This is a genomic window from Paenibacillus taichungensis (assembly GCF_003287275.1).
Lineage (GTDB): Bacteria > Bacillota > Bacilli > Paenibacillales > Paenibacillaceae > Paenibacillus > Paenibacillus taichungensis_A.
Map to the genome: position 1 here is coordinate 576,715 of NZ_QEVW01000006.1, position 57,671 is coordinate 634,385.

At 45.7% G+C, this 57,671-nt stretch carries 48 protein-coding genes, 1 pseudogene and 1 other annotated feature (2 of these 50 only partly in view); of the genes and pseudogenes, 14 read left to right on the forward strand and 35 right to left on the reverse strand.

All coding sequences use genetic code 11. The features are described 5' to 3' along the window. The 4 genes in view from DC345_RS11750 to DC345_RS11765 are tightly spaced (at most 54 nt apart) and all read right to left on the reverse strand, a layout consistent with a single transcriptional unit that may run on beyond the window. Positions 1-924: the 5' portion of an SGNH/GDSL hydrolase family protein gene (locus DC345_RS11750; protein WP_113053240.1), read on the reverse strand. 201 nt of this gene lie to the left of the window's left edge; 924 of the gene's 1,125 nt are visible here — the first part of the coding sequence; its start codon is at positions 922-924; its stop codon lies off the left edge, out of view. 49 nt (positions 925-973) lie between these two features. Continuing rightward, positions 974-1,456, reverse strand: coding sequence for an SRPBCC family protein (locus DC345_RS11755; RefSeq protein WP_113053241.1), 483 nt, complete (start codon positions 1,454-1,456; stop codon positions 974-976). 54 nt (positions 1,457-1,510) lie between these two features. Then, a complete protein-coding gene (locus tag DC345_RS11760; protein ID WP_113053242.1) occupies positions 1,511-1,879 on the reverse strand; it encodes a DUF4180 domain-containing protein in 369 nt (122 codons plus the stop codon). Between the two features lie 24 nt (positions 1,880-1,903). Next, the gene (locus DC345_RS11765) at positions 1,904-2,524 is read right to left on the reverse strand and encodes a TetR/AcrR family transcriptional regulator (RefSeq protein WP_258530626.1); all 621 of its coding nucleotides are present in this window, start codon (positions 2,522-2,524) and stop codon (positions 1,904-1,906) included. Between the two features lie 180 nt (positions 2,525-2,704). Here DC345_RS11765 and DC345_RS11770 point away from each other — a divergent pair, with 180 nt between their 5' ends. Beyond that, positions 2,705-3,463 carry an MBL fold metallo-hydrolase gene (locus tag DC345_RS11770; RefSeq protein WP_113053243.1) on the forward strand — a complete coding sequence of 253 codons (759 nt, stop codon included), beginning with the start codon at positions 2,705-2,707 and terminating at the stop codon, positions 3,461-3,463. A 50-nt stretch (positions 3,464-3,513) separates the two neighbouring features. On the opposite strand, the gene DC345_RS11775 is transcribed toward DC345_RS11770, so the two are convergent. The 3 genes from DC345_RS11775 to DC345_RS11785 all read right to left on the reverse strand — a co-directional run bounded on the left by DC345_RS11775 (position 3,514) and on the right by DC345_RS11785 (position 9,107). Continuing rightward, positions 3,514-4,662, reverse strand: coding sequence for a response regulator (locus tag DC345_RS11775; protein WP_113053244.1), 1,149 nt, complete (start codon positions 4,660-4,662; stop codon positions 3,514-3,516). 78 nt (positions 4,663-4,740) lie between these two features. Then, complete coding sequence (locus DC345_RS11780) at positions 4,741-6,045, reverse strand: sensor histidine kinase (protein WP_113053245.1); 1,305 nt, start codon at positions 6,043-6,045, stop codon at positions 4,741-4,743. Positions 6,046-6,047: 2 nt separating this feature from the next. Beyond that, the gene (locus DC345_RS11785) at positions 6,048-9,107 is read right to left on the reverse strand and encodes an ATP-binding response regulator (protein ID WP_258530627.1); all 3,060 of its coding nucleotides are present in this window, start codon (positions 9,105-9,107) and stop codon (positions 6,048-6,050) included. A gap of 368 nt (positions 9,108-9,475) precedes the next feature. Here DC345_RS11785 and DC345_RS11790 point away from each other — a divergent pair, with 368 nt between their 5' ends. After that, on the forward strand, positions 9,476-9,973 hold the full coding sequence (locus DC345_RS11790; protein WP_113053247.1) for a DinB family protein: 498 nt from the start codon (positions 9,476-9,478) through the stop codon (positions 9,971-9,973). Between the two features lie 81 nt (positions 9,974-10,054). Here the strand turns inward: DC345_RS11790 and DC345_RS11795 are convergent, their stop codons facing one another. The 7 genes from DC345_RS11795 to DC345_RS11825 all read right to left on the reverse strand — a co-directional run bounded on the left by DC345_RS11795 (position 10,055) and on the right by DC345_RS11825 (position 17,539). Beyond that, complete coding sequence (locus DC345_RS11795) at positions 10,055-10,474, reverse strand: MarR family winged helix-turn-helix transcriptional regulator (protein ID WP_113053248.1); 420 nt, start codon at positions 10,472-10,474, stop codon at positions 10,055-10,057. 66 nt (positions 10,475-10,540) lie between these two features. Beyond that, entirely contained in the window at positions 10,541-11,275 is a 735-nt protein-coding gene (locus DC345_RS11800; protein WP_113053249.1) for an SDR family NAD(P)-dependent oxidoreductase, read from the reverse strand. A gap of 40 nt (positions 11,276-11,315) precedes the next feature. Then, the gene (locus DC345_RS11805) at positions 11,316-12,131 is read right to left on the reverse strand and encodes an SDR family NAD(P)-dependent oxidoreductase (protein WP_113053250.1); all 816 of its coding nucleotides are present in this window, start codon (positions 12,129-12,131) and stop codon (positions 11,316-11,318) included. Between the two features lie 258 nt (positions 12,132-12,389). Beyond that, entirely contained in the window at positions 12,390-12,908 is a 519-nt protein-coding gene (locus DC345_RS11810) for a hypothetical protein (RefSeq protein ID WP_113053251.1), read from the reverse strand. 13 nt (positions 12,909-12,921) lie between these two features. Next, on the reverse strand, positions 12,922-14,262 hold the full coding sequence (locus tag DC345_RS11815; protein WP_258530628.1) for a C39 family peptidase: 1,341 nt from the start codon (positions 14,260-14,262) through the stop codon (positions 12,922-12,924). Positions 14,263-14,306: 44 nt separating this feature from the next. Beyond that, positions 14,307-15,932 (reverse strand): rhamnogalacturonan lyase B N-terminal domain-containing protein, encoded by a 1,626-nt coding sequence (locus tag DC345_RS11820; RefSeq protein WP_258530629.1) that lies wholly within the window; start codon positions 15,930-15,932, stop codon positions 14,307-14,309. Positions 15,933-16,573: 641 nt separating this feature from the next. Continuing rightward, a complete protein-coding gene (locus tag DC345_RS11825) occupies positions 16,574-17,539 on the reverse strand; it encodes an SMI1/KNR4 family protein (RefSeq protein WP_113053252.1) in 966 nt (321 codons plus the stop codon). A gap of 132 nt (positions 17,540-17,671) precedes the next feature. Between DC345_RS11825 and DC345_RS11830 the strand changes: the two genes are divergently transcribed. Then, positions 17,672-18,388 carry a DUF4386 domain-containing protein gene (locus tag DC345_RS11830; protein ID WP_113053253.1) on the forward strand — a complete coding sequence of 239 codons (717 nt, stop codon included), beginning with the start codon at positions 17,672-17,674 and terminating at the stop codon, positions 18,386-18,388. Between the two features lie 27 nt (positions 18,389-18,415). Here the strand turns inward: DC345_RS11830 and DC345_RS11835 are convergent. Continuing rightward, positions 18,416-19,011, reverse strand: a pseudogene (locus DC345_RS11835) (Crp/Fnr family transcriptional regulator). 250 nt (positions 19,012-19,261) lie between these two features. Continuing rightward, complete coding sequence (locus DC345_RS11840; RefSeq protein WP_113053254.1) at positions 19,262-20,026, reverse strand: SDR family oxidoreductase; 765 nt, start codon at positions 20,024-20,026, stop codon at positions 19,262-19,264. A gap of 219 nt (positions 20,027-20,245) precedes the next feature. On the opposite strand from DC345_RS11840, the gene DC345_RS11845 reads away from it, so the two are divergent. Beyond that, positions 20,246-21,010 (forward strand): SDR family NAD(P)-dependent oxidoreductase, encoded by a 765-nt coding sequence (locus DC345_RS11845; RefSeq protein ID WP_113053255.1) that lies wholly within the window; start codon positions 20,246-20,248, stop codon positions 21,008-21,010. Between the two features lie 28 nt (positions 21,011-21,038). On the opposite strand, the gene DC345_RS11850 is transcribed toward DC345_RS11845, so the two are convergent. From DC345_RS11850 to DC345_RS32350, 3 genes are all read right to left on the reverse strand, one after another. Then, on the reverse strand, positions 21,039-21,725 hold the full coding sequence (locus DC345_RS11850; RefSeq protein WP_113053256.1) for a GntR family transcriptional regulator: 687 nt from the start codon (positions 21,723-21,725) through the stop codon (positions 21,039-21,041). Between the two features lie 36 nt (positions 21,726-21,761). Next, positions 21,762-22,145 (reverse strand): hypothetical protein, encoded by a 384-nt coding sequence (locus DC345_RS32150; protein WP_258530630.1) that lies wholly within the window; start codon positions 22,143-22,145, stop codon positions 21,762-21,764. Positions 22,146-22,624: 479 nt separating this feature from the next. Beyond that, on the reverse strand, positions 22,625-25,192 hold the full coding sequence (locus DC345_RS32350) for an S-layer homology domain-containing protein (RefSeq protein ID WP_397333665.1): 2,568 nt from the start codon (positions 25,190-25,192) through the stop codon (positions 22,625-22,627). 255 nt (positions 25,193-25,447) lie between these two features. On the opposite strand from DC345_RS32350, the gene DC345_RS11865 reads away from it, so the two are divergent. Both DC345_RS11865 and DC345_RS11870 read left to right on the forward strand, forming a co-directional pair. Beyond that, a complete protein-coding gene (locus DC345_RS11865) occupies positions 25,448-27,796 on the forward strand; it encodes an AraC family transcriptional regulator (protein WP_113053259.1) in 2,349 nt (782 codons plus the stop codon). 18 nt (positions 27,797-27,814) lie between these two features. Continuing rightward, positions 27,815-29,443, forward strand: a complete 1,629-nt coding sequence (locus DC345_RS11870; RefSeq protein ID WP_113053260.1) for an extracellular solute-binding protein — start codon at positions 27,815-27,817, stop codon at positions 29,441-29,443. Between the two features lie 115 nt (positions 29,444-29,558). Here DC345_RS11870 and DC345_RS11875 read toward each other — a convergent pair whose 3' ends face one another. From DC345_RS11875 to DC345_RS11895, 5 genes are all read right to left on the reverse strand, one after another. Further along, entirely contained in the window at positions 29,559-31,658 is a 2,100-nt protein-coding gene (locus DC345_RS11875) for a TerD family protein (protein WP_113053365.1), read from the reverse strand. A 399-nt stretch (positions 31,659-32,057) separates the two neighbouring features. Then, complete coding sequence (locus DC345_RS11880; protein WP_113053261.1) at positions 32,058-33,563, reverse strand: malate:quinone oxidoreductase; 1,506 nt, start codon at positions 33,561-33,563, stop codon at positions 32,058-32,060. Between the two features lie 348 nt (positions 33,564-33,911). After that, positions 33,912-34,451 carry a hypothetical protein gene (locus tag DC345_RS11885; RefSeq protein ID WP_113053262.1) on the reverse strand — a complete coding sequence of 180 codons (540 nt, stop codon included), beginning with the start codon at positions 34,449-34,451 and terminating at the stop codon, positions 33,912-33,914. A gap of 12 nt (positions 34,452-34,463) precedes the next feature. Further along, a complete protein-coding gene (locus tag DC345_RS11890) occupies positions 34,464-35,606 on the reverse strand; it encodes a WXG100 family type VII secretion target (RefSeq protein ID WP_113053263.1) in 1,143 nt (380 codons plus the stop codon). Between the two features lie 179 nt (positions 35,607-35,785). Further along, entirely contained in the window at positions 35,786-36,589 is an 804-nt protein-coding gene (locus DC345_RS11895) for a DNA-binding protein (protein ID WP_113053366.1), read from the reverse strand. A gap of 164 nt (positions 36,590-36,753) precedes the next feature. On the opposite strand from DC345_RS11895, the gene DC345_RS11900 reads away from it, so the two are divergent. After that, positions 36,754-37,101: a helix-turn-helix domain-containing protein gene (locus tag DC345_RS11900; protein ID WP_113053264.1), complete on the forward strand. Its 348-nt coding sequence runs from the start codon at positions 36,754-36,756 to the stop codon at positions 37,099-37,101. 64 nt (positions 37,102-37,165) lie between these two features. On the opposite strand, the gene DC345_RS11905 is transcribed toward DC345_RS11900, so the two are convergent. Together DC345_RS11905 and DC345_RS11910 are read right to left on the reverse strand one after the other, a co-directional pair. Next, positions 37,166-38,860, reverse strand: a complete 1,695-nt coding sequence (locus tag DC345_RS11905; protein ID WP_113053265.1) for a histidine kinase N-terminal 7TM domain-containing diguanylate cyclase — start codon at positions 38,858-38,860, stop codon at positions 37,166-37,168. A 331-nt stretch (positions 38,861-39,191) separates the two neighbouring features. Further along, the gene (locus DC345_RS11910; protein ID WP_113053367.1) at positions 39,192-39,962 is read right to left on the reverse strand and encodes an AAC(3) family N-acetyltransferase; all 771 of its coding nucleotides are present in this window, start codon (positions 39,960-39,962) and stop codon (positions 39,192-39,194) included. A 206-nt stretch (positions 39,963-40,168) separates the two neighbouring features. Between DC345_RS11910 and DC345_RS11915 the strand changes: the two genes are divergently transcribed. After that, positions 40,169-40,909: a hypothetical protein gene (locus tag DC345_RS11915; protein WP_113053266.1), complete on the forward strand. Its 741-nt coding sequence runs from the start codon at positions 40,169-40,171 to the stop codon at positions 40,907-40,909. Between the two features lie 47 nt (positions 40,910-40,956). On the opposite strand, the gene DC345_RS11920 is transcribed toward DC345_RS11915, so the two are convergent. From DC345_RS11920 to DC345_RS11935, 4 genes are all read right to left on the reverse strand, one after another. Next, positions 40,957-41,448, reverse strand: coding sequence for a cell wall hydrolase (locus DC345_RS11920; RefSeq protein ID WP_181586564.1), 492 nt, complete (start codon positions 41,446-41,448; stop codon positions 40,957-40,959). A gap of 337 nt (positions 41,449-41,785) precedes the next feature. Continuing rightward, positions 41,786-43,204 (reverse strand): L-arabinose isomerase, encoded by a 1,419-nt coding sequence (gene araA, locus DC345_RS11925; protein ID WP_113053268.1) that lies wholly within the window; start codon positions 43,202-43,204, stop codon positions 41,786-41,788. Between the two features lie 270 nt (positions 43,205-43,474). After that, the gene (locus DC345_RS11930) at positions 43,475-44,170 is read right to left on the reverse strand and encodes an L-ribulose-5-phosphate 4-epimerase (RefSeq protein WP_113053269.1); all 696 of its coding nucleotides are present in this window, start codon (positions 44,168-44,170) and stop codon (positions 43,475-43,477) included. Positions 44,171-44,345: 175 nt separating this feature from the next. Continuing rightward, positions 44,346-45,971: a xylulokinase gene (locus tag DC345_RS11935; protein ID WP_113053270.1), complete on the reverse strand. Its 1,626-nt coding sequence runs from the start codon at positions 45,969-45,971 to the stop codon at positions 44,346-44,348. Between the two features lie 394 nt (positions 45,972-46,365). On the opposite strand from DC345_RS11935, the gene DC345_RS11940 reads away from it, so the two are divergent. Then, positions 46,366-47,457, forward strand: coding sequence for a GntR family transcriptional regulator (locus tag DC345_RS11940; RefSeq protein WP_064641501.1), 1,092 nt, complete (start codon positions 46,366-46,368; stop codon positions 47,455-47,457). Between the two features lie 213 nt (positions 47,458-47,670). On the opposite strand, the gene DC345_RS11945 is transcribed toward DC345_RS11940, so the two are convergent. The 3 genes from DC345_RS11945 to DC345_RS11955 all read right to left on the reverse strand — a co-directional run bounded on the left by DC345_RS11945 (position 47,671) and on the right by DC345_RS11955 (position 49,817). Next, positions 47,671-48,315 carry a nitroreductase family protein gene (locus DC345_RS11945; RefSeq protein WP_113053271.1) on the reverse strand — a complete coding sequence of 215 codons (645 nt, stop codon included), beginning with the start codon at positions 48,313-48,315 and terminating at the stop codon, positions 47,671-47,673. Between the two features lie 115 nt (positions 48,316-48,430). Then, the gene (locus tag DC345_RS11950; RefSeq protein WP_113053272.1) at positions 48,431-48,880 is read right to left on the reverse strand and encodes an RrF2 family transcriptional regulator; all 450 of its coding nucleotides are present in this window, start codon (positions 48,878-48,880) and stop codon (positions 48,431-48,433) included. Between the two features lie 184 nt (positions 48,881-49,064). Then, entirely contained in the window at positions 49,065-49,817 is a 753-nt protein-coding gene (locus DC345_RS11955; protein WP_113053273.1) for a leucine-rich repeat domain-containing protein, read from the reverse strand. A 164-nt stretch (positions 49,818-49,981) separates the two neighbouring features. Between DC345_RS11955 and DC345_RS11960 the strand changes: the two genes are divergently transcribed. Continuing rightward, positions 49,982-51,025, forward strand: coding sequence for a hypothetical protein (locus tag DC345_RS11960; protein WP_113053274.1), 1,044 nt, complete (start codon positions 49,982-49,984; stop codon positions 51,023-51,025). A 101-nt stretch (positions 51,026-51,126) separates the two neighbouring features. On the opposite strand, the gene DC345_RS11965 is transcribed toward DC345_RS11960, so the two are convergent. After that, on the reverse strand, positions 51,127-51,936 hold the full coding sequence (locus DC345_RS11965) for a GNAT family N-acetyltransferase (protein ID WP_113053275.1): 810 nt from the start codon (positions 51,934-51,936) through the stop codon (positions 51,127-51,129). A gap of 44 nt (positions 51,937-51,980) precedes the next feature. Continuing rightward, positions 51,981-52,216, reverse strand: a binding site (T-box leader). A gap of 294 nt (positions 52,217-52,510) precedes the next feature. On the opposite strand from DC345_RS11965, the gene DC345_RS11970 reads away from it, so the two are divergent. Genes DC345_RS11970 through DC345_RS11985 form a run of 4 tightly spaced genes read left to right on the forward strand, consistent with a single transcriptional unit; the run spans position 52,511 to position 56,475 of the window. Continuing rightward, positions 52,511-53,596, forward strand: a complete 1,086-nt coding sequence (locus DC345_RS11970) for an iron-siderophore ABC transporter substrate-binding protein (protein ID WP_113053276.1) — start codon at positions 52,511-52,513, stop codon at positions 53,594-53,596. Next, the gene (locus DC345_RS11975) at positions 53,589-54,629 is read left to right on the forward strand and encodes a FecCD family ABC transporter permease (protein ID WP_113053277.1); all 1,041 of its coding nucleotides are present in this window, start codon (positions 53,589-53,591) and stop codon (positions 54,627-54,629) included. Before DC345_RS11970 ends, DC345_RS11975 begins: the two co-directional genes overlap by 8 nt. Further along, a complete protein-coding gene (locus DC345_RS11980; RefSeq protein ID WP_113053278.1) occupies positions 54,626-55,657 on the forward strand; it encodes a FecCD family ABC transporter permease in 1,032 nt (343 codons plus the stop codon). The genes DC345_RS11975 and DC345_RS11980 overlap by 4 nt, the downstream gene beginning before the upstream one ends. Further along, complete coding sequence (locus tag DC345_RS11985) at positions 55,657-56,475, forward strand: ABC transporter ATP-binding protein (protein ID WP_113053279.1); 819 nt, start codon at positions 55,657-55,659, stop codon at positions 56,473-56,475. Before DC345_RS11980 ends, DC345_RS11985 begins: the two co-directional genes overlap by 1 nt. A 118-nt stretch (positions 56,476-56,593) precedes the next feature. On the opposite strand, the gene DC345_RS11990 is transcribed toward DC345_RS11985, so the two are convergent. Next, positions 56,594-57,671, reverse strand: the 3' portion of a protein-coding gene (locus DC345_RS11990; RefSeq protein ID WP_113053280.1) for a sensor histidine kinase. It continues 140 nt past the right edge of the window; only the last 1,078 of its 1,218 coding nucleotides appear in the window; the start codon falls outside the window, past its right edge — the gene reads right to left on this strand; its stop codon occupies positions 56,594-56,596.

Here is a 57,671-nt window from a genome sequence, read left to right on the forward strand (position 1 = left end):
GCCGTATGCCCATACGAGATGTGCTTCTGGGTTGTTTTTACGAAGTTGAATTAGGAATCGGGTCGCGGCATTCTCAAAAGCAGCCAGATCCTCTTCATGATAAGTCCCATCTTCGTTCAGGCGTTGCTTATAAATCTTTCCGGTAACGGGGTCCTGCCACTCCGGGGTTTGAAAGGCTCCTCCATCATTGCTTCCCAGATTAACCACCACTACATCTGGCTGCCAGGAATTGAAATCATGCTTGTCCCCTGCACCAAGTGCTTCGTTCTTATCTCCGGTCACCAATCCACAGATTTGCTCGTAATAAGCAGGGATGTTCCCATTCGGATTGTTATCCCAACTCGTCAGCACACCCCAACCGCTCTGCGAGATGACGCGGTATTCTGCATTCAGTGCTTCTGCTGTCATAGCCGTATAATTATGTATGGCACTGAACCACATCGGAATCCAATCTTCTTCCGCTTTAGCACCGATCGCGCCTTCTCCTGATGTAATACTGTCGCCGATAAATTCAATTTTGTACGGTCTCTCCTCTACAGGTACGAAGACACCATCCGATTTCAACGCATGAATTTGCAGGGAACCACCCGGATCTCCACTCATGGCCTGTACATCTTTGACGATACGTACATTTTTCACCACATTCTCGTTCATGCCTCGGAATACGCAGATCCAATACCTTCCCGCGGTTAACATCTGTCTGCTCACCGGGACACCGTTAATCAGAACGCTAATCCAAGGTTCATACAAGTCATAATCGGACTCGATCTCCACCCACAACTCAGAGCCTTTTAAATTAAGTTCAACCGCACTTCCGGTCCAAAACAGGGTTAAGGGCGCAAGCTGTCCTGTTGTTCTGCCATGTACTTTGAGATTGCTGACATCAGACAACGCATACGATTGTAATCTCTCATTAACTCCCACGATGTTTCCTCCCGCATGATTATTGCCCCAAAGGGGCAATCTCATCGAACTAGATTTTGAGAAAATAATCCACATGCTTCTGGTACTTCTCGTACCAGATTTTCCATTCTGCTTCACGCGATTCCAATGTACGGCCATCCAGCAATGCCTCAATGACGTTCAGGCAGACATGCCATCCCGCTAGATCTTTAGGTGTATGGCTTGTCATATGATGAATGGTTTCGATCAGCAGCAGACGACACCCATTCGGCTCTGGATACAGCTCAAATCGGACCCGGTCTTCAGCCCAAGTGTATTCTAGAACAGAGCCAGGGATAAGCTCGATAATGTCGAGTTCCTTGAAGGTACCATCCGGCATATTAAACTTGATGCTTCCACCTTCCCGAAGGTCCGTTACTTCGAGTTCGGAGAACCATTCTGCAAGCTTTTCGTTTTCCGTCAAAAAGGACCATACATCCTCCGCAGCGTGCTTCCAATGACGTTCGAAACAGGCTGTTGTGCCATTCGGTGCTCGCTTCAAATCTGCAATCATAGCGTACCTCCTATATTACGATCAATGGGCTAAAGAATGTGGTTATGGGCAAAATTAACCGATATTATGCAATGCCTGAAGCGCTTCCTCTTTCGTTTTCAAAAAGAAAACATGCTTGCCATGGTTGCACTCATAGATGAAGTCCCTGAGGCTTTTGCTGTTGTATCCGTCAAAATCCCCGACTATGGCAAGCTTCACCTGATAATTCACGTATTTCTGCAAAATGTCACCCGCAAGTTTCGTCTTCAGTTCGAAGAAGTCTTCGGTAAGGTTGGATTTATCAATCAGGATTTTATGCGCGTCATCCGTGTATTTCACGGAGGCCATCAAATCCAGTGCATCCTGTGCATTGTTGATAACGATGTCATTACTTTCGATGATGGCAACCTTGGAGCTGCCCTGTTGATCAATAGTTATATTCATTTCACTCACCTTTTCCTCATTAAATTATTGAATTAATATTCGGTCATCCATAAATCGGGTGATATGTTGCACAGCATGCCGAATATACTTGCTATCATCATACAGCTTACTCAGCATAACGCCCCCCTCGATAATGGCGATGATGTTGCTGCTTACTTCCTCCAGTGCAATATCTGCTCTGAATTCCTTTTGCTCCACACCCTGAACTAGGACCTGTGTCAGCTCATTCAGCAGATTGGTCATGGCATGCTGTGCCCTTTCTTTCAGCAAAGGATGTGCATCATCACTTTCCACCGCAGTATTTAGTAGGGGGCATCCTCCTTCCAGCGTATTGTTTTCCATCATATCAATATAAACACCGCATATGGCGAGTAGTTTGTCTTTGGAATTTGTTACACCTTCAAGAGCCTGTGAATGGAATTGCAGCATCTGTGATACCGAGTAATCAAAAGCAGCCAGTGCTATCTCATCTTTAGTTTCAAAATGATTATAAATTCCGCCCTTTCGAACGCCACAACGTTCTATAATTTCAGACAGGGAGGCACCGGTGTATCCCTTGGTGTTGAAAAGTGCTGCCGACTCACGAATGATATGTTCTTTGGTGATTTGGCCTTTGCGCAGAATGCTCCCCCCTATTCCATTCATACCGATTGGTCTTAAAATATCATACGCCTATGGCTTAATACAAGCACGTATTCACAGGTTTGATGTCATGAAAATGGAATTTCAAGGATATTGCATGAGCAGTATGGTTTATGTTATTTTAAAACAGACCGGTCGGTATTATTTTGTAAATACACGTTCCATCTAAGGAGAGTATTCGCCATGACCCTAACCATTCAACATATCCGCCACGCTACCTCCCTCATCACCATACAAGGAAAAACGATTCTGCTCGATCCAATGTTAAGTGATGCAGGAGAACTTCCGCCTATCCCCTTCACACGTCATATTCGTAGAAACCCTACGGTCCCACTACCTGTGCGACTGGAAACCTTCGATCACATTGATGCGATACTCGTTACACATTTGCATGTCGACCACTTTGACAAAACGGCAAAAAAGATACTGAGCAAAAAGATACCTGTACTTTGCCAGCCGGAGGATCAACAACGCATTATATCGTGGGGGTTCGAGAATGTATTCCCGATCGAGCAGTTCAGACACTGGGAGGGTATAGATTTTACAAGAATTCGTGGTCAGCACGCAAAAGGAAAAATCGCAAAACTGCTTGGCCCCGTATGCGGGTTCATCTTGAACACACCTGACGACGGATCATTGTATATTGTGGGTGATTGTGTCCTTACAGATCAGATTAAGCAAGTGTTCCATCAGCACAAACCCCGGATATGCATCGTCAATGCACCAAACGCTCAACTGTTATTTGGTTCCGTCATTACCATGGTACCCGAGGATATCGGTACAATCTTGAAGATTTCACCTTCCACCAAAGTTGTCGCTGTACATATGGATGCCATTCGACATTGTACTTCATCCCGGGTGGATATGTTGCATTACATGGGACTGCAACATCTGCTGAATTCTGTTGTCATCCCGGCGGATGGTGAAAGGATCTGCTTTTAAGTGCCATCGGGCATGTGCCGAGAAAATGAAACTCTAATGCATGACGCCTTTTACGTAATAGGAATACCGGATTTCCAGCGATGGTACCATTCCTTGATATTTTCACTAACCGGCATATCGAGGTTCTGCTCCATTCTGCTCGTTAGAAGACGATATTGTTCTTCTACACCAAGAACCTCATTCATGGAATCATAAAGCCTCATCAATGCAAAGTAGCTTTCTTCTTCGTGGGGGAGCATGTTCTGAATGCTTTCAGCAACTTCAATGGCCTTCCTTTGCATTCCCCGCTGCTCGTAGAAATCAGATAGCTGTCTCATATGATACAACCATAAGTAACGCAGTCTTTCCCGTTCATGTTCAGCCCAGACATACTCGTAATTCCCGAGATACGTGCCTTCGTACATCCTTAACACCCGCTCGAAAGCCTCGGCTGTACTGTCATCGACAACCTTCCACTGGCGCATCTCGCTTTCCCACAGTTCAGTATCCAGTTGCGCATCCCCTGTTTCAAGCCTGTAACCGGCTTCTAGGTCTCCGCTCCGAATCGTAATCATATCCATGTGATGAGCTTTTAGCGTGCGACGCACGTGATAGATTGTCGTATACAACTGATGCTGCACCTTGGATTCTTCAAATTCTGGCCAGAGAAGTTCCAGCAGCGTGCTTCGGTAGACCATCTGATTGCGATGATGCAGTAAATAGGCGAACAATTCCTGTGCTTTGCTGGTACGCCATTTGACAGTCTGTGCGTCCATACCCGGAAGCTTGAACCGAATCTGATTAAAACAGCAAATTAACGGCAACTTGATATCACGTGTTATATTAACACGCTTTAATTTTAATTTTTCATTTACCCGTAATAAGGTTTGACGCAGACGCCCTTGTTGGATCGGCTTCATGATATAATCCAACGCATACAGCTCAAAAGCACGTACAGCATATTGGTCATAACTGGTCACAAAAATAATTTCGACACCCGGCGCAGCCGCCTGAATCTGCCGACCCAGATCCAACCCGTCGATTTCCGGCATATGGATATCCAGAAACACAACATCAGGCCGATGAAGAAGTACGCCTGTCATCACCTCTGTCGAATCGGAATATGTAGCAACCACTTCCACACCGTCTAATTCACGTTCTATCGATTTTCTAAGCCCAATCAGTGCCAATCGCTCATCGTCAACCAATATGACTTTCACAGGAGCTTCCTCCTCGACCCGCTGTCATCAAATTTTAATCATCATTATATCACAGCAGTATACTTAAAAACCCATGGCCTACATATGAGTTTGACCATGGGCATCCTTAATTAAATTCGCTTTGGGAATGGATACGACAAATGCGGAGCCCCTATCGCCTTGCGAAGTCGATTCCACCCTGATTCTTCCTTCCAGGGACTGAACGATATCACGTACATGGGACAGGCCGATTCCGGTTGCTGCTATGCCCACTTCATTGAACTTGGTCGTATACCCTGGCTCGAAAATTACGTCTCGCTTCGCCTCTGGTACCCCTTTTCCAGAATCGATGACTTCAAAATGCACATTTCCATCCTGCTGCAAAACTCGAATCCGGATCGTTCCTTCATTCTCAATGGCTTCCACGGCATTAGCAATCAGATTGTTCATCACCGTCAAGAGAGGAATGTAGTAAGGGGAGTCGCAATCATAGTGCTGCTCAATATGGATCTCAATCTTTTTGTTCAGCATTTCACTATATTTCCGGTTTCCTTTGGTCGCAAAGTTCAGTACCTCGGAAAGACTCATATTCACTGATTTTTCGCTATCATACAATTTCAACAGACCTGCCAGGATACGTTGGGAATCCTTTTTGACCTCATGAATCTGTTGGGCAATACCGAGCGTCCGCTGGCTATATTGGTTCAAGTCCTGCTCTCTGAGATCCCGATAAAGGTTGTAACTGTCTACGGCAATGCCTTCAATAGTATTCATGGCTTTTTTCAGATAAAAGACTTCACCGTACAGACCTGAGTTCACACTTAGCATCTGCTCCATCCGCTTCTCTTGCTCCGCATGCAGCAATCGCATCTGCCTCACCGCAAAGCTGTTATACAATCCGATGATAAAATAGCTGCGCAAACCACCGAGCACCAGCAGATAAAGCCATTCTTTCATATAAAAGATATTCGTCCCACTCAAGACACCGCGAATGAAAAGCTCCACGAGATTAGATGAAAAATCAATACAAGTAATTAATCCACCCAGCAGGAGAGGCGGTATTTCGTGGAATCTGTCCTTGAACTTGCTGAGGCCGTAGGTGAACACGACGTAATACATTCCCGCGCCCAGATTATCCTGCATGCTTTCGATGATCGAGATCGAATTCACATGATTCAGTAAATCAGCCGATTGAAAAATGAAGTTCGCAATCCCTGCCAATATTCCCGTCTTCACATAAGACAGATGTGGCATGATCATCAGCAAAAATAAAAGTATACTAACACCCAAACCAATCCGGAAGTAATCCTCCCGAAATGGATTTATTTTAAAAAGTGCTCCCACTGCTGTAGCAAGAGCAACAGCAAGCATTTGCACATTTTCGTTTCGAACCCAATTACGCATGATCATAATCCACCTACCATCGGAATATCAAACGATACAACCGTCCCTTCACCCAGCTTGCTTACAATCACCAATCCCTTACCGCCGTACAATTGGGTTAACCTGCGATGGGTATTGGCAATTCCGATTCCGCCAGTTCCATTCAGCCTGGCATCTTGCAACCGGGCAACCTTATCCGGCGCCATACCTATGCCATTATCCCTTACTTCAATACGGGTATACCTTTCTTGTTGAGTAATAGTCAGATACACCGTACCGCCTTTTTTCTTATTTAACAGTCCGTGTCTAACGGCATTCTCGATCAATGGCTGAATAGATAGCGGAGGTAGGGTCAATTGCAGATTCGGCTCCACATTCCATTCAATCGTCAACCGATCTTCAAAGCGTGTCTGTTCAATAAACAGATAAGCTTGTACCAGTTCCAACTCGTGGGACAACTTCACCAATTCACCGGTATTCAGATAATTGAAGCTGATTCGCAGATAGGATGAGAAGGCTTCTCCTAACTTTCTCATATGTTCGGTATCGATATCACTTAATACCATTAGGGAGTTGAGTGTATTGAACAGGAAATGCGGCTGGATTTGAGCTTGTAAGTAAGCAGCTTCTATGCGCACTCGTTCCTTAATGGAACGATTTAATGTGATCAGTGCCCGGATTCGATATTTTAATTCAAGTGCATCTACAGGCTTCGTTACATAATCATTGGCTCCTGAAGCAAATCCCGTATAGATATCAGGCTGCTGGCTCCGTGCGGTCAACAGTAACACAGGTAATTCTGACATTGAAAATAGTTCCCTGATCTTCTCTGTTAGCTCATACCCTGACATCTGAGGCATCATTACATCCGCGATAAGCAGATCCCATTGTCGTGTTCCTAATAGCTCCATGGCCTCCTGTCCCGAGTGGGCAGTAACAATGGTATAGGCTTCCGTGGATAGCATACTTGTGAGGACATCCAAATTAACCGGATCATCATCAACCACCAGAATGGAAGCTGTAGTCTCCTGTGAAAATGGCAGATGCTCCAATCCGGTAGCCACTTCCAACTGTTCATCCGAAGCATGAATGATCCATTGATCCATGGTGTCGTGATTTGAATGATCTGCCTCTTGCTCTGTCCGAACAAGCTGCGGGTGCGAGACGCTAACCCCCTTTGCTATTGGCACATCAAAGCTGAACACGGAACCTTCCCCTGGTTCAGACTGAACTGTCAGTACTCCACCATGTAATTCCACAAGCTGCTTGCAGATGCTCAATCCAAGACCAATTCCCTGTCCATCATTGATTCCGTCAGCCCCTTGCTCGTAAGGAAGGAATATTCGTGAACAGGTTGCCTCATCCATGCCGCCCCCTGTATCAGCAATATGTACAAACGCACGGCCGCCGTGAATTTCTGCATGCACAGTGACAGTTCCTGCCTCTGTATACTTCATCGCGTTATGTAGCAGATTATACAAAATTTGAACAAGTCTCTTCTCATCTGCCCATATTAAAGGAAATGACTCTGGTATCTCCATCCTGAGGCTGACGGGTTTGCGCTCTGTCATGAATTGCAACATCGAGATAACGCCAGGTACAACAGACTGAATGGACAGCCGCTCCTGACTGAGCACAATGCGCTGTTCTTTCAAACGAACCACATCAAGCAGGTCCCCCAGCAGATTAGACATCCGCCGGCTGATGGTAATCAATAATTCCATATCCTTCAGACTGCGCTGATCGAATCGATCCTTCTGTTGGGTGACCAGATTTTGTGCAATACTCATAATGCCGTGCAGCGGTGTTTGAAGCTCATGTGAAGTATTGGCAAGAAACTGGTCTTTAATTTTGTCTGCCTTCTTTAACTCTATGTACAAATCAATGATTTCCCTGGCATTCCGGAAATACTTCTTGAACCAATAAGAAGAGAAGCCAATAATCGCCAGTACAAGATCAATCGGATAATATACAGTACTGCTGCTCTGATTGCTCTCAAAGGCACTCCATAGAACGTTGGACAGGATGCCTGCAGCGGTAAGCAGAAGAAATATTAGGTCATGGTCCTTCTGACTTCGGATCATCATCTGAATCACGAGATACCCGAACCACACAATGGATGCCAGCATAAGTGCATTAACTAGATTGTAGTGAATGATGGTATACACTGTCCTCACAGGCAAAACGGCCAAGATAAAACTATAGATGATCGTTACAATCAAGTAAAAGCGGAACCATGATTTACGCAGGTTGACCGCTGATAACCTTTGGAATAATAAGAGAATGCACACATTTTGCCACAATATAGAGATGACCCTTATTTTGATACTCCAGGTAAAATTAATGGGAAGCCATTGCAGCAGCATATTATCATGACCAACCATAATCGTGATAGCTACTGACAGGGTTAACACCGCAGCAACAAACAGAGCCTTTTCCTGAGGATGTAGTGCATAAAGAATAGCAGCGTAAACGGTATGAAAAATGAGAATAAGAAAAATAGCCAACTGAAAGGCGATAGAATGTCCACGTACAAACTCCACTGCATCCTCAGAACCAAAACGCACAGGTTTAATGACTCCACCTTTATAGGGGTGATCATAGTTGGCCACACGAATGATCAAATCCATTGACGTAGCTCCAGCCTGTTCATAGGTGGAAATGTATGAAGTTCTATCCGGCGTATAATCTTCCTCATTCGTCGCTACCTGTCCTGCCCCACCAATCGTTTCTCCGTTAAGTTCAATCTCGGATGAACTCTGAATACCCTTGAACCAGAACTCGACTGGTGTCTGGAGCGGATCAGTCAAAATACGAAGTCGATACGTCCCATATCCGAATGAACTTCCTTCTTCTTGATGGAGGGAATCCCGCCATGAACCAGGAATAACGATAGTACCCGCTTGTTCCTCCCTTTCCTTAATGTCCCTGTACGTTAATAGCTCTCCGGGATAGAAATCCCATTCTCCATTGGCAAACATCGCGGGAGAGTTATCCAGGTCCACTCCACGCAGGTCGAGAACGCCTTGTACAGCCATATGGTCATTGGAAACGTAAAAAATGACTGACCAGGCCCATCGCATTGTCAATAAGACACCCAAAAAAATAAGAAGGATGGCAATGTGTTTGTAACGTGAGCTGGGTTTATGTTGTAAAGAGTTATGTAAAGATTGCATATTTATGTTCTGACTCTCCGGTTACTTGAGTCTCTCTCCATTCTGGCACATATAAGCCTATACTGCTTCTAGACACCAAAGATCATAGTCCAATTCTATATATAACAGCATTATATCATAGGGGAAATTAGGGTTCTGAGGACATTTTACAGTCATCGACTGCTTTTAACAGGTATCGATTTCTCCTTTTATTTTAATTTTATAAAATTTAATTGTATACTATTAATTATATATCCATTAACTCAACCAGATGAACGTAGAGAGGATGATTCCGCATGTCAGATACCAATCAGCTATTCGGACAAGCCCTGGTCAAATCACTAATCGGAGAACGCGGACATATTCGTATCGCACGCGCTCTACCGGATATTAGCGTAGAACTAGCTAGTCGCAAACATGAACATATGCCATACAGTATCTATCAATTGGTGAAACATATGCATTACTGGCAACAATTCATGTTGGAGCATTTGGAAGGAAGAAAGCCGCAGCTTCCAGCGAATGTGATGGAGAGCTGGCCAGAAGAGACGGGCCCTCAGGATGAAGCTGCGTGGGAGGCGGATATCCAGGCATTCCTGAATGGGGTGGATCGAGCGGTAACGATTGCCGAAACGGTTCAGTTGGATGACCCACTGCCGTATTTCCCAGGCGAAACCAAAGCCGGACTTCTGCGCAACATCGCATCTCATAACTCGTACCATCTGGGCGAGATTGTGCTGCTGCGTCGCTTCTACGGTGCATGGCCGCCACCAGGAGGCGGATTCCCGGCCTAATGAACGAAATTTTCACTGTATAGTTTGTACCTTCACAAAAAAATAGCCTGCTTCCTTTATTTCAAAGGTTCAGGCTATTCTTCAATCATCCCGATTCATCTTCTCAAAAATATTAACTAATTGTGCTCGATCCTCTTGGGTCAGTTTCTGGAATAAATTTTTACGCAGCTTCTGCCCCTCCAATATTGCTCTTTCGAGGACTTCGATCCCTTTATCGGTAATGTTCAAATATATAATGCGGCGGTCAGCTTCATCTACCATCCTGAGGGCTAATTTCTTGGCAACCAGCTTATCAGCTAAATAGCTGAGCGTTGGCGGGGTCAGGCCCAGTAGTTTGGCAATATCCGAAGGTCGACTTTTTCCATTTTGATTAAGATGACTGAGTACAAGCACATGAGAGACGCCGAGGTCCTCATTAAACGATTTGTTCCACTGTATAATCAATTTATTGGTGAAATTGTCCATGTTGTGTATGAGCTCAAAAATGTTCTGTTCTTCCATGTGATCCTCCTCGAAAAATAAAACAACAGCCCTCATTCAACTTAAGGGCTGTCATCATTTTACACGCTATTGGGCTGAGTATCCACCATCGATAACCAGCTCAGATCCTGTAATGTACGAAGAATCATCTGATGCCAGGAACAATGCAGCGTTGGCAATATCGACAGCCTGCCCCAGACGTTGCAGAGGCGTTGCCTGAATGAGTCGGTCAAGCAGTTCCTTCGATGTGTTCAAGGCTTGAGTCATTGGTGTTTCGATGATCCCAGGGAAGAGAGCATTGACCCGAACACCTTGACGACCAAAGGTTGTTGCCGCCGCTTTGGATAATGCGCGTACCGCGCCTTTGGATGCTGAATAGTGATTAAAGCCTTGTCCAATCAAAGCGGTGTATGAAGAGATATTGACGATGGACCCTTTCTTTTGTGCTGCCATATAAGGAGCTACATGTTTCATACCAGCAAATGGGCCAAAGCCATTAATGGAGAGCATTTTCTGCCAATCCTGTGCATCGATCTCCTCAAACGGCTTCTCAGAGGAAATGCCTGCATTGTTGACCAGAATATCAATTTTGCCAAAACGTTCGTTCACTACTTTCGCCAATATCTCCCAATCTTCATCCGAGGAAACATTCAACTTCATTCCGTACACATTCTCTTTTTGGCTTGCTTTCTCCAGCGCTTCCTCATTAATGTCTGCAGCAATAACGATGGCGCCTTCCTTTGCAAAGAGATCCACCATGCCTTCACCAATTCCTGAAGCTCCACCAGTAATAATAGCGACTTTATTATCTAATCTTCCCATATGAAACTCTCCTAACGTATTTTATTTGTACATCGCTGCTTTAGTTGTTAGTCGGATTGTGTGATTTCATAAACTGTTCAAAATCCGGAACGGTTGGATTGGCAATATAATGGCCGCCCTCAACCTGAATGGTCTGTCCGGTAATGAATTTGGACTCATCTGAGGCCAGGAATACGACGGTGTATCCAATATCATCGGGCTCACCGTGATAAGGCAGTGCGTTATATTTTGCGAACATATCCAATACGTCCGGAGGCATATTGTTCTGGGCTGCCGGGGTCAAGATCAATCCGGGCGCAACAGCATTGCAACGAATGTTATGCTTGCCATATTGGGTGGCAATATACCTTGTCAGATTAACAACTCCTGCTTTTGAGGCACCATAGGCAACCCGAACCGCATCGCCAGTAAAGCCAGCCATGGAGGCTGTATTAATGATGGAACCTTCACCCGCTTCAATCATATGAGGGATGGCAAATCTACAACCGAGCAACACGCTTTTCAGATTCACATTCATCAGCCGATCCCACTCGTCCAAATCTACGTTAACCACATCCAAATCCTTCTTCAGATTGGTCAGGCCAACATTGTTGAACAGACTCGTGAGTTTACCATATTGTTGCACCGTAAACTCGACAGCTTCCTTAATCGAAAATTCGTCTCCGGCATCAACAAAAACGGCTACTGCTTCTCCGCCTTGAGCCTGAATATTCGCTGCCGCTTCCTTTGCCCCATTGACATTGAAATCAGCAATAACGACTTTTGCTCCTTCTCTCGCCATCAATTGGGCTGCGGACAATCCTATTCCAGAAGCGCCTCCAGTTACAAGGGCTACTTTGTCTTTCATTCTTAACATGGTTCTCAAGCTCCTTTCATAAAGAAACCGAAAATAAATAACAGCTCTAATATTTAGATGACTAAATATTAGATGTCTAAATAATAGCAGAGGAATGGTCTTTCTGCAACGCATTCGGCCCTGTATCCTTATTTTGGATCTTTATGGGGAAGCAAGCGAAGTGTCTTAAAAAAAACAGCCCTCATGGATTTGAGGGCTGTTTAGAATCAATTCTCTTAATCTGTTTATCGATCCATGTTTTCTGAGAAACTTTGATAATTACTTTTCATCCTCCGTCCCAGAGACAGGATAAGGCTTGCCCGCAGGATCATCCGGTGTCAGAATGTACCAATGATCATATATCACGTTATTCGGATCCGATTCGGATTTCTCGGGCTTACAAGTAAACTGATACACAGATATATCCTTTCCGCGCAATGTTACAGTCATCGCAAGCTCCGGGTCTCCCCAGCTTGGATATTTCTCACGATACTGTGTGTCAATAATTTCGCTTTGAAAAGAAGGACTAGTCATGAAGGCTGTGGTTTGAGTGAAAAGTCGATATATTTCTTTTTCGTCCGGTTCAGTCTTGACTGTATAAGCGACTTCGACCCGAGGTGTGGAATAACGAATTTCCGTCTTTTGGATAGCAGGAAAATCTCGCTCGACATTCTGCCGAAAAGATTTGACTTCCTCAGAAGAAACTTTGGTGTACGTAGTACATGCTGTCAAAAATAGAACCAGAGCCAGAATATTCACAGCATGTATTATTCCTGCACCATGTTTGATGCCAGACATCCAATCACCTGCTTTACTTGAAATACATGAATCCCCCGCCTAATGTACGATTCCCCGTTATGGCATCAAAATGAGTTCGATAATTGATGCTCCTGCGTTGGCCCCAGGTCGAAACAGCAATCCATCTGCTGTCTGTAGTGTCTCGATAATACTTGGTAATCGTCATCCAATGCCATTCATATTCGTAATCATCAAATTTGGACAGATTGAGGGTCGCAACAGGAGAGTTGAGGTTCAGTCCCGCCTTTATATACGCGGCTGTATTATCCAGTGTAAATGCCGAATTATCCGTGACTCTGCTTAAATTCACCTTTTTATCCTTTGCATAACTCTCCACTGCAGATGCAAAGCCACTCACTGAAATTTTACCCAAAATACCCGGGCTTACGTAGTCATACATCTTATCCATATGAGCAAGAAAATCCTGCTTTGATGTCGTGTTGCCACTATACAAGTTACCATAAACCGTAGGGTTCGTAATCTTGGCCAGATAGTTGGTGATATTGGCTGCAGCAACCGGACCGCATCCCCGTTCTTTATGCGTATTTTGAGAGTACCAGTTCTGGTTGCCTCCATAACTGTATCCTGAACCATCCTGTACTGGCACAAACATGGATTGATTGGCCTCAACGGTAAGGCTTACTTCTTCTTTGGCAACCGCAGCGGTAGCGCGAGTACTAATATAATTCTGTAGAATTTGATTCATGTAATCCTGATTTTCTTCTGATTGGATGGTTTCATACTTTTGATGTAATTCATCCATATTGACTTCTACAGCTTCAGTAATATCCCGCAGGGATTGAAAATTATTATCCATCTCAAAGTATTGTTTATTGCCTTTGTCTGTCACCTGCACCATATAATTCATTGGTGGCACAAATACTATTTTTCTTTCCTCAGATTTCTCCATAATGGACGGTCTGGATATGGATTGATGGAGCCGCTGTACGACTGAGTCATCTATAAAGATATCGTATGCATCATAACCATCCCTTAGTGCCCCTACTGAAATATAACCAATCTCTCGTTGTCCCTCGACCAGAGGAACTGCGTAAGCAATGATCTGATCATCCAAATTGTAGAGAGGAATCATATTGGTTGAAGCTTCAATAATACGATCTTTGGTCTGAATATCATTGGCCATATAACCCTGTATATGCTTTTGGGCAATTTGCAGAACCTCCAAATCAGTCAGCATTGGTGCAACGGATATATCTTTTATTTTTTCACTATCTTGAACGAGCATGTTTTCCTCAGACTGAATGGGATCTGCCTTAACAGAAGACACAGGTACAGATGAAAGAAGAAGAAGAAAAGCTATTACAGAAAGAAATCGCTGCATTTTATTTTGCATAAGAGCCTCCCAATATAATATATTTGCATATCAGAACCATGTATTTAATTCAACAATTCAACACAGTCATACACCCACCCGGCACTTAACCAATTGCCCAAATCGCTGGAGCCGCTAATCGGTGTAATTGTCACCGTGTTGGACCCACTAACGAAATAGGACGCCGGAATATTCCAGGAAAAGGTTGTGTTGTTACCCCGATAGGTTCCAATCGTAAAGCTGCGCGAATTGGGTTGGGAGGAAGCTGCGGGATTCGTTAACGTTTGACCATTAATTGTTACACTGGGTCTCCCATTGTTGTATGCTGCCGTAATACCGATGTTAAGTACATGCGAAGATGCCGCTTGGGAAGAGTTCAGGCTAAATGTAACGGTTGTCGGCGAGTTTTGTCCACGGAACTGAATCGCCGGGAATTTGTTCGTTGCACTGCCGGTCGCATAACTGACAGGACCCCAGCTTGGATTACGGCTATCGGAAGGATGACGAATTGGAATCGTCTGGCCGTTCAGGAACTCCCGCGGCGTACCATCCCAATTCCCAATGCGCCAGATGCTGGATGCTTTACTTGGATCGTTATTGATTGTGCGCGTATTCAGCGTTGTGGTTGATCCTCCCGTCACGTTCACACTTTCGGTATAAACAGCCAGTTCCCCCTTATACACGGTCATGGTGTATGTACCTGGAATCATGCTGTATTTGGCAGCAGCCCCGCTGGAAGAGGCATTCACCCAGTACTGAGCATTGCTGTTGGCAAAACCAACCGTATAGGCATAACTCGTATCCATGCCGGAAAGCCCGTTAAGCACGACATTACCTCGACTGGAGACCCAGCCTGTCAGGTTCAGACCCGACATCCAGCTAAAATCAGGTACACTTGGTGTGGCACCGGTAGTGAAAACCAATGCGTACGGTCCATGCAGGCCCATACGCCAATTTTCAGTCTGAGCATGCCCCGAGTTCATGTAATTGTAAACTTCCGTATCTCCGCCGCTTTGAAATTGGATATCACGGAAGAAGGGTCCTCCCGAGCTTTTCTCACGGTCGCCATAAGCCATAAACACACCCACACCGCTGCCTGTAACACCTCGAATGGTCAGATCCTTGGCCAGATCGTTACCGTAATACTTTGAGGTGGTCTGTCCATTGGCGTAACCAAAGACATCCTGGCTCTCAATTGCTCCGGTATTATTCCGATTGTTTGAATTGGCCGGAACCCCCGTCAATACACTGCCGTTGCCCCGGAAAATATAGCGCAATTCCCCCACAGAAGGTTCTGCTGTAACATATGTCGCCATATAAATGATGTTCTCACCACCACGAGATGCATAATAGTGGGTGAGTGTGCTGGTTGAAACGGTGATCAATACGGTCGATCCCGAAGGAGACGTGTTCCATGTTACATTGGCAGACCCTAAACCAGAACCGATATGGGACGCCTTGCTGGAGCCGCTTAACTCCGTTCCGTTCATTTTGGCAGATATAATATCGCCATTGGTTTTATTCACTGTATATACCAACCCTGCCCCCGTGTTCACTTCAATCCTGGACCCGTTATCCGCAACATTAATAGTCGCTGCGTGTCCGGTGGATGTTGGATATAATACAGCTGCTGCCATCATCACCAGTAATAGAACTGAACTGAATCCCTTCTTCGCTAAACGTCTGCTCACGAGCTAATCCCTCCCTGAAATAGTTTTTTACGTTCTCGTAATGGACCAAAATCAGATTTAAATATCGGATATGCGATAGCCGAACTATAATTAAAGCGCTTACATTACAGTGTATGACAAACGAGTCTCTGTCCCATCTCGGTACTCCTGCTGTGTGTTGCATGTCCATGCGGGTCAATTTTCTTCCCTATCGTCCTCTTATATCACCACCTCCCATATAGAAATATTCTGCACCCAACTTACTGGTAATACCAATAAAATAATACCATTATATTACATAACGTGGCAATGAAAATAGCGACCGTTCTCCGTAACCCTACCGGAGATCAATCGCCTCAACTTCCCTTATCAAAATATCTGTACTCCATCACGGAGTACGGTCAACGAATGACTCCTTTATTACAGGCCATGAATGAATGATTGGGGCGAGGATCACATGGATCATTTGAAGGAGCTTTATGGGGAAGATCCGGCGGCAGAGCTGCCCGAACGCAGCTAAACAAAACACACGGTGATCTGGCTCTCAACATTCTGCGCTTCTTCTACCTTACGGAATGAGAGGATCTCAACTGAAAGAGCTGCACCCCTTGTAACGGATGCAGCTCTTCAATATTTTGTATAACAGGAAGCTTTAACTTTCTCTACAGTGAACCCTCAAGGTTTGCAGGTTGATTTCCCTCATTCACCAGGCCTTGAATAAAGGTCTCAACATTGGGCGCAAGCCAAGTGATCTTGTAGCCTTCTGCTTTATTCACATGAACAACCTCGGGCTCACCGGCATTACCGGATTCACGATAATCCAGCATCACGACCTCTGAATCGGAAGGACACTCACATAGAATGACACCAATCTCGGGGTAACCCCCTTGTTCGATGATCACTCGACTGCCCGCTTCTCCACACAATGAATGTGCCTTCTCCCGTCCAACACCCAGGATATTGGAAATTTCAACTTGAGTCTTCCCACCATCCTCCGCCTGACTAACCGGAAAATAACGGTAGTGGGGAACACCACCATTATGTAGTTTCATCATGTTCAAATATAATGTCGGCAACTTGAACACCAATTGATCCTCCACTGCTTCAATTTGCTCTTCCGTAGTTGGGGACAACACATATTGATCGACGTTTGCTGGACTGTCATTCCAGAAGCTCGTCGATTCGGGGTGGATCCCAGGTGCTGCTTCGATGGTGATTTCAGTCGCCGAGTGGACTGTATCCACGGGCTCCTCTACCGCTTCTTCTGTGAGCTCGTCTGCTGTTTTATTCCGAATCCATTCCAGGAACTCCTGTGTATCCTCATCTCCTGGATCTAACCGATCCGCTGCTTCGAAAGCTACACGCGCGTTCTCATATTCCTCCAAATAATAATACGCCAGACCAATGCGGTAATGCCAAAGCGGGTCATTTTGTCCCTCTTCTTCAACCGACAGGAATTGCTCCACTGCCTCCTGGTAACGCTCCATATTATTCAACGCTCTACCCAGGTGGTTAACCAGAGTGTAATCCCGCTCTTCCTCCGGAACCTCTGTAATCGCATCTATAATCTCTTCATATTCATCTTCTTCATGCCAAGCTTCTAGCCGTTCCAAGAGTTCATCATTCATTGATCTTGCCTCCCTCTCTTATTCGTTGTAGAAATTATATCATTTTGTGTGTCTTGATTTAAGTCAATGCCCCTCAGGCCCCTCCTGATTAAAATAAACATCAACCCTATTGCACAGGAGGCTATCTTACTCATGTCTACATCCATACAAGAACATTGTTACGAGCGAAAAGCTGCTGTAACTACAGGAATTACGCTCATCATTATGGCCCTGGTTGCATTTTTTTCCTATACCTATATCCATGGAAAACTTGTTGTACCCGGCGATGCCAGCACTACGTTCAACCAAATAACAGCATCATATGGCCTGTTCAAGGCCGAGATTTTGGGATGGGTCATCATCCTGATTAGCGATGTTGTCGTTTCGTGGGGGCTGTATGTTTTCCTCAAGCCTATTCATCAAAACCTGTCCCTGCTCGGAGCTTGCCTCCGTCTCACCTATTCATCTCTATTGGGCATCGCCATTCTGAACCTGCTCATCGTCATGCTGCTCACGGGAAATTCTGATCAAGCCTTGCTTCCAATAGAGCAGACGCAAGCACTGATGTTGCTCTGTCTGGAAGCATTTGAACCGATTTGGTCGGTGGGCCTTATCGTTTTTGGTGCACACCTGTTGATCGTGGGCTATGTTACTTTAAAATCAAACCGCATTCCCAAAACGATCAATATTTTGGTACTGCTCGCTGCTGTAGGCTATATTGCCATTCACCTATGCAAAACGTTTCTTCCCCAATATGATGCCCTGATTACAGTGCTTCAAATGGTATTTGCTATACCCATGGTTGCAGGAGAACTGGGCTTGGGCATCTGGATGCTGATTAAAGGAGGAACGCAATCCCAAAGAGCGTGATGCGCTGTTTATCTACGGAACGCATTTTCATCTATCATCACGGCTATGAACCCGCTTCTTAATTCTGCTTAATGACTCTGGGGTGATTCCCAGATAACTGGCTAATTGATGTTGGGGTACACGATCGACAAGATGGGGTCGTTTTCGCAATAACGCTTGATATCGCTCTTCCGGTGAAGACGCAATAAATGATGTCCATTCATCCTGAACCTGGCCCAGATTTTCCTCTACCATCTTGCGTATCATCGTTTCCAGTGGGGGATATTGCAGAATAATGTCGTTCTCAGCTTGAAAATTACCAACCACCAATGCACAGTCCTCCAGGCAGGTTAAGGTGTAGGCCGATAGGCCGATGGTTGATTGTGCTGATGACGATTGAAAATGGACACCGCTTGTTCCTCAGTATAGAAATTGGAGGTCACTTCTTTGCCCGCTTTATCTATCGCGTACTGCCGTACACATCCCTTAAGCACAAAATAACATTTGGTGGGAACCTCCCCTTGTCTAAGGAGCACGGTTCCTTTTTTATAATCCTTCACGAGGATATCTTCAACAATAGCCTGCTGTTCCTGCTCGTTAAGAGATGTGAATTGACTCATATATTTGAACAGTATGCTTTTCATTTTTACCCCTTTCATCAGGCACGGTTCAACGCGATTTGACGCAGTCTCTTTTTCATCCAGGCTAACCTTGCAACGACGAACTTCATTTACTTTCAAAATATCTCTTTTTGCACACCTTGGCAAGATTGCTCCACACAGCTAAAAAAGAAATAAGAGCGTTACCCGAAAGGTAAGCGCCCCAATATTCTTCCAATAACGTTCATCTTGCAAGTATGCTTATTTAATCCTTTTAAGATGGCTTATCCACCAGTTACAGATGCGATCCGCCGCTTGCATCGAGCAATTGTCCCGTTACCCAGCGACTGTCCGGCGAGGCCAGAAATGCAGCAATATCTGCAATATCCTCTGGCTCACCCCATCGGCCAAAGGCGGAAAGGCCAGCCGCATATTTTTGTCCCTCGGTATCCTGTAACGTTCCAGCATTCATCTCGGTATTAATAATTCCCGGCTGGATGGCGTTCACCGTAATATTTCGACTCCCTAGTTGCTTGGCCAGAAGCAGCGTAAACGTATCAATCGCTCCTTTGGACATGCTGTATGTAAACACTCCCGGAGAAGCAACCCTGGTCACAAAGGACGATATGTTAATGATACGACCCCCATCATTAATTCGCGACAGAGCCTGCTGCGTCACAAAAAGTGGTGCTTTTACATTAAGATTCATGACCTCTTCGTAGGATGCTTCTGTCGTCTCTTCAATCCCAACGATCTGCCCGATCCCCGCATTATTCACCAGAATATCGAATCCACTGGCCCCTGTCTGATTATGGATAGTCTCATCCAACTCAGCAAATAAATGATGAATACCGTCCATCGTTCTTAGGTCAGCACCAATCATGCAGGCGTTGCCCCCATCTTGCTCAATCTGGCGAACAACTGCTGCCGCATCATCCTGTCTGTTTCCATAGTGGACTGCTACATATGCGCCCTCCTGGGCCAAACGGAGCGCGATACTTCTACCAATCCCCCGGCTTGCCCCAGTAACTAAAGCCATTTTACCTTTTAAGCTGTTCATGTGCTCATCTCCTCTTTCCTAATTTCAAGAATAGTTATATCACGGAGTCATTTTTGAAATGTTGCTCTTTAATTTTCCGCCCGAAGAGAGCAACATTTCAAAGTGTTATTTCTACAATCAGCGCTTCAAGTGAAATGACTTTTTATGGACACAAAATTATATATTATATATAATTTATAATATATTTATAAAACACTATATCTTTTTGGAGGCGTTATCATGGGCAGATTATCAGGCAAAGTAGCAGTAATTACAGGTGCAGGCAGCGGCATGGGGGCTGAACAGGCTCGTTTATTCGCCAAAGAAGGCGCAAAGGTTGTCGGTGCTGATATGAACATTGAGGGTCTTCAATCCGTAATGGACGAAATCAAAGCCGCTGGCGGAGAAGCTATCGCGGTTAAGCTAAATATCTCCTCCCCTGAAGAATGGGAGAACACAATCCAAACGGCTGTAGACACATACGGCAAAGTCAATGTTCTGGTCAATACAGCAGGCGTTGCTGGTCCATTTGTCGCCAAGGCCGCTGAGCATGATGTAGATGAATGGGATAAATTGATTGGGATTAACCTGAAAGGGGCCTTCCTGGGCAGCAAATATGCCATCCCGGAGATGATCAAGACTGGCGGAGGTTCTATCGTCACGATTTCTTCCATTGGAGGTTTAATTGGTGGACAAGGGGGCACAGGATACGGTGCTGCCAAAGCAGGTTTGATTGGGATGACTCGTAACATCGCAGTTGACTATGGTAAGGATAATGTACGTGCAAACGTCATTTGCCCGGGGCAGATCAGAACTCCGATGTCCGCAGTTCTTGAAACGGATGAGGCTAAAGAAGCCAAACAATATTATTTGAACAAAACGCCACTCGGACACTTCGGTGACCCGATTGATATTGCTTATACAGCATTGTTCCTTGCATCTGAAGAGTCCAAATTTATTACAGGTACAGAGATTATCGTAGATGGCGGCGTGATGGCTAACTAAGCTAAATACAAAGAAGAGACAGCTACAACTATTGTAGTCTGTCTCTTTGTATTGTCTCATCCTTGATATTCAAGGACTGTCTGGTTAATATTTCGAATGACTCTTTTGCTTTTTCAAAGTCACCGTCCACCAAGGCGTTAACAAGCGCCTCCAAATAACGGCTGCGAATTTCGGTTCGCTCTACATCGCCCCAATTCATTTGGGAGTAGACATTGGTTATATAGGTGATATCCGAGTAAAATTTGATAAATGCAATATTGCCAGCCACCTGGAAAACGTAACCACACAATTGATGCACCTTCACCACATACTCCAAAATATTTTTTTGGTTCAGCTGTTCCTTCGCTTCTTTTAGATACTGCTGGAGCTGATGTCGGGTCTCCTCGTTCCACTTAGATCTGGAATAATCAATTCCTATTCGGAACAATTCAATTAATGCAGATGTGTAATCTGCCATCTCTTCTTCCGAGATAGCCTTTACACGGACACCTCTTCTTGGCAGTCGTTCAATGACACCTCTGCTCTCCAGAATATAAAAAGCCTCCCTCACCGGGATATTACTCACATTTAGCTCTTTGGCGATATTGGATTCAATTAACCGGGTATCCTGTACCAGCTCACCTGTAAATATTTTCTTTAATATATAATTGGCTATTTGATCCGGCAACTGGCTTCTCTCATTGTCCAATAATGAAGAGAAATGATGATTTTGCATATCGATAATCCCTTCTACTCTGATTCGTTCTCCAACCTACTTTGTCTTCATAACAAGCGAGTATGTATTGAAAATCCATGATTGCCTCATATCTTCGGCAGCTTCCTTGCTCATCCGAACTGAGGTCTTCTGCTCGTGTAAACCTTCTGGTGCAGGTACGAAGAACCGCAGCAATTTGGTTATTTTTTTGATTTCATCCGCCACTTCATGAAATAACGTATACGTTAACGGATGATGATCCTGAATATCCTCGTATATATAATACTCACCTTTCTCATCCTCCATATGAATTGCAAGTCCTTTGGGAAAAGATAGCAAGATAGACGGTAATTCATCCTCCGCCCATTGTCCAAAATACGGAAAGCTAATGCCTTCGTTTTTCACAAATAAACCGGACTTTTCCTTATCAAGCATACTCAAGATCGAATATACAAAGTAAGGGCGAACAACCTCCCCTTTCTCTTTTTCGGTTGCCGTATAGAAATTATAAAATTGACTATATGCCTCATATATCTGATTGTAATCATATCGGGTCTGGGCGAGGTTGGGACTTATGAAAAGGACCTGTTTCTGCTCAAAAATTCTCAAAACAGATTTGAATTGTTCGGGCGTTATAAGATATGAAAGTTTATAAAACCCACTGTTTTTCAATCGATTCATCCGATCTCACCGCCAAGTATAGATTCATAATCGTTGAAGCAATTCAGCCATGTGACACTTCATTCCAGTCATGAATTATTATATCGCACTACAGGGTGTTCTCCAAAACAATATCAAAATAAGAGCGAAAGGGTTCGCGTTATACGAACCCTCTCGCTCTTTAAAAAAATTGAGTTATGCATTTTTCGCCAGAATTATACTTTAGGATCTGGCGAGTGGCGAGTAGCTTATACATGCTTTTACAACCCTTCGATAAGTGCCTTGATGGTGCTGTCGCTCTCCAGCGCGCGGATGATCATCGTCACGGCTTCAGCCCGTGTAGCTTTGCCGCTCGGCGAGAATACGGAAGAGGATAGCCCTTGCACCAGATTGGCCGATGAAGCCTGCGCGATTGCCGCCGCTGCCCAGTTACTGCTGTCCACATCACTGAAGCTCGTCGGAGCACTAGTTGCAAGTGCATTCAGGTCAAGCACACGAGCAATGATCGTCACCATCTCAGCGCGGGAGATCGTTGCATTTGGTTTGAAGCTGCCGTCCGCATAACCACCAATCACTCCCTTATCAGCCAAAGCACTGATGTAACCCGCAGCCCAATTTGAGCTTGTATCCTTAAAGCTGGCGGAAGCCGTGCTTTCGCCCAGACCCAATGCCCGAGCAACCATGGCGGTAAATTCCGCTCTGGTTACAGATGCATTTGGCTGGAATTTGCCGTTTGCATAACCGTTAATTATGCGCAGCTTCACGGCAGTACTGATATTTCTGTCAGCCCAGTGACCTGTAACATCGTTGAATTTCTTATTTTCATTTTTCGTCGCCGCAATAGCTTCATTAACCGTCTTCAGCACCGTTTCCTGACTCACAACACCCGATTTGAACGGATTAACCTGTGTTGTTGGCGGTACTGTAGGTTCCGTTGTAGGAGGTGTGGTTACTGTTCCCGAATCTGTTCCAGAACCCGTTGATGGTGTGGATGGTGTTGGTGCAGTGACCGATCCACCACCTGTACCCGGTGTACTTGGGGTTGTTGGGGTTGTACCCGGATTCGTTGTATCTGCAATCACCAGCGCGATGCGGTTGTTCTCGTATTTAACCTGGGTAGTATATTTGCTTGGCAGGCCATCCACCTGAACAGAGGCAAATTTGCCGCTTTGCTGATTGGAACCATGGCTTACAAGTGTGATCTCACCCGCGCCAGGTACATAGCTGCTGGAAAAATTCACATGCAGTGTTCCGGCGGTATTTACCATACCTTTAACGTCGAGCACATCATTTGCAGAAGCTACGTTGAGTTCCAGCGTCCCGTCAGCAGCCTGCGTGTAGTTGCCTTCAATGTTCCATTTGCCCGTCACGCTCTCCGTAAGTGTTCCCCCGCTGTTGACCACATCGCCATTACCAAAAGCTGTAGCTGTATCACCTTCCAGTGTACCCTCATTAACCTGGGTACCGCCGGAGTAGGTGTTAGCCCCCCGCAGTTTCAATGTACCGCTGCCTTCCTTCGTCAGCTTGCCGGTACCGGAGATGTTGTTCTGCCAAATGTCCATGGCGTTGAAACCACCCTTGCTGGCATCCATCGTAACCGTTACATCGCTGTTGAAGGCGCCGTATCCGTCAGCAGCCGCAAACAGATTAAGACGTCCCCAACCTTCCGGATCATCCAGCAGCGGGTAACCCGATTCGATTGCGGTTGTTGCCAGTACAGCACGACGCTGATCCGCGCTCAGGTAAGGTTGTCTGGTCTCGGTCAGCACTTCGGCCCCCTTAGGCACCGCCACGGGCTCCGTTGTAGAACCGATCTGCGGGAAGCCGTAGGTCAGACGTTGGGTGAACTCAGCCTTGTTCTTCTCATAGTCGGTAAATCGGTCTTCTGCTGTTCCAGTCTCCTTCAAAAGCACGTTATGCGCCTGATCGTACGCCGCCTGCTTCAATTCCGCATTCTCCGGATCATTCAAAGCACCGGCTGCCAGGGCAGTTGCAAGCACACGTCCGCCCATGACATCCAGCGGGGAGTGCATTCCGGCAACAACTCGGTTGTTGCCCATCTCCGATGCACGCGTAACCAGTTCCTGGAATCGTTCAGGGGTTGCATAAGCTAATGCAAGCGCAGCAAGGTAGGACGCATTGGTATGTCCACTCGGGAAGCCGCCGTCGGAGGCCGCCTCTGAAACGTCTTTGATTGCCGGTCTCAGCGTTGGCACGACAACCTCATTCGTATTCAGCCAGCGGAATGGACGCATATAACTGAAGAAATTTTTGGACGGATTCGATGATGCCGCGTTCCCCCGCAAGGCTCCGACCAGATCTACCATTTTGCCCAGATCGGAATTTGAATCTCCGGCTTTATTGGTAGAATTACCGTCGTCATACTTCTTCGTCGTTGCATCTTCGGGAATGCTTGTAATTGTGGTGTATGTGCCTGATTTTTCACGATACACATCAGCCAGCGAACCCAGCCCCTCGGTTGCACCATAGGATTGGTTCGTACGGTCTGTATAATATGCTGCATCCTCTTCTGCCTTGGTGCGAGTTGCAGCGATATTCGCTACATATTGAATGTTGTAATCCAATATATCAGCTTTAAGTTTTGTGCCATTATCCCATGAATCACCTGGCGTCCAGAGGTCCAGGAACTTGGACAGCGTGCCTAGGGCCGGGTTGGTCTCAAGCGTGTTGTTGGATGAGCTATTGTTCTTATACGTATCTACGAAATACCCCCATGCCGGCTCTTGCGGTAATGGAACTGGTGCATCGGTTGATACTGCGAGCGCAGCGCCTGATGCCATTGAATTAGAGAGAAGCATCACACCCATCGCAGCGGCAAACATTTTTTTCTTGTTTTTTTTAGCCTTCGTTTTCAATTCTTTTCGACTCCCATCGTTTTGTAGTTGGTCTCGAATCGGTCTCAATGTAGCACCCGGCACGCTGAACCAGCAATAAAACAATTTCGCCATTGTATCAATTTCGGAGCAATCTCGCCTTTTTTCGACATTTAACATTCGCTTAATATAAATCTTGAACTTTGGTGGAATCTCGTAGTGTATAATCGTCGCCGGGAGGAATGCCTCATGAAAAAATGGAGCTCCGCATGGGCGAATCTTGCGATTTCGTACGGTTCCATCGTCGTCGTTATTGTGCTGCTCATATGCTCTTTCTTCTATATCTATTTCTCACGCAGTTACAATGAAGAGTTGCAGAACAAGAATCAGCTGATTCTTGAAAATACAACACAAACCATTGAAGGAACGATCCTGCAAAGGGTGCAGCAAATCTATCTGGACCTGTCACTCGACAAGTCTGCGGATATTCGACTGTTCGCTGGACCATCTACCCGGAGCGGGCTGGACAGCGTCATTGACCTTCAGGAATTACTTAAGTCCAAAGTTGCCGGCAACACGGACATGATTCAGGCCATACATCTCTATTATCCTGGACAAAACATCATGCTATCGTCGCTATACGGCCTGCGCTATAACGCCGATCAAGGGGAAGGCTCGACTTATTATTCAGATTGGCTTCAGGACATGCGGACAAGCAAGCAAAATAGCTTATGGACAGCTTCACGCCAGGTGCCTCAGGATATTTTCTCCAGCGTGTCAGGTGGCACAGTTGGCGGAAGCAACGCCCTGTTTACGTACGCGCACAGCTATCCTTTTCAGTCCACAGGCGAAACCGGAGATGTCTTTATTGCAATAGATGTAAAGGAAAACGCGATAAGCAGCATCATCGAAAATATGATGCCCTCACAATACAACAGCACATTTATCGTTAACCCGATGGGTAACGCCATTAGCAATGCCAGTACAGACACTCCGGGTCAGTCAGGGGAATACGGTGCCAGCATCAAGAAAGCTTTACAGTCCGGAAACGAGAAGGGCAGCTTTGACGACAAGATCGGCAATACATCGGTTGTTGTGTCCTACCAGACCCTGCCTTCGACAGGATGGACCATCTATAGCGCAATGCCAGCCAACTTCTATTATGAGCAATCAATCATGATACAGAAGCTCATCCTCGGCATCTGCATCATCGCCATCCTGATTGGTCTGGCGCTGTCCGCAGTACTGGTAAAAGCCAACTACAGTCCGATTAAACGCCTCGTTAACCGAATTAAGGAGTTATCCGGGCCTACACCCAAACATATTACGAATGAATACCGACTGATCGACAGTGCCTTCTTGCAATTAAGCGATAAGGTGAGCAGCCTTGAGGAAACGCTGCTGGCGAACAGCCCGGCCATCAAGCACAACGCCGTACTGAATTTACTGCACGGTGGCTATAGCCCAGAACAGTGGGCGGAAGAACGGACTGCACTGGGCATTTCACAACCCTATCAGGGATACTGCTGCTTGCTCCTAAATACCGCGGTAGTCCACATGGGACTTAGCTCGGAGAACCTGTCATCGGTCATATCAAGATTGATCCATGGGCTGGAGTCCCTATCCTTGCCGGACAGCCGCCTGATTGTCGAGGAACTGCCGGATAAGAAGCTGGCGGTTATTCTGTGTACGGATATAGCTTCTGAACCGCTGCTGGACAAGCTGTCCCGGCTTCTATTGTCAGAGGCACGACAGCAGTTCCAGCCTAATATTCAGCTGTCGTCAGGCTCCTGGGTGCAGGAGCTTGCCGATGTGCACAGAAGCTTCAGCGATGCCCAGGCGTTGATGAAATACGCGTATTTCCTGCCCGAGCTCCATATCCTGAAGGATCGCAGCATTCTCCAGCGGGAGCACAATATGGATGAAATTCCGCAGACCCTGCTTGCCAAGTTCAGGGACAAGCTTCATGCCAGACAGCCGGATGAGGCTGTTGCCGCTGTTGACCAGTTCATTGCCACGATGAGGGAAGGATTATATCCCGCAGACTATTGTCATTTTATGCTGGCGAATGCGGTATTCGTCTACTCGGATGTTGTGAAAAATGTCCGTTACAAGCATCCCCTGCAGCTCGGTCATTCCGATCTGTACCATGAGTACATCAGTATCGCCAATATCGTGGCATACCGCGACTGGCTGGTGGAGTCGGTCACGGTATTTATCTCCGAAACGGAGAAACGGAACAGCGACCGGGCCGTCTCCACCATCGGGATTGCAAAACAATATATTGAGGAGCATTTGTCCGAAGATCTGTCACTGGAGGCCGTAGGAGCGCAGGTGTTCATCAGTCCCAAATATTTGAGCAAGCTCTTTAAAGAAGAACTTGGCGTCACCTATACCGACTATGTCACTTCCCGGCGGATGGAACGGGCCAAAGAACTGATTGAGAACAACAACATGACTATTGAACGGATCGCAAGTTCCGTCGGCTACGGAACGACTGCCTATTTCATTAAACGGTTCAAGGAAATGTACGGCTGTACGCCGGGCCATTATTTACGCAAGAATGCTTCGGCAGAAATTGCGGAAGCTGGATCTTAAGGTGAGGAAGGGTTGCGGATGAAAAATAAGGGATGGCTGCGCGTTACTGCACTTCTCGCAATGCTGATTCCGGTAGGCATGATCAGTATCCTCAGCGGCTGCGATCTGCCACTCGGGCAGAAGACCACAACGGATAAGCAAGAGGCCCATTCGGCTTCTCCCAATTCGCGCTACCACATTTCATGGACGATGCATCAGAATGTTCCAGTGCCTGAGGATGCGGAAATGCTCAAGTACGTGGAAGACAAATTCGACGTTGATCTCGATGTATGGAACCTTGAAAACAACAAATATGAATCCCTTCTCGACATGAAGCTCGCCCAGGGTGCCATTCCCGATCTGTTCCGTATACGCCAGCCGCAGGATCTGCTCAAGTACCAGCAGCAAGGCGTACTGGCCGAGATTCCCGTGGATATGCTCAACACATACGCTCCGAACCTGATGAGTGTCATCCGGGAAAATGCGCCTGCTTACGAAAATGCCGGAATGATTGACGGAACCTATTATGGTATTCCTGTTATTAATCCGACCAACATCTATCGTACCCCGGTCGTTTTCCGGCAGGACTGGCTGGACAAGCTTGGCCTGTCGGTGCCGCAAACGCTGGCTGATTTTGAGAAAGTAATCTATGCCTTCACCAACGATGATCCTGACGGCAATGGGATCAAAGATACCTATGGCTTGTCCAGCGAAGGCATGAACGTTGTATTTGGTGCCTTTGGGCAAATCGTTTTCGCAGATCAGCTCTACTTCAGCATAAAGGATGGAGAGCAGGTCATCGGGGCACTTCAGCCCGAAATGAAAGAAGCACTGCAATATTTGCGCAAATGGTACCGGGACGGCGTGATCGATCCCGAGTTTATTACCGGGGAGAATAAGGGCAGCTACAAACACCTGTCTCACGCCTTTATTAACGGCAGGATCGGAATGACCTCCATGGGCAATTATTATCACTGGATTCAGGATGGTGATTACGTGGACTGGAGTTATGGCTCGAATGGTCATGCCGTAGAGACTCCGGTGCAATCGACCTTTAACGTGAAGGAGCTGACCGCCAAGAACCCGGAGGCCCGGGTGGTGTTCGGCAGACCGTTTAGCGGACCATACGGGCAGCGCGGCTCCAAGGGATACGATATGTTAATGAGCTTCACGGCCATCGGCGCAGATGCCGTCAAGGAACCAGGCAAGCTTGCGACGATACTTCGAATTCTGGATGATGTCAGCGCAAATCCTGATCCTAACGAGGCGGCTACCCTAGCCTTAGGCGTGAAGGGCAAGCATTGGACTTGGACGGATACGTTTCCGCAGAATACGGTCATTCTTCCTCCGTACGACAAGATGTTCAGTTATCAAAACGCAATCGGCGCCAATCTGGGCATGACCGTGCCTCTGAAGCAGACCGGGCGGCGAGAGCAGTGGGCTTCGACCCTCGGGCTAGACCAGGACGGCATTTACAACTCCCTTGAGGTAGCAACCCCCTCCCTTGCCAAAAACGGAGCAGAGCTGATCAAGCTGAAGAACAAGGCCTACATCTCCTTCATTACAGGCGAGAGACCGCTGAGCGAATTTGATGATTTCGTGGAGGAATTTTTGGCCATAGGCGGCGCGGAAGTACTAAGCGAAGCGAACGAACGAGTGAGTGATTGAATGAGTGAGTGAGTGAGTGAGTGAGTGAGTGATGTGAATGAGTAAATGAACCGAAAAAAGAGCAGCTATCCGCTGCTCTTTTCTGTCTCGGCCTCCATATTCACATGTGATGGACTTAAGCCAAATATTCCGCCATAATCTGCTCGATATCAAACGGGGTAATTCCTTGCTCCACCGAATAGATTGTATCGGCCTGATCCAACGAATCTACCAACTCACCTCTGGCCTTTGCATGGAGTGTGAACAAGTCGTAGAGATCCGGTTTGCGCAATGTGGTCAGGGCTTTGCCCATCAAGACCATCCCTTTTTGATTACCCTCAACATTATTGTAGTATTCCGGATGTCTGGTCAGCGCCAGATCCGTCCAGATGACTGTACGCTCTACCAAATCCATAATGACGGGAATCGTGATCTGCGTATCTGCCGTGATATCAATCTTGTTCGCCACCGTGGACGGCTCGAAGATCTCGCCAGAGCCTGGCTTTTTCCGCATCATCCAGCCCACAAAGCATTCAGGCAGATCGCAATATGGATGACTCGTAAAGGAAAGCAGACTCGCCACCACATAACGTCCGCCATAATCAACAATCGACGGAATATGCAGGTCAATAAACTCACTTGCACCATGAGGCGCTGTCACGATATCCCCGCTATGAACGGCCTTATAGTTGGATGAACGCAGATTCGTATAGGAGATGTGCTCTACATAGTTCCAATTCTCATCGTACATCACCGCAGACAGATCGATATCTACGCGCCCCGTTGCTTGACCGTTCACAGTGCCTTCCTTCCACCAGTTGAAGAAACGAATTGTGTCTCCCTCGGCCATCGGCACCCGACTTCCCCGAACAATCGTATGAAGGGCCTTGCTCGCCGATCTTTGGGAAAAGGGAACCAGATAATCATGGAGCTGTGGATCGACATACGTCTTCCCTAGCGAAGGAAGGGCGGCGAAACGCTGCACCAGCGCCTGTTCGCACATCTGCACGACGGCACGACAAGTGTCATCGTCCATCTCGGGAAGCTGATTCGGAATGGCGAAAGCCTTCGCTACATTGCCTTTCGGGAAAAATACACGCAAATCCTGCGGCTCATTACGCTGGGCAAAATGTTGTTTTACCTGCAACAGTACAGGGGTCGATACGTGCTCCAGAATTTCTCCGAACGCCAGCAATACATATTCCTTATCCGTGGTAGAACGCAATAGGTGATCCAATCTTCTCGCGAATTCACCCGGGCGCTGCTTCAACAGCTCAATCAAACTCCATACATTCCGGTATTGGAAGGCAAGCTCCACACTTCCGTTAAAGGTCGTAAACGGCTTGTTATTACGCAAAATATCAAAAGCTTCCTCGCATCGTGGGTAACGAAGCTTATATTCAGATGGATGCAGAATTTCGCCCAGACGAATCCAGCGATCCTTGTATCGAAGCATGTCTTCCGTAATTGAACCGCATTGCTCCAGAAGACCAAGCAACAGGCGTCTCTCACGCCGCTTGAATTTACGGAATGGCGAAGCCAGAGTCAGACTGACATCACCATCCGACCAGGCTACAGCAAGACGAAGGACATCCGTTGCCGTTCTGAAATACGGGCCGATTCGGTCGATATTGGCCTTTTCATATTTTAATAAGGAAGCTACTACGAACCCCACATTTTCCTTGAAAGGAATCTCGGCTGGCAACAACGCATCTACTTCATCCGGTTCCGCATGTTCCAGCACCGTATCGATATCTGCTTTGTCTGTCTCCGAAATGGAGCCCTTCGCTTCAATCAGCTGACGGATGACCTTCTGGAAGTCAGCCTTGTTGCCAAGGCCAATGACTTTCAGGTTCACTTTATCCAGTAAAGGCCCTCTTTCTACGAGTTCATACTGCGGATATACCGAGGTCAGATAATGCAGGATGGCATTCAGGTAGAGTTCCACCTCATCTTCCTCCATCACCTGCGCCGGAAATCCAGGGTACATCGGTTTGTAGTCCACATGCGCGCCGACCATGATTCTCAGATCAGCCACAACCTGGGCCATCAATGCTTCAAATTGTTCCTTGGATAATGTTCGCACGGCCTGAATCAACTCATCCGAGAATGTGTATCCAAGCGTTTCTATATTTTTAAGGGCAGTCGCCAAATAAACCTTCGGCAGCTGTTTCTCCCCTTGTTCCTGCTCGATCATGAGTTTCTTCGCTCTGCGCAAATAGATGGTATTGTTCATGATAAAAGAGTCCAGGAAAGCCATATCCCTACAATTGGTGGTCTGCTGTAGAAGGAAGGAATATGATAGCCTGGACGCCTCCTCTCTGAATTGAGATCTTCAGGAAAGCGGCAACCCTAAGTTCGCCAATGAAGTTAGAAGGAAGGATCGCCATAGCCTGAAGGCCATAGGTCCGAAGCTTGTGACCCGAACCTTTGATGAACCCATCATCTCAGATTCCACGATCTCCCAACAGGGCGAAAGTATTACGACTGAATAATTAAGGGTGAATTTTCCGACTTGCATAGAGTAGTTCTGGAGGGCGGCATACACTAATGGTACATAAAAAAGAGCTAAGCACGGTTTTAGCCGGCTTAGCTCTTTATCGCACCTACTATAGAGCAGGTCGCATATATCTCGTTACATCCGAACGACTGACTTCTCAGCCGTCAGCCCAAGCACCCGAGCGGTTGACGCATGTACCTGGTTTAGAAGACTAAGATTTTCAACCAGTGACTCGCCATACGAAGGAACCATTTCCTTGATCTTCGGCTCCCAGGCATCCATATGCTGCGGGAAGCACTTCTGGAGGATTTCCAGCATCACGTGAACAGCAGTTGAAGCACCCGGTGAAGCTCCAAGCAATGCTGCAATTGAGCCATCCGCCGCAGTGACGACCTCCGTGCCGAATTGAAGGGTTCCTTTGCCGCCTTGAGCCGTGTCCTTAATCACCTGCACACGCTGGCCCGCCAGTACCATATCCCAATCCTCACTCTTGGCATCTGGAACAAAGTCACGCAATTCGGCCATGCGTTGTTCCTTGGATAACATGAGTTGTTGGATCAGGTATTTGGTTAGTGAGATTTCTTTGACGCCTGCCGCGAGCATCGTGAGCAAGTTATGCAGCTTCACGGACGTAATCAGATCGGCATTGGAGCCCGTTTTTAAGAATTTTGGCGAGAACCCGGCAAACGGTCCGAATAGCAGTGACTTCTGGTTCTCAATAAATCGGGTATCCAAATGCGGAACAGACATTGGCGGAGCACCCACCGAAGCTTTTCCATATACTTTGGCATGATGCTGTTCCACGACTTTCGGATTTTTGCACACCATAAAGATGCCGCTAACCGGGAAGCCGCCGATATGTTTACCCTCAGGAATGCCGGCTTTTTGCAGCAAATGCAAGCTTCCGCCGCCCGCACCGATGAAAACGAATTGTGCGGTGTGCCGTTCGACGGTTCCGCTCTTCAGATTTTTCACGGCTAATTCCCAAGATCCATTGCTTGTGCGTTTCATATTTTTCACGCTATGTTGGTAGTGGATATCCACGTTTTGGCTCTTTAAGTGTTCCATTAGCATACGCGTTAAAGCACCAAAGTTAACGTCCGTACCGGAGTCAATTTTGGTGGCTGCAATCGGTTCATTACCCGTGCGGTTTTTCATCATCAACGGAATCCATTCCGCCAGTTTTTTCTTATTATCCGAGAATTCCATGCCAACGAATAACGGATGTTTCGCTAACGCTTCAAAGCGTCTTTTTAGAAACTGGACATTCTGCTCTCCATGTACATAACTCAAATGAGGGAGCGGCATAATGAAGTCCCGCGGATTACGAATCAGATTGCTTTTGACGAGATAGGACCAAAATTGCCTTGAGATTTGAAAATGCTCATTCACCTTAATCGCTTTGCTAATATCTACGGATCCGTCTGGTCGTTCAACGGTATAGTTAAGTTCGCACAATGCTGAATGCCCGGTTCCGGCATTATTCCATTCGTTGGAGCTTTCCTCCCCCGCACTGGCGAGCTTCTCAAAAACCTTAATATTCCAGTCTGGTGCCAATTGTTTAAGCAAAGTTCCCAAAGTTGCACTCATAATTCCGGCACCAATCAAGATAACATCTGTACTCGTTTGTCCCTGGCTCATGTCTACCGTCCTTATATCCTATATTTGCCAAAAGGATGTAAGCGTTATCGATTTGGCATTGCAGCAAGCCCCATTCTTGAACAGGCCCGCCCCTTTTCTGAATGAATATAACCTTGATCTAGTGTATCAATAATATGGGTCAATTTAAATATGCAATTTGAAGATATTTGCTATTCCCTCAGTATACGCTAGTTTATGTCAGATAGATAACCCGGTTATAGGGCTGAAAGATTAATTTGTTCAATAAAAAGAGACAATTCTGGTTGCGTGGCCTGAATTGTCTCTGAAAGGTGAGAGGAATTGATGTTTGGGTTAGTGTTTATCTGTTTGCACACCATAATAGTGTTTTTATTGAGACTCCAGTTCCAGCAAACTGTTCTCTAGTATTTGAATGTTTTTACTCTCCATTATTTTAGAGTTCAGTACAGCAACAAAATTTATGAATTCTCGGGCATTACTCACGATTTCCTTAGTAAAAGAAGCCATGCTAACATTAGCGCCTTTCCAAGTTGAATATCTAAACTCCTTAAACGGCTCCGTAATAAACAGATCCAGAATGACTTCTCGATCAGTGTCTTCAACTAAACTGACTTCTAATTCCTTTTCCTGCGATTTAAACTCAAGCCACAAATTAGCGCTATCCGGAATTCGATATGCAACATAATTATGAACTTTAACCATTTTGGCAATGGTTATTAAGTCAACAAACCATCTAATGAGTCTTTCATTACCAAATGGACAATCTTCGAAGAACATGCCGTACTTATTACCGTTAAAGTCCAATTCAATAATTCCCTCTATATCTTGTTTCGTCTGATCAAATTGCTCCGCGGACATTTGTTTAATTTCATCAAAGTTATCAATTGCTTTGAAAGAAATAGCGAACATATTCAAGCACTCCTAATCTAATAAATCACTAATTTTATATATATGAGTTCCATATACAGAATCAACATTACCATTTCTAATGAACACCTTAATCGGTTCATTAAAAACAGTAACGGTATGCAACCCTTCGTTTACTCCTTGTTGTTTCAGCTGATTGACGGCCACCGTTGACGCATCAGTTATTTTTTTATCCGACCACTCTTTATTAAAAAAAGATTTCCTACTTAACATTTCATTAATCTGCTCTTCAGACATTTTCTTTTGGAGATATGGAAGTTGTTGCTTCGTACTATTTACAGAATGTCTATTAATAACATGATCAATTAGATTTTGACTCAAATTAACTTTCTGCTCAACGGCTTTTGGAGATGCTTCAACCACACTCTTTTGAGTATTCCCCAAATTCGCTTTAGCCGTTTCAAGATTCTTCTTAATTTTCGCCACGGCTGGACTAGATGATGGTAAACGAAATGGACCCTTGCCACCCGGGACACTTCCACGAACCATCTGAATCGCCATAAACACTTGGGCAAATTTCAGAGAGGCAACCATGGTTTGAGCATAAGAATCAGAGACAGATTCTCCTGTATAGGGATGTATTCCGTTCTGGAATGCCTTGATCTGTAACGCAAAAATATCCTCCCCAGGTGGTTCAACCTTCTCACCTTGCATGCGATTAACATCGAGATGTCCATGATCCTTCTCATACGCCTGAAGAGCAGCCTGATCCGCAACACCATCCTCGTTGACAGGCATCCACACCCACTTTCCAAACATATTGATTCGTGCCATCCGATATCCCTTATCACCCGAGCTTGAATCACCTGCTGAATTGGTCATGATTGCTGCGGCACCGACTGCTCCAGTTGCACTACCCAAACTTATCAACTGAGCATCTGCATCCTGGAAGCGCGTAGCGATGTCCTTCAATTCTTTGGATGTGTTCACCATACTCTCCAGCGCTTTATCCAGTATAGGGCGTGATTGCTCAAACTCATAGAAAAACCGCTCCTGCGTTGCACCCATCCACATCATCTGAATGAACATGATCTGTCTCGTCAGATCACCCCGTATACTCTCCAACTGTTGTCTGGCTTGATCCACCTGATTCGATACGTGATGCAGTTGTTCAGGGGTTACTTTGATTCTACTCATACATTTCTCCGCTCATTTAAAATAGGATTAGCCTATGTTAGCAGAAGTTTGCAGTACAGGCCATCCGGCTAACATCCTGATTTAACCATTTCTAAAATATAAGCTGTACACATCATCGGTGCTATGGTCCTATATGCATTTACCCATTTCAAAGCACTTTTTACCAGCAAATAACCCCATTACCCTATCCCCTCCAAAAACGTCCGATACCGCCCAATCTGCTCCTCCGTTGCATCTTCCCGCAACGATTCTAGTAGTGACGCGCATTTTTTGAAATACCGATTCATCTCAAGCTCATCCGCTAATCTAAGTGCCTGCAAAATGAACTCCACCGCTTTCTTTTGCCTTCTCATGCATTGTTCGTATAAAGCTCGGTGATAACAATAATGGTACATATCTGCGTTGTTTGAAGAATCTAATTTTACACCAACACCTTGAACCTGACTCGAAAACATATGTAAAACTCGATCAATCTGCCAACGATACCGGACCGCCGCCTCCACAATCGTTCTCAGACCTGCTATACATTCCTCTGGATGCTCTAGCAGAAAATTCACATACTCCTCCAGCATCTCTGAATGCCCCGCTTCAATCTCCAACGCATACCGATTCACCTGCGCTCGATGCCTAAACTCCTGCACTACCTGCATTCCCGCATCATCCAGCTCTTCCATCCACTCTAGCTCTGCATATTGATCAATACACGCCCGCGCTTGATCCACCTGCCCCATCTTCTGGTGAGCCATGCCCCGCATTTGGAGACTGAACCCGTAATAATAGAACAACGGACGCTCGGTATGAATATAGGTTAAAGGTAATCCCTTGGTTCGATGCCCCTGTCGATCTTCATGGATGCACTGCACACATTGATACAACATGTCCGCCCTCTCCATTACCTTGTTCCAATTTTCAAAAGCAACAGCCATGTCCAACATTTCAACAATAATGTCCGGTTTAAGTGATTTCAGGATAGAAGTTCGCAAAGGGATTCCTCCTTGATTATCCATTTTTATATAATTGTATAGATAAACAAAAAGGTGGTCAATATAAATTGTACTTATAAGTACTTTTATTTTATAAATCACTTTGTACATATTAGTCTGTAACGATTCATTAACCTCTTCTAACCTTAAGTGGAGGTGATCATATGAATTTACCAGAAAGTGTAGGGAATCGAATACGCGAGTTAAGAAAGGCCAAGGGTTGGACTCAAGAACAACTAGCAGAAGCTGCAGGTCTTCATTACAGCTATATTGGTGGGGTTGAACGGGGCGATCGAAATATTTCTCTGGAGACTCTGGAAAAAATAATAAATGGATTTCAGGTTCCTGCAGAAGAAATCTTCAAATTCAACATAGAATCCGAGTACCAAAGAGCTTTGGATGAACATATAACATTAGTAGGTGGTAAAAGCGCAGATGAAATCTCATCATTAACGAAAATTAATAAAGAGATTCTGAATACTATAGAAAAGCTACAAAAAAGTTCTGACTAAACACATCAGCATCGAAATCAAAAAGAGTGGAGTAACCCTCACACTCTTTTTTAATTTCATGAATCTACAAAACAACCCGCTCAAACTCCGCAAACTCAATCCGATTACGCCCATTCTGCTTCGCCTGATACAACGCCTTATCCACCGCAGCGAACAGCTGAATCAGATACCCCTCCGGGTTATCCGGCACATGCTCCAATTCAAAATCCTCAATCGACAGAATGCCTATGCTAATCGTAATGGACACCTGTTCGATCTCGTGATCCACCATAATGCGGTTGGACTCCACAGCTAGTCTTACGCGCTCCGCGATTTGGTTCGCCAAATCATGCTCCGTGTGCGGAAGGTAAATCATGAATTCCTCCCCGCCATATCGCGTTAGAATATCGGTACTCCGAATGGATTCTTTGACAGCCTGAGCCGTGCGATGCAGCACTTCATCCCCGATGACATGTCCGTAGCGATCATTGATCGCTTTGAAGTAGTCAATATCCAGCAGTATGAGTGAAAACGGCGTTTTATATTGAATGTTGGTGATAACCTCATGATTCAGGTGTTGGGTCAGATAACGACGGTTGTAGCAGTTCGTCAGACTGTCCGTCAGGGCGAGTTCTTCCAGCTTGCGATTGGCCTCGGACAACTCCAGACGAATGCGATCCAGGGCATGATTACGCTCCTGAAGCGTCTCATTCTGCCGATTCATTTCTTTTACGTAGAAGCGCTCTTGAGAGACATCCTGGAACGTAAGAATATGACCAATGGGCGCGCGAGCAGCATCAACAATGGGAGACGCTTGGAGGATATAGTGACGGATGTCATGCCGCCCCACGAGTACTTCAATTTGAGACAAGGTATTGTCTTTTTGCTTATACTCCTCCAGGAACTTCTGACGGCTGCCCTCTACATGAACAGAACCCAGAAATGCCTCCATATCAAAAGAATCGCCCACATGCAGATCCATGAAGGATCGGGAGGCTTTGTTCAATTCAATAATCATCTCATTCTCATCCAGTACAAGGATGCCGTAAGGAATGGTATTGATTACATCCTCATGGGCGATGGAAACCAGATCGAACACATTGTACCTTTTAATAACATAGACGAAGAAAAGGTCGGACACGAAAATCCCCAGCGAAGTCAGTCCGGGAATAATGAACGGTAAATACGCTCTTAGAACCACATTAAGCAGAGCATCGATTGTTGCAAAAGCAGCCAGCACGAATATGCCCCATAGCGTAACTTTCACCTGATTTTTAATCATGGAGGACGTTCGAGAAGAATATAGTGCCCGGAATAAAATAAAGAGGGACGTTACAAAGTAACTGACGAGTATAGCCATGACAACCCAGAACCAGTGTCCATATTCCCGCTCGATATAACCGCCTTCCAGCGGAGTTACAAACCAGCCCCACGGGTTCAGAATCACGCCAACCGCTCCAATAACCGCAGGGATGAACAATAGGAAGGATCTTTTTTTGCCTAATCGCTCCGCTTCACCCGTAATGAAGATCGTAAGCAGCAGCCAACCACTCCCGAGTAAGGAAACGGCGACAAAAGATAACGTAACATAGAACAACTGCAAGCCGGGGTCCTTCGTCAACGTACTCGCAAATTGACAGAATGGCCAGAGCATCATCAACCCATGAAACAAAAAGTAAACCTTATGTAAGTTCGTAATTCTAACCGTTGCAAAAACATATACGTATACACCAAACAATAGGACGAATAGAAAGAGATCATACCATACTAATGGGCTCACGAATCTTCTCCTTTTTGCATGCGACAACGAAGAATAGTATTGAATTGGGGTATTCCTTAACGCTAGATGAACCTTCGATAAACCTATAAAAGATATTCCTATATTGTTGCTATTGGTTAATTTAACCACATCTTATCACACCGCTAATGGGGTGAGTAGCCCATACAATGGCAAACCAACCAACCTCTGTTTGAATTTTGCGCAATTTTTGCGTTTTTGTGAATGAAATTGAACGTTTGGATGTAAACCGGGGGAAAGAAGACCTTGTTAGCTGTCGTAAGAGGCAAGCAGGTACGTATGTAGAGCCCTCCGTTACCGGACGGCCCTCTCCTCATTCGTGTACAGTGTCCAAAGGCAAATTGTCAGAGAATAAATCCGGATTATCTTGGAGCATGCTCGTGATTACTTCCGTCAACAAGGCCGCATCACACACTCTGACAACCGCATCGCCAAGCTGCCCCTTACGCATCGCACCTTTACGTTCAAGAACGTCATCCACTTTCCAAAAATGCTCCGACCACGATAATCCGCAATGTCTTCGGGAAGGCACCGAAATTTCGGTTCCATCGGGTAAAACCGTCTTTAACATCTCATGGCCGTCAGTTAATCTACCTGGGATGTCGACCCATTCTTCAATACCATGGATAAACGTGTTCCGTTTCAGATCAACGCCGACCAAAAGGATGGATGCCTTCCGATCAAGCAGCTTCCCCCAGGCTGAGCCTCTCGCACAAGGTGTATCGAAAAGATGATCGTCCTTCGTAAATGCTTCGGCGTCGCGTCCCAGAGCAGCTACCGAATGTGTAGGGTGCCAAGAACGTACTACTTCAGGTCGTTTGCGAAATAGCTCAGGAAGAATACCGACGCAGCATGGCGAAGATTCCACGTGGAACATCGGATTGTCCGCATTGATCGTGGACCATGTATGCGTTGGCAACACCAATAGCCCGTCCTTCATATACTCGGTCAACGCATCCAACACCGTATCCGCACCGCCTTCGACTTCGCCCAAGCTTTTCATAGAAGAGTGAACGAGCAGCGTTCCTTGGTCATCAATGCCGAGCTGGCGCAGTTGGTGGAGTAAACTTTCTTGCGTATGTATCATGAATAGATAACCTCCTTTGGGCTATTATAGCAAAATAGAGCTTAGTCGACGGTACTAACGTTATCCTGTGATACCAAGTTTAATATTTGCGATTATATAACATAAATTTAACTTAAATCATAAATAATGTTAATTCCGTGTCACTCATATGTTTATTTGCTCTGATATAATTTCTGCTAGGTAGACGAAAGGAGATTATAGGGTTGAAAAAAGAGCTTGGTGTATTGATGGTGTTGAGTGTCGTTTTGCTTTCAGGATGTGGATCAGATAAGCCCACAGCGAATCCGCAAGATTCGGGTGAGTCTCCCAGTAAACAAGTAACAACACAGCCAGTGCACAGTATGAATGAAAAATTGTTGGGATCTTCAGAGGATGAAAAAGTAAAATTTTATAAACAAACCGACGGGGTAACACTGGACATTAACGGTAATAAAAAAGAATTTTCTTGGAATGTCCCTGTTGATACTGGAACTGCCCCGCAGGTATTTTATACGGATGTTACAGGCGATGGAAAAGAAGAGGCCGTAATTATTATCCAGACTGGACGAGGAACAGGTTTAAACAATTATGATATTCATGTCGTTAACGCCGAGGACCTATCCGAAATTAAAGTACAAAGTTATGAGGAGATTGTTGCTGATCAGATTGAGACGCATGTTGCTAAAAATGGCGACGGTACATTAGCGATCTCCGTTAAAGCACAAGGAAAAGAATATGATTTCAATTATGGGTTTGATCCAGCGCCGGATTACAAGCAAGACAGCCTTGCTTTTGGTGGTGTAAATATCTATTCATTGGAGAATCAAAAAATAAAATTGAACCTTGGAGGATCTGTAGGTGTGTCTCCCACATATGTATGTGATTTCAATATCACATACAAATTCGATAGTGCTAAGAATGAATTTCTTGCTGATCAAATTGAAGTTAAACCTATTGAAAAATAAAAAAAGGCTGACCACAATTGGTCAGCCTTTTTTGGTGGGAAATTAAATTAAACGACATAATCAAAGAATGTGTGTCCACCGACTACGATTTTAGAGCTGACTTGCACCGTGCTTCCACCCGGAAACTTATAATATAGCTTGTTACCGGAAGTGTAACTCAGTTCTGAAAATCTAGTATTAGCAGTGTAAAAACACTTACCGCTGATTGGATTTGAGTAGCTACTTAGGTTTGATGCGAGGCTAACAATGTTTTTCCAAGCTGCACTGTCTGTATCAGGTTTCAGACATTCAGCCAAGTTAGGATTACCTTCGTTAAAGCAACTAAAAGCATTTGGAGCAAGCACGACTGCTTCAATCGAGTTGAGATTTTTAAATTCGTTGTACGTGGAATTACTTTTACGGTTACTGATGACATAAGCAACGCCTACACGAGAATCTGAATCGCCCCTGGTTTCTCCCCAAAGAGTTCGGGCCAACAAGTCCACGCTGTCACGTCCGTAAAGCTGAGATTTTGAAGTTAGTGCATCACCAATTGCCATAAATATTACCTCCATTAAGTTAAGTTATTTTGTCGATCACCGGCGTCTCATGATATAAAGAGAAATGAGTCTCGGATTTTACAACCACTCTCCGAATTTCATTTCAATTCACTAGTACCAAAAGTTAGTATTACCTCAATTATGTTGACATAAGAGCTCCTGTTTTAGATCTTCACGATGATCGGCCGGTACTTGTAATAAGAAGGATCTTAGCTTTGGTGCCCCATTTCAGGTCACAGACCCAGCGTCTCACAGCAAGACAAAATGGCCGGGGAACCCCCCGGCCATAAGGAAAAGAATTTTTATGAGTTCATGAATAAGTCCATGAAAAACAAAACTATTTAATCACAACGTATTCCAGGTTCACCAATTTCGCATAGGTCACGATTTGATCCGTAGTCAGGTTCAAAGATACTACGGTATGGTGACCGCCGCCATTCTCGATCCAAGCTCTGACCCCATCCTGGAAGTTAGGCTTCACATTCCACAGTACACGGGCTACCGGCAGATTAGGCGCTGGTACTGTCGGTTCAAATGCCGATACTTCGTTGATCAACAGTTTGTAATGCGTTCCGAAGTCTGCCATGGATACTACGACACCTTCTCCCGCTTTACCATCGAATACGAGACGTGCAGGATCTTCACGATCACCAATCCCCAGTGGGGACACGATGATCTTCGGTTTGTTGCTGGCGAGTGTCGGGTCTACTTCAAGCATGTGGGATTGAAGAATTGCCTCTTGGCCAGCTGCCATCTCGTACGTGTAATCCTCCATGAAGCCTGTGTTTTCGTTATGGGCCATAACTTTGAGCAGGCGGTCGAGTGCAGCCGTTTTCCAGTCGCCCTCACCAGCAAAGCCGTACCCTTGAGCCATCAGACGTTGAACAGCCAAACCAGGAAGTTGCTTCATGCCATGCAGATCTTCGAAGTTGGTGGTGAAGGCACTGTATCCGCCCTCGTCCAGGAAACGTTTGATCGCAATTTCATAACTTGCTTGTACACGTACGCTAGCTTCCCAAGCTTCTTTGCTGTTCGTGCCATAATCGAATTCATATAGCTCTGCATACTGAGCGATCAAATCATCGATTTCTTGCTCTGTTACGTCATTCACGTACTGCACAAGGTCGCCGATACCGAAATAATCGACTGTCCATCCGAATTGGATCTGTGCTTCCACTTTATCGCCTTCGGTTACGCCCACATTGCGCATGTTATCACCGAAGCGAGCAACTTTGATGTTGAAGCTTTCGTTGTAAGCTACCGCTACGTCCATCCAATCCGCAACCTGCTGCTGCACTTCTGGACGCTCCCAGTAACCAACGACGATTTTGTTTTGTTTTCTCAGGCGTGCATTGATGAAGCCATATTCGCGGTCACCGTGAGCCGCCTGGTTCAGGTTCATGAAGTCCATGTCGATGGTCGCCCATGGAATGCTTTCATTGAATTGTGTCGCGAGATGAAGCAATGGTTTTTGCAGCAATTTCGTCCCCCGAATCCACATTTTCGCAGGCGAGAACGTATGCATCCAAGTGATCACACCGGCCACTTCGTCGCGATAGTTCACTTCTTTCATGATGCTAGTGATTTTATCTGCGCTTACCGCCAAATCCTGCAATACGAGTGGGTACGGCAGAACGCCGCTTGCATTGAGGGCATCCGTGATTTTTTGTGCATTGGCTTTAACCTCACCCAGCGCTTCTTCCCCGTACAGATGCTGCGAGCCTACGACAAACCAAAACTGTTTAGCTGCTGACATGTATTCATCCTCATTTCATTTTTATAGTTGAACAAATGGGTTACACTTACCACTCCGATTGCAGTACCATCTTCCGATCGCTGGTTATCCCCGGATTTCTTTGATCAATTTTAATAAGGATGATATCCGGTTATAAAGGCGAGCGCTTTGCTTCTACAGATTGGTACTGCACTCTCCGTTATCGTGTAAAAGTTTGATACAACTTCATTGGTAGTAGTAACAAACAACTTATTCGCTTGAATTATTATCAACCGATCGCTACATATCAAATTACTTCTGTCCGTAGTACGCGTCTTTTCCGTGTTTCCGCAAATAGTGTTTATCCAAAATGCCTTGCGGCAGTTCTTTTGCAAAGTTATTCAATTGCCGCGCATACAGGTTCATTTTGCACACTTCCTCCAGCACGACGCTGTTCACTACCGCCGACTTGGCGTCTTTGCCCCACGTGAACGGTGCATGACCATGAAGCAGAACTGCCGGGATTGCCATCACATCCAGCCCGCGCTGTTCAAATGTTTCAATAATGAGACGGCCCGTCTCCGCTTCGTATCCGCGATCAACTTCATCCTGGTTCAAGAAACGGGCACAAGGTACGGCACCATAGAAGGTGTCAGCATGCGTCGTCCCCATCACGGGTACGTCCAGACCAGCTTGCGCCCAGATGGTCGCCCAGGTGGAATGAGTATGCACAATACCACCGATTTCCGGGTAATGTTTGTACAGCACCGCGTGAGTCGCGGTATCCGAAGAAGGTCTCATTTCGCCCTCCACCACATTGCCGTCCAGATCCACCACAACCATGTCGCTTGGCTTCATCCTGTCATAGCTGACACCGCTCGGTTTGATGACAAACAGGCCACTATCCCGATCCATCGCGCTGACATTACCCCATGTAAACTTCACGAGTCCGTGCTTCGGCAGCTCCAGATTTGCCTCATAGACCTCTTCTTTCAGTTGTTCTAACATGTTATTCCCTCCCGTTCTCTAATAGTGCGTGTTCAAAAAGTCGGTTTTCAGTACCGAGAAGATGGGATAAAGCTAGAAATGGAGTAGCGGAGCGTAGATAGAGCTACGTGAGCAACGGACATTTCGGCTGAATTCCATATTCGATGTTGATGATGCCACTAGGCATCCTTCGTAATCAAAAGCGGTCTTTTTGAACATCCTCTACCAGATGATCTACCGCCGCCTGCTCAATCGCGAGGCCCTTCCGGTAACGTTCGATAAATGCTTCAAACCCTTTGACATCCGATGCATCCGGTGCAACTTCCTCACCCTGAACATCGCTGAAGACCTTCTGTTCCAGGAACACATCCAGGCTCTCCTGCTGATCCTTGTTGATCATGTACGAGGCCAGAAGCGCCATGCCCCATGCGCCGCCTTCGCCCGCTGTAGACATGACGGACACTGGCACATTCATCGCTGCGGCTACGATCCGCTGTCCGACAACGGGAGTCTTGAACAGACCACCATGAGCCAAAATGCTGTCAATCGCCACATGCTCGTTCTTCGTCAAAATGTCCATGCCGAGCTTGAGTGCACCAAATGCGGTGAACAAATGCGTGCGCATAAAGTTCGCCAGATTGAAGTTGCTTTCCGGGGAGCGGACGAACAATGGACGACCTTTGTCGATGCCCGTAATGTTTTCACCCGAGTAATAACCGTAGCTCAGCAAACCGCCACCATCCGGGTCGGCTTCCAACGCCTTATTGAACATCACGCTGAACAATTTGCCGGTATCCACTTCGTAGCCCATTGCCTCAGAAAATTCACGGAATAATCCAAGCCAAGCGTTGATGTCGCTGGAGCAGTTGTTGGCATGCACCATGCCTACCGGACTACCGTCCGGCGTCGTAACCATATCGATCTCGGGATACACTTTGGATAATTCCTTTTCCAAGACAATCATTGCGAACACGGATGTGCCGACAGAAATGTTGCCCGTACGCTTCCTCACGCTATTCGTGGCTACCATGCCCGTTCCGGCATCACCTTCTGGCGGACAGAGTGGAATGCCTGACTGCAAATCATTCGAAGGATCAAGTAGCTTGGCTCCCGCTTCGGTTAACTCACCAGCATTCTCACCAGCGAGATATACCTTAGGAAGAAGATCCTCGACCTTCCACGGATAACCTTTGCTTGCGATCAGTTCATGGAACTGCTTGATCATGGACGGATGATAATTATGCGTAAGCTCGTCGATGGGGAAAATGCCCGAAGCGTCGCCGATACCGATGGCTTTATTGCCCGTCAGCAGCAAGTGTATGTAACCCGCCAAGGTTGTCAGGTGATTGATGCGAGGCACATGCGCCTCTTCGTTCAAGATCGCTTGGTACAAGTGAGCGATGCTCCAACGTTCCGGAATATTGAACTGCAGACGATCCGTCAGTTCTCTCGCAGCCTTCCCAGTAGTCGCGTTACGCCACGTCCGGAATGGTACCAGCAGTTCTCCCGCGCTATCCAATGCGATATATCCATGCATCATGGCGGAGAATCCGATGGAGCCTACCGTTTGCAGCGTGATTCCGTATTTCCGCTCCACGTCTTGCTTCATTTCCCGATACGCAGTCTGAAGACCTGTGATGATATCATCCTGGTTATACGTCCAATATCCGTCTTTCAGGAGGTTCTCCCATTCATAACTGCCTGACGCGATGGTCTCAAAACGTTCGTCAATCAGTACCGCCTTGATCCGTGTCGATCCAAACTCGATGCCTAGTGAAGTAGCTCCCTTGGTAATCGCTTCTTTCATATCCACATGACTCATGATCACGTAGTCCCCTCTCTGACCACAGTAGGTAAAGTAAAAATAGTTTTGCCTTGAAGATGATTGAAATAGATTCATATTTCGATTCATTGAAAAGAATGCGCTTTCCTTTTCTGACAGCCTTAGTATATTTTTTGTACGTACATTTGTCAATAATATATAATAGTTATACTTACATCAGTTAAGATATAACGTCTAAATGATCTCATTTCTGTGCTTAAAAGGTTATTTTGTAGGGTACACATTTCTGTTTAAGGATGGGAATTGTACGGTTTATTTTGTAAAACTGGCTGCTTTATTTCCATTCAGATCGATTCATGATAAAATATGTACGTACAACTATGGATATGACGATGTTTTTTATAGATAAGTAACGATGAAAGAAGTGGACTGCGTGAAGCCAAAGTATCAGGTCATCATTGACGATATCAAAAGCAATATCCTATCGGGAACCTATAGCGTAGGCGAACAAATCCCTACCGAATCCGCACTGCAGGACAGCTACAACGTGAGCCGCCAGACGGTGAGAAAGGCCATTTTGGAGCTATCGAACGAGGGCTTTTTGAGAAGTGAGAAGGGTTCCGGAACCTATGTAAGCAATCTGTATCGATCCAGAACCGGCGGGAACACGATGAAAAAAACAATCGGCGTCATCACGACGTACATCTCCGATTACATCTTCCCCTCCATTATCCGCGGTATTGAAGGCCGATTGAATGAGGACAATTATTCATTGCTGTTAGCCAGCACCAACAACGACGTTGCACAAGAGAAAAAGGCGCTCGAGATGATGCTGTCCTACGGTGTGGATGGCCTTATCGTCGAACCGACCAAGAGTAATCTGTACAACCCCAACATAGCGTACTACCTTTCCTTTAAAGAGCAGGACGTACCGTTTACGATGATCAATGCTTTTTATGAAGAACTGGAGGTGCCTTTCTTCTGTCTGGATGACGTGCAGTCAAGCTACCTGGCTACCCGGGAACTGATCGCCAAAGGACATAGCCAGATCGGCATTATCGCGAAAATGGATGATTTACAAGGGAAGTATCGGATGAAGGGATATATCAAAGCGCTGGGCGAAGCCAAGTTGCGGTTTCATCCCGAGCAAGTGCTTTCGTTCGATACGGCATCGAAGCCGGACCTCTCCACCAATCTGGAGGTGTTTCTGGAGGAAAACAGAGATGCGCTGACCTCCCTTGTCTGTTATAACGATGAGGTGGGGCTGGAAGTCGTACATGCATGTAGAAAGCTTGGCATTTCCATTCCAGACGAGTTATCCATTATCGGCCAGGACAATTCATACATCGCCAAGAACGCAAACATCAAACTTACAACATTAACCCACCCCCAGGAACAAATGGGCCGTGACGCTGCGGATTGGGTCATCAAGAAACTGCAGGGCAAAAAGGATCTGCCCACAAACACCTATTACCAGCCCGTGCTGGTTGAGGGCGAGACAGTGAAAGAGATTGAGTTGGAGTAGTATTGGGACCGAGGTTTGGTTAATGGGGATTGCTCCATAAAAGGGATATCACAATCTCAACCACCCGCCTTTTTTCTGTGGTCACCATGTTCTTGCTGAAATACGAAAAGGCTGCCGTAATGGCAGCCTAAGATTTTTTGCTTTGGTCTTTCTTTTTAACTAAAACGGGAACTAAACTCGTAAGGAGTATCTCTCCCAATGGAGAGGCCTCCGTTATTTTGTGATACCATTCCAGAACGTCAGCTCGTCAATGGGCAGTCGAGTCGTCGGATGCCCCGGTTGCGAGGCTTTGCCAATGGAAATGAGAATGGTTGGAACATAACGATCGGGAATATCGAATGCTTCAATAAATTTATTTTTATCGTATCCAGCCATTGGAACGGTATCATAACCACGCGCTTTGGCTGCGAGCATGAACTGCATCGATAATAGACCACAATCAAATATTACGCCGTCCTTGATATATTGAGAATCCATGCTTCCCAGCATTCCCTTCATGTTGGTAACCAACGAATCCTTAACTTCCTTCGTCATATAACCAGCTTCTACAGAAGCGTCGTAAACGGAATCCACCTGTTGGATATACTCCAAATCACCCAGCACCGCAATAACGGCCGAGGCATCTACCACCTGCTGCTGGTTATTCGCGATGGGAAGCAATTGTTCTTTCAATGCCTGATCATTAAAGACAATGAATTTCCATGGCTGCATATTCGCGCCAGATGGAGCAAGTGCTGCTTCAGTCAGAATATCTTTCAATTCCTCCTCTGAAATGTTGACCGCAGGATCGTAATGCCGTACAGAACGTCTTTCCTTTACCACTTCCATGAAGCTTTGCTCTTGTTTTACGCTCTCCATCCCGTTTTGCCTCCCATATATTATACTGTGTATTATATGGCACAGTTAAAGATAAAAAAATAAACCACTTAACTGTGCTAATATAAGCACAGTATATATGTGGATGGGTATGTTGTCAATTCTCCATTATCGGACTCATTCGTTTGGCCATGTCGGCAATGGTGTATTTTCTCAGAATTTCCAACACGCTATGATTAATTTCCCCCGTTATATCATTGAACATGTCATGCATCTGCATACCAAAGGAGTGATCGCCTGTGGAATCCAGCATTCCTTCACACAGCGATGCCTCGGTCTGAAGCGAAAGATATATATCGGCCAGTGTCACCGATTCCGGTGGCTGCTTCATGCGATAACCTCCGTCGCGTCCTTCACGGACCTCCAGAATATTCTCTTGAGCAAGTTTGGCCAATATTCGGCGAATCAATGTTGCTTCTGAGCATAATTGATTGGCGATATTGTTACTTGGATAGCGGTTAGAACTATTAGACATGAACACAAGGGCCTGCAATGCCAAGCCGAATGCCTTGCTATTGGAGGGACAGGTGTGTTTGGCCTTTTTCATCGTACAGGGCTCCCTTCTTCGTTGCGTCCTGTGTGAATTATAGCAAACCCCCAACTCCCCTTCAACACAGCATCGAGGTTTGCAGACAACAGCTTGCTACGGTAAGCCAGAAGGTACACGCCAAAGAACCCCGGTTACTATAACCGAGGTTTATTTGCCATAGAGGAATTCGTATTATTCGGGTTTATTCCTCATCTTCCTTTTCCAAACTCACAATGATGCCTTTCTTCTCCAGGTTTTTCACAACCTGCTCAGCCTGTTCATTCAATGGATTGCCAGCCAACGATACCTCTATTAAATGGGGGATGGTCTCGAGTACTTCAATATCCTGAATGAGGTTGTCCTCCACATAAAGATACTCCAATGTCGGATGATTCTTTAATGGTGTCAAATCTTGAATTTTATTGTCATTCATGATGATCCATTCTACATTTAACTTTTGAAGAGGGCCTAGGTCTGCCACCTGATTGCCGCTGGCAAGCAAACTGGTCAACTTATGTAGATTTTTCAATGGGGCTAAATTTTTAATTTGGTTACCGCTAATCAATAAACTTTCTAAACGACTTAACCCGGAGAGAGGGGATAGATCTTTGATCTGATTCCCTTCAAGAACTAGGAATTCTATTTTTTTTAACTTGCTGAGCGGTGTAATATTTTTAATATTATGGCCGGGCAGAATTAGATCTACCAGGTTAACGGCATTTTCAAGCCCTTGCAGGTTGGAAATCTTGTTTTTGGTATCCTCGGCATATATCGATTTTAATTTCTTCAAGTCGCTCAACTTCAATTCTTTTTTTGAAGATATCTTCAAAGTTGTCCGAATAACTTTGGTCAGAGCCACATCTTTAATAACGGGGGCGGCAGACATGGCTGTTGCCGGTAATAATACGAGAACCAAACAGAATACGATTAACCTTTTTACAAATGAAGTGGGCATATCGGTCTCCTTTAAGCATCTTGAATTATGTGTCAGCTGTAATCATATAAAATATAAAGCTTCCAGAAATGAACATCTTTTACGATAGTACTTCCTTTCTACAACTGTGTCCATAAAGTAGTCAGGAGGCAATACATAATTGAGTAAAGTGGAGGAGGGTATCCATGAACGTCGGGTCAGCACGAAAAGCAGCATATGAGTGGGTTATGGAGCATGCCAGCAAGGAGAATGGATTCAAAGGGGCCTATTTCAGTGGTTCAACAATAGACTTGCCTGATGACAAAGAGTTGTCAGCTACCTCCGATATCGATGTTGTGGTCATTACGGAAGAAGCTACACCCCCGCTAAAGCTTGGGAAGTTTCTCTACCGTGGTGCTTTGGTCGAAGTAACGTATCTGTCTTGGATACAGATCGCCTCAGCCCAAGAGGTGCTGTCATCCTATCATCTGGCAGGCAGCTTCCGTGTGGACACGATCATTGCTGATCCCACCGGGCATCTAACCAGACTTCAAAAAGAGGTATCTCTCCATTTTGCCGAGCAAGTATGGGTACAACGCCGATGCGAAAACGCTCGGCAAAGAATCGAAAATGGGCTGCGGGAAATACATGCTGATGCACCATTGCATGACAAGGTAACTGCTTGGTTGTTCCCGACCGGAGTGACTACACATATGTTACTTGTTGCAGCGCTTCGTAATCCGACTGTGCGCCTCCGCTACCTTGCTACACGTGAGGTACTTGAAGAATACGGCTACACCGATCTGTACGAGAATCTGCTGGAGCTGCTCGGTTGTGCTCACGTGAATGCTCAACGTGTCGAGTATCATCTAGAAGAACTCGCCCACACATTTGACATTGCTGCGGCAGCAGCTAGGACGCCTTTCTTTTTCAGTACCGACATCACCGCAACTGCTCGTCCTATTGCCATTGATGGTAGTCGTGCACTCATTCAGTCCGGATTCCATCGTGAAGCGGTATTCTGGATCGTCGCAACCTTTGCCCGCTGCCATAAAATTCTGGAGGCTGATGCTCCTCCTGGGATACAAGAAGCACTAACTCCAGCCTTTGAAGCAGCTATCGCTGATCTTGGTATTGCTTCTACCAAGGACCTTATCCGTCGCGCCAATGACGTTACTAAATTCCTACCTAGACTTTGGGAGACTTGTGAAGCGATCATATCGTCTAATCCTGGCATTGTAGGCAAGTAATATAGCTGCTTTATTCAGATATACTCCAAACATTATATGATAAACACTTACATGGCTATAATTAGTTCTCAGTGGCGTTCATACTCTAAACTACTTTTCTCCTATTTGAATTTAATGTCAGCCACTTGACCACGTTCAACAAAACCTATATTTTGATAAACCTTATTCGCATCAGGGTTTTTCAGATCGGCATATAGCATCGGTTCTAAACTCTCTGATATGAGGATAGAAGATAATTCTGCCACAACTGCACTTGCATATCCATTCTTACGAAAGGCAGACGGTGTGTATACTGCATTAATTCTCGCATGTCTCGGAGAGCGATGTGCAATATTAGCCATGGACACAGGGTGACCATCTACCAGCCATAGATACAGATTACCTGTTTCTATTACCGACTCTGCTGCTGAGATTTGACTAGACGGTTCAACTTTAACTCCATAAGCTCCCTCTGAGAAGCCAGCTAAAAATTCCGCCACTTTCTCCAAATGCTGTCTTGTGGCTAGGTGCAATATCCCTTCTACATGAACTGGCTTCCTTACCTGTGAACAAACGTAGGATTCCATAATCATATAAGGGACAAATTCAAGCCCATTAGCCTCTGAATATACTTTAGCAAAGTGTTCAACAGTCGTCCGATCTCCTGATATACCCGGAAGCTCATTTCCCTTGAGAATTTCTAAAAGTTCTTGCAAGAGCTTTTTCTTTGGTTCAGCTGCAAGTTCTTTGGAAACCCATAACCAAGCGTTGTGCCCTTCTGACTGGGCAAAGACCATTGTTTCATTAGATGCTTTTAGACAGATTGAACGCTCTGACTCGCAAATACGATGAATAAGATTGTACTGAACTTCATCGGCCATAAACATACTCTGACGCAGCACTTGATCTTTTACACCAAACTTTTGCCACATACCAATTCCTCCTCGGTTCATAAAAAATACAAAAACCCCATCCCATTAGGGACGGAGTCTATTCCGCGTTACCACCCTGATTGGTGTATGAATGAATACACCCTCTCTGCCATCGTCCAACAACGATGCTTCTATATAACGGTAGAATACCGGGCCTGTCTACTATATTTCGGAGGCCTGCTCTGAGGTGATTTTCGATTCGTATACCCACTGCCTCGCACCAACCGGCAGTTCTCTGAATGGCATTTCCGCACCTACTTGTCCTCTTCGTTGCATTTAATTGCAAAGTAATTAGATACACTATATTGGTTAAGGGATATTATGTCAATTACTTCAAGTCGTGGAACTGCCCTTTTCAATCGATTTTCGCTTGTTTAATGAAGAAATTGATCCTCAACCGAAGGTTATCATTTACAAATTTTTCATTGACACTTCCTTTCAAATAAAGATATATTTATTGATGTTGATAATCATTCTCATATGTAAAACGTTTTATATTCATCTTTTTTGATGAGTTTTCACAGCCAGATAGTCAGATTCAACAAATATATTACAGATTAGAAAGGGGAAACACATGAACACGAAAAGAAAGCTCTCTTTAATGACACTACTCATTTCGGTAGTGCTGATCCTGGCCCTCGTAGGTTGTGGCAGCAAGCCGACAACTCCTGCAGCTTCTCCGGCTGCGAGTGATTCATCAACTACCGAAACTACCGAAACACCAGCCGCTCAAGATGAGAATACCGAATATCCAATTACCATCAAGCACGCTTTGGGAGAAACCGTTATTGAGAAAAAGCCTGAGCGTGTAGCTACGGTTCAATGGGCTAACCATGATGTCGTTCTCGCTCTTGGACAAGTTCCTGTAGGCTTCTCGGCAGCGAACTTTGGCGTTCAGGATGACAGCGGATTGCTGCCTTGGACTGCAAAAAAACTCGAAGATCTCGGCGTAACAGACCCGAATGTTTTCAAAGATACAGACGGTCTTGATTTTGAAGCCATTTCCGATTCCAACCCGGATGTCATTCTTGCAGCTTACTCCGGTATTACTCAGGAAGACTACGATCTTCTCAGCGAAATCGCTCCAGTAGTAGCTTATCCGACTGCTCCTTGGGCAACAACATGGCGTGAACAGGTTCTCTTCAATTCCGAAGGAATGGGCATGAAAGCGGAAGGCGAGCAACTGATTAAAGACACTGAGGCCATGATTAATGAAAAAGTAAGTGCCTACCCTCAGATTAAAGACAAAAAAGTGGTTTGGGTAAACTTCTCAGCTGAAGATATGTCTAAATTGCACATTTATACACCTGTAGACTCCCGCGTCTCATTCCTGAATGAGTTGGGACTGGTTGTTCCAGAGAGCATCACCAGCCAAATTACGGACCCTAACAGCTACTCCCTAAGTCTAAGTGCTGAGAATGCTGAAGCCCTTAATGATGCAGATATCCTTGTTGGATACGGAAATGCCGAGTTGTTGAAAGCCCTTCAGGCTGATCCGCTTCTGGGTAAAATTCCAGCAGTTAAACGAGGTTCAGTAGCATTCATCGAAGCAGATACACCTTTGGTTGCTGCTGGAACGCCAAACCCACTGTCGATTTCTTATACTATTGATGATTATCTGAAACTAATCGGCGGAGCTATTGATAAAATAAATGAATAGTCCATCGATTCCGAATAACAATCAACCACGCTTGAATATCCCGAAAAATTTCGGGCTGGTTTTGGTCATCTGCTTTATCCTGCTCATCGTAAGCGTGGTAGCCTCACTGGTCCTCGGTTCTCGGCCAGTGGGGTTTCATGAACTAATCGACGGATTATTTCACCCGGAAGTAGACTCCTATGGGGCAAATATCGTGCGCAAGCGGATTTCCCGAACTGTCTTCAGTTTATTATGTGGGGTGGCACTCGGAGTATCGGGAGCAATTATGCAAGCCGTCACACGCAACCCGCTTGCTGATCCAAGTATATTGGGTGTTAACACAGGCGCATCTTTGTTTGTAGTATGCGGCATTGCGTTCCTGAACATCAGCAGCGCGGGGCAATATATATGGCTGGCTTTGGCTGGGGCTGCGATTACTGCAGTGTTTGTATTCGGAATCGGCTCTATGGGGCGTGGCGGCGCCACGCCCATTAAGCTTGTTTTGGCAGGAGCTGCTGTAAGCGCTGCTCTTTCTTCTCTGGTCACTGCCATCATGATTCCCCGCTCGTATGTCATGGACCAATTCAGGTTTTGGCAAGTCGGAAGTGTCGGCTCGGCAACCTGGAGTGGGATCGGCACGTTCATTCCATTTCTGATCATCGGAATTCTCATTGCGTTTATTACTGCTCCGGCACTCAACGCGTTAGCGCTGGGAGATGATGTGGCTACGGGATTGGGCGTTCGAACCGGAACACTGAGGCTTATTTCCGCCCTTGCGGGTGTACTGTTATGCGGAGCGGCTACCGCTCTGGCTGGACCTATTGGTTTTATCGGATTGTTATCCACTCACGTCATACGCCTTATTATTGGGCCTGATTTACGCTTTGTCATACCGATGTCGGCCATCGCCGGAGCCATCATTCTGACGATCTCCGATGTAGGTGGCAGGCTCATCAGCAATCCTGGCGAGCTTGAAGTCGGCGTAGTGACTGCATTTATAGGTGCTCCCATACTCATTATTCTAGCTATCCGATCGAAAGTGCGTTCATTATGACCAATCACTCTATTGAATTTATTATGGCGGGAAGACGTCAAAGACGCCGCCGATGGATCCTTGTCACTAGTCTCCTTGCAGTGCTGGCATGCATTCTATGCTGCGCCATGCTTTTACTAGGAAATACGATATATCCGGTTAAGGATGTCATTCTAGCCCTTTCCGGTGAAAAAATCAAAGGCGTCTCTTTTGCCGTAAGTACCATTCGGCTACCAAGAATGCTGACTGGCCTTTTTGCCGGATTTGCGTTCGGTATTGCAGGTTACACGTTCCAGACCATGTTGCGGAATCCCCTTGCAAACCCCAATGTCATAGGGATCACGTCTGGTTCAAGTGCTGCTGCTGTTTTCTGCATCGTCATTCTCCATGCTAGTGGAGCCGTCGTGTCCTTCGCTGCAGTAATTGCAGGTCTGGTCACCGTTCTGTTCATTTATGTACTTTCCAGAGGAAAGGTATTTTCCATCGGACGATTGATTCTGATCGGAATAGGTATACAAGCGATGCTTGATGCTGTCATCTCTTATCTTCTTCTGGTTAGTTCTGAAAAGGATGTTCCTTCAGCGCTCAGATGGCTCACAGGTAGTCTTAACGGTTCTCAGATCCACGAGCTTCCGCCTCTTGTGATCACCGTCATCATCTGTTCGCCGATCATCATCTTGCTGGGCAAACATCTTAGTATATTGGAGCTTGGAGAACAATCGGCATTTTCCCTGGGTGTAGATACGGACAAGACCAGAATTGCACTTATTGTAAGCTCTGTCTGTATGGTTGCGATTGCTACGGCTACCACAGGTCCGATCGCTTTTGTCTCATTCCTATCGGGCCCTATTGCCAAAAGACTCGTCGGTGTGGGCTCCTCCAACATTATTCCGGCAGGTCTTGTTGGTGTCAACCTTGTCCTGGCATCCGATCTCATCGGACAATTTGCTTTTGAGTACAGATTCCCCGTAGGCATCATTACCGGATTACTCGGAGCGCCTTATCTGATCTTCCTGTTAATCCGAATGAATCGAAAGGGGGAACTATAATGAAAGCAACACATGTTTTTCAAGCCGAACAACTCGTCGCAGGCTATGAGAACAAAACGATTATACATGGTGTGGACCTCGTTATACCCAGTCATAAGATAAGCGTTATTATCGGATCCAACGGATGCGGTAAGTCTACGCTTCTTAAAACGATGGCCAGACTAATCAAACCCATATCCGGCAAGGTCACTTTAGACGGTAAGCCCTTATCCAAAATCCCACCCAAGCAGTTGGCTCGTGTGGTGGGGCTGCTACCCCAGTCTCCCATTGTCCCGGAAGGGATCTCTGTAGCTGATTTGGTCGGCAGAGGACGTTTTCCGCACCAATCCATGTTCAGTGGCTGGACCAAAAAGGATTACGAGGCCGTTGCCGAAGCAATGACCATCATGAATATCACCGAGTTTGCCAATCATAATATTGACGAGCTCTCAGGCGGCCAACGACAACGCGTCTGGATTGCCATGGCATTAGCTCAACAAACGGACATCCTGTTTCTCGACGAGCCGACAACCTTTTTGGATATCACCTATCAAGTCGAGATTCTTGACCTGCTCACGGAGCTTAATCGCAAACACGGAACAACGATCGTAATGGTCCTTCATGACATCAACTTATCCGCGCGTTATGCAGACCATATTTTCGCTCTTCATACAGGTAAGCTTGTCGCTGAAGGCGTACCCGCAGAGGTCATTACAAGCACACGGGTCAAAGACATCTTCGGCCTGGATTGCACGGTTATTGATGACCCGATCTCGGGATCTCCGATGGTCGTACCAAAAGGGCGATATCACGTGAATCATGAGATAACTTCCTATTAGGTTTTAAACCAAACAATTCTCTAACTTTAAAAGGGCAAGTTAGCGCCGTTGTCACGACTGACGCTAACTCGCCCTTCATTTATCATAAGGTTTTAACATAAGACCCCTCATGTATGCTTTACTTCCCATCCGTAGCCAAAAAACGAATCGTAACGGTCGTCCCTACACCTTTCATGCTCTCATAATTAATTTCCCCGTCATATTTCTCTACAATATTAAAACAGATCATTAATCCTAGTCCGGTGCCATTACTTTTTAATGAATAAAACGGCGTCCCGAGCGACTTCACCTCATCCTCTGACATTCCGCTCCCTTCATCAATGATTTTGATCTCAATATAATGTTGATTCCTCTTGGCAATCACAGTGACGGGTTTCCCCATATTCGAAGCTTCCAATGCGTTTTTAATTAAATTCATCATCAACTGCTTAAACTCAATTGGATTAATAAAAATGAAGCAACTCTCTTCTGCCTCAATATGCAGCTGGTTATCAGATAACATCGCATAGGAACGGACCAGACCTGTTACACTCTGAAGGGCATCGTTCACATCTACTTTTTCCGGCTTCTGATCTCTATTGGGCTTGGAAAGGGTTAGAAACTGTGAGGTAATCTGTTCAACGGTATTTAACTCATCAATCATTAATTTGAACTTGCTTTTGACTGGATCATCAAATGCAGGATCTTCTCTGTATAACTGCAAAAATCCTCGAACAACGGTGACTGGATTTCTAATCTCATGCGCAACAGCAGCCGTCAAATGGGCTATCATCTTCAGTCGTTCCGATTGTTGTAATTGTTCATGATAGAGCTGCTGTTTTTTCATACGACTAAAGGACAAATGGAAAATGAGAAATAATAAAATCTGACTCGCTATAATATTAATGAGATTGCCTAGGATGTCATGATGTAAATACGAATATATATTACCCTGATCAATCAGGATGATATAGCCAAACGTAATTAAAATTAAAAATCCATTCAGAATGATGGAGAAATAAAACAATTTTAAATCAAAAAACAAAATGGCAAGTGAGGGAATCAGACAAATGAGAATGTACGTAGTCCAGGTCTCTGGATATAAGAAGAACAGGGTATAGAAATAAGCAAAACCAAATAGAATAATGATCTTTCTGAAAACATAGGTTTCATGTTTTGGGTAGATCAACAAACAAACCGCTAGAATGGCTACACAC

Excerpts from the sequence above, each read along its gene's own strand:
- DC345_RS11825 (WP_113053252.1), bottom strand. The coding sequence starts at position 17,539 with ATGAATGATGAACTCTTGGAACGGCTAGAAGCTTGGCATGAAGAAGAT.
- DC345_RS11900 (WP_113053264.1), top strand. The coding sequence starts at position 36,754 with ATGAATTTACCAGAAAGTGTAGGGAATCGAATACGCGAGTTAAGAAAG.
- DC345_RS11960 (WP_113053274.1), top strand. The coding sequence starts at position 49,982 with ATGAACGTCGGGTCAGCACGAAAAGCAGCATATGAGTGGGTTATGGAG.
- DC345_RS11780 (WP_113053245.1), bottom strand. The coding sequence starts at position 6,045 with ATGCGTAATTGGGTTCGAAACGAAAATGTGCAAATGCTTGCTGTTGCT.
- DC345_RS11770 (WP_113053243.1), top strand. The coding sequence starts at position 2,705 with ATGACCCTAACCATTCAACATATCCGCCACGCTACCTCCCTCATCACC.
- DC345_RS11845 (WP_113053255.1), top strand. The coding sequence starts at position 20,246 with ATGGGCAGATTATCAGGCAAAGTAGCAGTAATTACAGGTGCAGGCAGC.
- DC345_RS11795 (WP_113053248.1), bottom strand. The coding sequence starts at position 10,474 with ATGGAAGAACAGAACATTTTTGAGCTCATACACAACATGGACAATTTC.
- DC345_RS11965 (WP_113053275.1), bottom strand. The coding sequence starts at position 51,936 with ATGTGGCAAAAGTTTGGTGTAAAAGATCAAGTGCTGCGTCAGAGTATG.
- DC345_RS11880 (WP_113053261.1), bottom strand. The coding sequence starts at position 33,563 with ATGAGCCAGGGACAAACGAGTACAGATGTTATCTTGATTGGTGCCGGA.
- DC345_RS11810 (WP_113053251.1), bottom strand. The coding sequence starts at position 12,908 with ATGTCTGGCATCAAACATGGTGCAGGAATAATACATGCTGTGAATATT.
- DC345_RS11830 (WP_113053253.1), top strand. The coding sequence starts at position 17,672 with ATGTCTACATCCATACAAGAACATTGTTACGAGCGAAAAGCTGCTGTA.
- DC345_RS11945 (WP_113053271.1), bottom strand. The coding sequence starts at position 48,315 with ATGGAGAGCGTAAAACAAGAGCAAAGCTTCATGGAAGTGGTAAAGGAA.
- DC345_RS11840 (WP_113053254.1), bottom strand. The coding sequence starts at position 20,026 with ATGAACAGCTTAAAAGGTAAAATGGCTTTAGTTACTGGGGCAAGCCGG.
- DC345_RS11760 (WP_113053242.1), bottom strand. The coding sequence starts at position 1,879 with ATGAATATAACTATTGATCAACAGGGCAGCTCCAAGGTTGCCATCATC.
- DC345_RS11755 (WP_113053241.1), bottom strand. The coding sequence starts at position 1,456 with ATGATTGCAGATTTGAAGCGAGCACCGAATGGCACAACAGCCTGTTTC.
- DC345_RS11890 (WP_113053263.1), bottom strand. The coding sequence starts at position 35,606 with ATGAGTAGAATCAAAGTAACCCCTGAACAACTGCATCACGTATCGAAT.
- DC345_RS11875 (WP_113053365.1), bottom strand. The coding sequence starts at position 31,658 with ATGAACAATACCATCTATTTGCGCAGAGCGAAGAAACTCATGATCGAG.
- araA (WP_113053268.1), bottom strand. The coding sequence starts at position 43,204 with ATGTCAGCAGCTAAACAGTTTTGGTTTGTCGTAGGCTCGCAGCATCTG.
- DC345_RS11790 (WP_113053247.1), top strand. The coding sequence starts at position 9,476 with ATGTCAGATACCAATCAGCTATTCGGACAAGCCCTGGTCAAATCACTA.
- DC345_RS11970 (WP_113053276.1), top strand. The coding sequence starts at position 52,511 with ATGAACACGAAAAGAAAGCTCTCTTTAATGACACTACTCATTTCGGTA.
- DC345_RS11815 (WP_258530628.1), bottom strand. The coding sequence starts at position 14,262 with ATGCAAAATAAAATGCAGCGATTTCTTTCTGTAATAGCTTTTCTTCTT.
- DC345_RS32350 (WP_397333665.1), bottom strand. The coding sequence starts at position 25,192 with ATGGGTGTGATGCTTCTCTCTAATTCAATGGCATCAGGCGCTGCGCTC.
- DC345_RS11975 (WP_113053277.1), top strand. The coding sequence starts at position 53,589 with ATGAATAGTCCATCGATTCCGAATAACAATCAACCACGCTTGAATATC.
- DC345_RS11785 (WP_258530627.1), bottom strand. The coding sequence starts at position 9,107 with ATGCGATGGGCCTGGTCAGTCATTTTTTACGTTTCCAATGACCATATG.
- DC345_RS11870 (WP_113053260.1), top strand. The coding sequence starts at position 27,815 with ATGAAAAATAAGGGATGGCTGCGCGTTACTGCACTTCTCGCAATGCTG.
- DC345_RS11765 (WP_258530626.1), bottom strand. The coding sequence starts at position 2,524 with ATGAATGGAATAGGGGGGAGCATTCTGCGCAAAGGCCAAATCACCAAA.
- DC345_RS11950 (WP_113053272.1), bottom strand. The coding sequence starts at position 48,880 with ATGAAAAAGGCCAAACACACCTGTCCCTCCAATAGCAAGGCATTCGGC.
- DC345_RS11955 (WP_113053273.1), bottom strand. The coding sequence starts at position 49,817 with ATGCCCACTTCATTTGTAAAAAGGTTAATCGTATTCTGTTTGGTTCTC.
- DC345_RS11850 (WP_113053256.1), bottom strand. The coding sequence starts at position 21,725 with ATGCAAAATCATCATTTCTCTTCATTATTGGACAATGAGAGAAGCCAG.
- DC345_RS11985 (WP_113053279.1), top strand. The coding sequence starts at position 55,657 with ATGAAAGCAACACATGTTTTTCAAGCCGAACAACTCGTCGCAGGCTAT.
- DC345_RS11800 (WP_113053249.1), bottom strand. The coding sequence starts at position 11,275 with ATGGGAAGATTAGATAATAAAGTCGCTATTATTACTGGTGGAGCTTCA.
- DC345_RS11885 (WP_113053262.1), bottom strand. The coding sequence starts at position 34,451 with ATGTTCGCTATTTCTTTCAAAGCAATTGATAACTTTGATGAAATTAAA.
- DC345_RS11920 (WP_181586564.1), bottom strand. The coding sequence starts at position 41,448 with ATGGCAATTGGTGATGCACTAACTTCAAAATCTCAGCTTTACGGACGT.
- DC345_RS11930 (WP_113053269.1), bottom strand. The coding sequence starts at position 44,170 with ATGTTAGAACAACTGAAAGAAGAGGTCTATGAGGCAAATCTGGAGCTG.
- DC345_RS11980 (WP_113053278.1), top strand. The coding sequence starts at position 54,626 with ATGACCAATCACTCTATTGAATTTATTATGGCGGGAAGACGTCAAAGA.
- DC345_RS11805 (WP_113053250.1), bottom strand. The coding sequence starts at position 12,131 with ATGTTAAGAATGAAAGACAAAGTAGCCCTTGTAACTGGAGGCGCTTCT.
- DC345_RS11935 (WP_113053270.1), bottom strand. The coding sequence starts at position 45,971 with ATGAGTCATGTGGATATGAAAGAAGCGATTACCAAGGGAGCTACTTCA.
- DC345_RS11865 (WP_113053259.1), top strand. The coding sequence starts at position 25,448 with ATGAAAAAATGGAGCTCCGCATGGGCGAATCTTGCGATTTCGTACGGT.